This window comes from Phenylobacterium soli (assembly GCF_003254475.1).
Taxonomy (GTDB): Bacteria; Pseudomonadota; Alphaproteobacteria; order Caulobacterales; family Caulobacteraceae; genus Phenylobacterium; species Phenylobacterium soli.
Genome location: NZ_QFYQ01000001.1, coordinates 3,137,915 through 3,185,000, shown reverse-complemented (window position 1 = coordinate 3,185,000; position 47,086 = coordinate 3,137,915). Strand labels below are relative to the sequence as shown.

44 protein-coding genes, 1 tRNA gene, 2 rRNA genes and 1 pseudogene (2 of these 48 cut by a window edge) are annotated in these 47,086 nt (G+C 70.5%); 26 read left to right on the top strand and 22 right to left on the bottom strand.

All coding sequences use genetic code 11. The annotated features are described in order from the left end of the window. The 3 genes from DJ017_RS15800 to DJ017_RS15790 all read left to right on the top strand — a co-directional run. Positions 1 to 2,150 (top strand): 23S ribosomal RNA (locus DJ017_RS15800) (it extends 637 nt beyond the left edge of the window). Between the two features lie 70 nt (positions 2,151 to 2,220). Next, positions 2,221 to 2,335: ribosomal RNA gene (gene rrf, locus DJ017_RS15795) — 5S ribosomal RNA — on the top strand. A gap of 56 nt (positions 2,336 to 2,391) precedes the next feature. Further along, positions 2,392 to 2,468: transfer RNA gene (locus tag DJ017_RS15790), tRNA-Met, on the top strand. Positions 2,469 to 2,751: 283 nt separating this feature from the next. On the opposite strand, the gene DJ017_RS15785 is transcribed toward DJ017_RS15790, so the two are convergent. Both DJ017_RS15785 and DJ017_RS15780 read right to left on the bottom strand, forming a co-directional pair. Further along, positions 2,752 to 3,405: a helix-turn-helix domain-containing protein gene (locus DJ017_RS15785; protein WP_111529615.1), complete on the bottom strand. Its 654-nt coding sequence runs from the start codon at positions 3,403 to 3,405 to the stop codon at positions 2,752 to 2,754. A gap of 158 nt (positions 3,406 to 3,563) precedes the next feature. After that, entirely contained in the window at positions 3,564 to 4,499 is a 936-nt protein-coding gene (locus tag DJ017_RS15780; RefSeq protein ID WP_111529614.1) for a polysaccharide deacetylase family protein, read from the bottom strand. 200 nt (positions 4,500 to 4,699) lie between these two features. Between DJ017_RS15780 and DJ017_RS15775 the strand changes: the two genes are divergently transcribed. After that, the gene (locus tag DJ017_RS15775) at positions 4,700 to 5,002 is read left to right on the top strand and encodes a hypothetical protein (RefSeq protein WP_111529613.1); all 303 of its coding nucleotides are present in this window, start codon (positions 4,700 to 4,702) and stop codon (positions 5,000 to 5,002) included. A gap of 25 nt (positions 5,003 to 5,027) precedes the next feature. Here the strand turns inward: DJ017_RS15775 and DJ017_RS15770 are convergent, their stop codons facing one another. Genes DJ017_RS15770 through DJ017_RS15760 form a run of 3 tightly spaced genes read right to left on the bottom strand, consistent with a single transcriptional unit; the run spans position 5,028 to position 7,351 of the window. Next, positions 5,028 to 5,795 carry an SDR family NAD(P)-dependent oxidoreductase gene (locus DJ017_RS15770; protein ID WP_111529612.1) on the bottom strand — a complete coding sequence of 256 codons (768 nt, stop codon included), beginning with the start codon at positions 5,793 to 5,795 and terminating at the stop codon, positions 5,028 to 5,030. Beyond that, on the bottom strand, positions 5,792 to 6,526 hold the full coding sequence (locus tag DJ017_RS15765) for an SDR family NAD(P)-dependent oxidoreductase (RefSeq protein ID WP_111529611.1): 735 nt from the start codon (positions 6,524 to 6,526) through the stop codon (positions 5,792 to 5,794). Before DJ017_RS15765 ends, DJ017_RS15770 begins: the two co-directional genes overlap by 4 nt. A gap of 12 nt (positions 6,527 to 6,538) precedes the next feature. Continuing rightward, positions 6,539 to 7,351, bottom strand: a complete 813-nt coding sequence (locus DJ017_RS15760; RefSeq protein WP_111529610.1) for an enoyl-CoA hydratase/isomerase family protein — start codon at positions 7,349 to 7,351, stop codon at positions 6,539 to 6,541. A 140-nt stretch (positions 7,352 to 7,491) separates the two neighbouring features. Between DJ017_RS15760 and DJ017_RS15755 the strand changes: the two genes are divergently transcribed. Genes DJ017_RS15755 through DJ017_RS15730 form a run of 6 tightly spaced genes read left to right on the top strand, consistent with a single transcriptional unit; the run spans position 7,492 to position 12,469 of the window. Further along, positions 7,492 to 8,457, top strand: coding sequence for an alpha/beta fold hydrolase (locus DJ017_RS15755; RefSeq protein ID WP_111529609.1), 966 nt, complete (start codon positions 7,492 to 7,494; stop codon positions 8,455 to 8,457). 23 nt (positions 8,458 to 8,480) lie between these two features. Then, complete coding sequence (locus DJ017_RS15750) at positions 8,481 to 9,278, top strand: enoyl-CoA hydratase/isomerase family protein (RefSeq protein WP_111529608.1); 798 nt, start codon at positions 8,481 to 8,483, stop codon at positions 9,276 to 9,278. A gap of 4 nt (positions 9,279 to 9,282) precedes the next feature. Next, a complete protein-coding gene (locus DJ017_RS15745) occupies positions 9,283 to 9,918 on the top strand; it encodes a glutathione S-transferase family protein (protein ID WP_111529607.1) in 636 nt (211 codons plus the stop codon). Then, positions 9,915 to 10,709 (top strand): glutathione S-transferase family protein, encoded by a 795-nt coding sequence (locus tag DJ017_RS15740; RefSeq protein WP_111529606.1) that lies wholly within the window; start codon positions 9,915 to 9,917, stop codon positions 10,707 to 10,709. Before DJ017_RS15745 ends, DJ017_RS15740 begins: the two co-directional genes overlap by 4 nt. Continuing rightward, complete coding sequence (locus tag DJ017_RS15735) at positions 10,709 to 11,629, top strand: glutathione S-transferase family protein (RefSeq protein WP_111529605.1); 921 nt, start codon at positions 10,709 to 10,711, stop codon at positions 11,627 to 11,629. Before DJ017_RS15740 ends, DJ017_RS15735 begins: the two co-directional genes overlap by 1 nt. A 21-nt stretch (positions 11,630 to 11,650) precedes the next feature. Next, positions 11,651 to 12,469, top strand: coding sequence for a crotonase/enoyl-CoA hydratase family protein (locus tag DJ017_RS15730; protein WP_111529604.1), 819 nt, complete (start codon positions 11,651 to 11,653; stop codon positions 12,467 to 12,469). A gap of 11 nt (positions 12,470 to 12,480) precedes the next feature. Here DJ017_RS15730 and DJ017_RS15725 read toward each other — a convergent pair whose 3' ends face one another. From DJ017_RS15725 to DJ017_RS15715, 3 genes are all read right to left on the bottom strand, one after another. Next, positions 12,481 to 12,723 (bottom strand): hypothetical protein, encoded by a 243-nt coding sequence (locus tag DJ017_RS15725; RefSeq protein WP_133255467.1) that lies wholly within the window; start codon positions 12,721 to 12,723, stop codon positions 12,481 to 12,483. 244 nt (positions 12,724 to 12,967) lie between these two features. Continuing rightward, entirely contained in the window at positions 12,968 to 13,726 is a 759-nt protein-coding gene (locus DJ017_RS15720) for an SDR family oxidoreductase (protein ID WP_111529602.1), read from the bottom strand. A 39-nt stretch (positions 13,727 to 13,765) separates the two neighbouring features. After that, a complete protein-coding gene (locus tag DJ017_RS15715; RefSeq protein ID WP_111529601.1) occupies positions 13,766 to 14,266 on the bottom strand; it encodes a DUF4142 domain-containing protein in 501 nt (166 codons plus the stop codon). A 126-nt stretch (positions 14,267 to 14,392) separates the two neighbouring features. Here DJ017_RS15715 and DJ017_RS15710 point away from each other — a divergent pair, with 126 nt between their 5' ends. Next, the gene (locus tag DJ017_RS15710; RefSeq protein ID WP_111529600.1) at positions 14,393 to 16,396 is read left to right on the top strand and encodes a TonB-dependent receptor; all 2,004 of its coding nucleotides are present in this window, start codon (positions 14,393 to 14,395) and stop codon (positions 16,394 to 16,396) included. Here the strand turns inward: DJ017_RS15710 and DJ017_RS15705 are convergent. The 3 genes from DJ017_RS15705 to DJ017_RS15695 all read right to left on the bottom strand — a co-directional run bounded on the left by DJ017_RS15705 (position 16,393) and on the right by DJ017_RS15695 (position 19,708). After that, entirely contained in the window at positions 16,393 to 17,214 is an 822-nt protein-coding gene (locus tag DJ017_RS15705) for an arylamine N-acetyltransferase family protein (protein ID WP_111529599.1), read from the bottom strand. The two genes, DJ017_RS15710 and DJ017_RS15705, sit on opposite strands and share 4 nt — an antisense overlap. 81 nt (positions 17,215 to 17,295) lie before the next feature. Next, complete coding sequence (locus DJ017_RS15700; RefSeq protein WP_111529598.1) at positions 17,296 to 18,507, bottom strand: LLM class flavin-dependent oxidoreductase; 1,212 nt, start codon at positions 18,505 to 18,507, stop codon at positions 17,296 to 17,298. An 85-nt stretch (positions 18,508 to 18,592) separates the two neighbouring features. Continuing rightward, entirely contained in the window at positions 18,593 to 19,708 is a 1,116-nt protein-coding gene (locus DJ017_RS15695) for a DNA topoisomerase IB (RefSeq protein WP_111529597.1), read from the bottom strand. A 78-nt stretch (positions 19,709 to 19,786) separates the two neighbouring features. On the opposite strand from DJ017_RS15695, the gene rlmJ reads away from it, so the two are divergent. From rlmJ to DJ017_RS15670, 5 genes are all read left to right on the top strand, one after another. Beyond that, positions 19,787 to 20,605 carry a 23S rRNA (adenine(2030)-N(6))-methyltransferase RlmJ gene (rlmJ, locus tag DJ017_RS15690; protein ID WP_111529596.1) on the top strand — a complete coding sequence of 273 codons (819 nt, stop codon included), beginning with the start codon at positions 19,787 to 19,789 and terminating at the stop codon, positions 20,603 to 20,605. A gap of 24 nt (positions 20,606 to 20,629) precedes the next feature. After that, positions 20,630 to 21,190, top strand: coding sequence for a sugar transferase (locus tag DJ017_RS15685; RefSeq protein WP_111529595.1), 561 nt, complete (start codon positions 20,630 to 20,632; stop codon positions 21,188 to 21,190). A 61-nt stretch (positions 21,191 to 21,251) separates the two neighbouring features. Next, positions 21,252 to 23,327, top strand: a complete 2,076-nt coding sequence (locus DJ017_RS15680) for an AsmA family protein (protein ID WP_227000165.1) — start codon at positions 21,252 to 21,254, stop codon at positions 23,325 to 23,327. A 102-nt stretch (positions 23,328 to 23,429) separates the two neighbouring features. After that, positions 23,430 to 23,927 carry a c-type cytochrome gene (locus DJ017_RS15675; RefSeq protein ID WP_111529593.1) on the top strand — a complete coding sequence of 166 codons (498 nt, stop codon included), beginning with the start codon at positions 23,430 to 23,432 and terminating at the stop codon, positions 23,925 to 23,927. A gap of 4 nt (positions 23,928 to 23,931) precedes the next feature. After that, on the top strand, positions 23,932 to 24,615 hold the full coding sequence (locus DJ017_RS15670; RefSeq protein ID WP_111529592.1) for a cytochrome b/b6 domain-containing protein: 684 nt from the start codon (positions 23,932 to 23,934) through the stop codon (positions 24,613 to 24,615). Here the strand turns inward: DJ017_RS15670 and DJ017_RS15665 are convergent. Next, positions 24,612 to 24,944, bottom strand: a complete 333-nt coding sequence (locus DJ017_RS15665) for a hypothetical protein (RefSeq protein WP_133255466.1) — start codon at positions 24,942 to 24,944, stop codon at positions 24,612 to 24,614. The two genes, DJ017_RS15670 and DJ017_RS15665, sit on opposite strands and share 4 nt — an antisense overlap. Before the next feature lie 177 nt (positions 24,945 to 25,121). Between DJ017_RS15665 and DJ017_RS20445 the strand changes: the two genes are divergently transcribed. The 3 genes and pseudogenes from DJ017_RS20445 to DJ017_RS20850 all read left to right on the top strand — a co-directional run. Beyond that, positions 25,122 to 25,874, top strand: a complete 753-nt coding sequence (locus DJ017_RS20445; protein WP_165830651.1) for a hypothetical protein — start codon at positions 25,122 to 25,124, stop codon at positions 25,872 to 25,874. Between the two features lie 65 nt (positions 25,875 to 25,939). Next, on the top strand, positions 25,940 to 27,085 hold the full coding sequence (locus DJ017_RS15655) for an L-lactate dehydrogenase (protein ID WP_111529590.1): 1,146 nt from the start codon (positions 25,940 to 25,942) through the stop codon (positions 27,083 to 27,085). A 72-nt stretch (positions 27,086 to 27,157) separates the two neighbouring features. Beyond that, positions 27,158 to 27,754 (top strand): annotated as a pseudogene (locus DJ017_RS20850) (glycosyltransferase family 2 protein); the annotation flags it as partial. A gap of 321 nt (positions 27,755 to 28,075) precedes the next feature. Here the strand turns inward: DJ017_RS20850 and DJ017_RS15645 are convergent. After that, the gene (locus DJ017_RS15645; RefSeq protein WP_111529588.1) at positions 28,076 to 29,188 is read right to left on the bottom strand and encodes an acyltransferase family protein; all 1,113 of its coding nucleotides are present in this window, start codon (positions 29,186 to 29,188) and stop codon (positions 28,076 to 28,078) included. Between the two features lie 52 nt (positions 29,189 to 29,240). On the opposite strand from DJ017_RS15645, the gene DJ017_RS15640 reads away from it, so the two are divergent. The 3 genes from DJ017_RS15640 (at position 29,241) to DJ017_RS15630 (ending at position 32,812) form a co-directional block, all read left to right on the top strand. Further along, a complete protein-coding gene (locus tag DJ017_RS15640) occupies positions 29,241 to 30,506 on the top strand; it encodes a glycosyltransferase family 4 protein (RefSeq protein ID WP_165830650.1) in 1,266 nt (421 codons plus the stop codon). 63 nt (positions 30,507 to 30,569) lie between these two features. Further along, complete coding sequence (locus DJ017_RS15635; RefSeq protein WP_111529586.1) at positions 30,570 to 31,850, top strand: glycosyltransferase family 2 protein; 1,281 nt, start codon at positions 30,570 to 30,572, stop codon at positions 31,848 to 31,850. Continuing rightward, on the top strand, positions 31,847 to 32,812 hold the full coding sequence (locus DJ017_RS15630; protein ID WP_111529585.1) for a glycosyltransferase family 2 protein: 966 nt from the start codon (positions 31,847 to 31,849) through the stop codon (positions 32,810 to 32,812). Before DJ017_RS15635 ends, DJ017_RS15630 begins: the two co-directional genes overlap by 4 nt. Positions 32,813 to 32,838: 26 nt before the next feature. Here DJ017_RS15630 and DJ017_RS15625 read toward each other — a convergent pair whose 3' ends face one another. The 7 genes from DJ017_RS15625 to DJ017_RS15595 form a co-directional block, all read right to left on the bottom strand. After that, positions 32,839 to 34,362 (bottom strand): lipopolysaccharide biosynthesis protein, encoded by a 1,524-nt coding sequence (locus DJ017_RS15625; RefSeq protein ID WP_165830649.1) that lies wholly within the window; start codon positions 34,360 to 34,362, stop codon positions 32,839 to 32,841. Next, positions 34,359 to 35,873 carry an O-antigen ligase family protein gene (locus DJ017_RS15620; protein WP_111529584.1) on the bottom strand — a complete coding sequence of 505 codons (1,515 nt, stop codon included), beginning with the start codon at positions 35,871 to 35,873 and terminating at the stop codon, positions 34,359 to 34,361. Before DJ017_RS15620 ends, DJ017_RS15625 begins: the two co-directional genes overlap by 4 nt. Beyond that, complete coding sequence (locus DJ017_RS15615; protein WP_111529583.1) at positions 35,870 to 36,748, bottom strand: glycoside hydrolase family 16 protein; 879 nt, start codon at positions 36,746 to 36,748, stop codon at positions 35,870 to 35,872. The genes DJ017_RS15620 and DJ017_RS15615 overlap by 4 nt, the downstream gene beginning before the upstream one ends. A gap of 8 nt (positions 36,749 to 36,756) precedes the next feature. Continuing rightward, complete coding sequence (locus DJ017_RS15610; protein ID WP_165830648.1) at positions 36,757 to 38,892, bottom strand: GumC family protein; 2,136 nt, start codon at positions 38,890 to 38,892, stop codon at positions 36,757 to 36,759. A 336-nt stretch (positions 38,893 to 39,228) separates the two neighbouring features. After that, positions 39,229 to 39,909, bottom strand: coding sequence for a polysaccharide biosynthesis/export family protein (locus DJ017_RS15605; RefSeq protein WP_111529581.1), 681 nt, complete (start codon positions 39,907 to 39,909; stop codon positions 39,229 to 39,231). A 118-nt stretch (positions 39,910 to 40,027) separates the two neighbouring features. Continuing rightward, positions 40,028 to 40,939 carry a glycosyltransferase gene (locus DJ017_RS15600; RefSeq protein ID WP_165830647.1) on the bottom strand — a complete coding sequence of 304 codons (912 nt, stop codon included), beginning with the start codon at positions 40,937 to 40,939 and terminating at the stop codon, positions 40,028 to 40,030. A 63-nt stretch (positions 40,940 to 41,002) separates the two neighbouring features. Then, entirely contained in the window at positions 41,003 to 43,111 is a 2,109-nt protein-coding gene (locus DJ017_RS15595; RefSeq protein WP_111529580.1) for a family 16 glycosylhydrolase, read from the bottom strand. A gap of 134 nt (positions 43,112 to 43,245) precedes the next feature. On the opposite strand from DJ017_RS15595, the gene DJ017_RS15590 reads away from it, so the two are divergent. Further along, positions 43,246 to 43,437: a hypothetical protein gene (locus DJ017_RS15590; protein ID WP_111529579.1), complete on the top strand. Its 192-nt coding sequence runs from the start codon at positions 43,246 to 43,248 to the stop codon at positions 43,435 to 43,437. A 24-nt stretch (positions 43,438 to 43,461) separates the two neighbouring features. On the opposite strand, the gene DJ017_RS15585 is transcribed toward DJ017_RS15590, so the two are convergent. After that, positions 43,462 to 44,439 carry a glycosyltransferase family 2 protein gene (locus DJ017_RS15585; protein ID WP_111529578.1) on the bottom strand — a complete coding sequence of 326 codons (978 nt, stop codon included), beginning with the start codon at positions 44,437 to 44,439 and terminating at the stop codon, positions 43,462 to 43,464. Positions 44,440 to 44,633: 194 nt separating this feature from the next. Between DJ017_RS15585 and DJ017_RS15580 the strand changes: the two genes are divergently transcribed. Further along, on the top strand, positions 44,634 to 45,311 hold the full coding sequence (locus DJ017_RS15580) for a sugar transferase (protein WP_111529577.1): 678 nt from the start codon (positions 44,634 to 44,636) through the stop codon (positions 45,309 to 45,311). Between the two features lie 7 nt (positions 45,312 to 45,318). On the opposite strand, the gene DJ017_RS15575 is transcribed toward DJ017_RS15580, so the two are convergent. Then, on the bottom strand, positions 45,319 to 45,975 hold the full coding sequence (locus DJ017_RS15575; RefSeq protein WP_111529576.1) for an arylesterase: 657 nt from the start codon (positions 45,973 to 45,975) through the stop codon (positions 45,319 to 45,321). Positions 45,976 to 46,027: 52 nt separating this feature from the next. Between DJ017_RS15575 and DJ017_RS15570 the strand changes: the two genes are divergently transcribed. Together DJ017_RS15570 and DJ017_RS15565 are read left to right on the top strand one after the other, a co-directional pair. After that, positions 46,028 to 46,708: an ABC transporter ATP-binding protein gene (locus DJ017_RS15570; protein ID WP_111529575.1), complete on the top strand. Its 681-nt coding sequence runs from the start codon at positions 46,028 to 46,030 to the stop codon at positions 46,706 to 46,708. Next, a protein-coding gene (locus tag DJ017_RS15565) for an ABC transporter permease (protein ID WP_111529574.1) crosses the window boundary here: on the top strand, positions 46,705 to 47,086 show its 5' portion. The gene runs 2,138 nt beyond the window's last position; 382 of the gene's 2,520 nt are visible here — the first part of the coding sequence; it begins with the start codon at positions 46,705 to 46,707; its stop codon lies beyond the right edge, outside the window. Before DJ017_RS15570 ends, DJ017_RS15565 begins: the two co-directional genes overlap by 4 nt.

Sequence of the window (47,086 nt, the reverse complement as noted above, 5' to 3'; positions counted from 1 at the left end):
AAGCTTAAGCCGTTAGGTGTAGGCGCAGCGAAAGCGAGTCTGAATAGGGCGAATAAGTACGTCGCATGACGACCCGAAACCAGGTGATCTATCCATGAGCAGGTTGAAGGCTGGGTAACACCAGCTGGAGGACCGAACCCGTGAATGTTGAAAAATTCTGGGATGACTTGTGGATAGGGGTGAAAGGCCAATCAAACCTGGACATAGCTGGTTCTCCGCGAAATCTATTTAGGTAGAGCGTCAGACGAATTCCTCGGGGGGTAGAGCACTGGATGGATGCGGGCGGCGCGAGCTGTACCAATTCTAACCAAACTCCGAATACCCGAGAGAACTATCTGGCAGACACACGGCGGGTGCTAACGTCCGTCGTGAAAAGGGAAACAACCCTAACCATCATCTAAGGCCCCCAAGTAACGGCTAAGTGGGAAACGATGTGGGATTGCTTTGACAACCAGGATGTTGGCTTAGAAGCAGCCATCATTTAAAGAAAGCGTAACAGCTCACTGGTCAAGCGATCCTGCGCGGAAAATGTAACGGGGCTCAAGCCGTTCGCCGAAGGTATGGGTGTGCGCAAGCACGCGGTAGCGGAGCGTTCCGTAAGCCTGTGAAGGTCAGTCGTGAGGCTGGCTGGAGGTATCGGAAGTGAGAATGCTGACATGAGTAGCGACAAAGAGTGTGAGAGACACTCTCGCCGAAAGTCCAAGGGTTCCTGCGTAAAGCTAATCTGCGCAGGGTTAGCCGGCCCCTAAGGCGAGGCCGAAAGGCGTAGTCGATGGGAACCAGGTGAATATTCCTGGGCCAGTTGGAAGTGACGAATTCCGTAAATTGTCGGGGCTTACTGGATTGCTCCCGGCAGTGAAGGAGTTCCTGGAAATAACTCCAACAGAGACCGTACCCGAAACCGACACAGGTGGACTGGTAGAGCATACCAAGGCGCTTGAGAGAACTATGCTGAAGGAACTCGGCAAATTGCACGCGTAACTTCGGGATAAGCGTGACTCACCTTGCGCAAGCAAGACTGAGTGGCACAGGCCAGGGGGTAGCGACTGTTTATCAAAAACACAGGGCTCTGCGAAGCCGTAAGGCGACGTATAGGGTCTGACGCCTGCCCGGTGCCGGAAGGTTAAAAGGAGGGGTGCAAGCTCCGAATTGAAGCCCCGGTAAACGGCGGCCGTAACTATAACGGTCCTAAGGTAGCGAAATTCCTTGTCGGGTAAGTTCCGACCTGCACGAATGGCGTAACGACTTCCCCACTGTCTCCAGCATAGGCTCAGCGAAATTGAATTCCCCGTGAAGATGCGGGGTTCCCGCGGTCAGACGGAAAGACCCTATGAACCTTTACTGCAGCTTCGCCTTGGCGTTAGCGTCAACATGTGTAGGATAGGTGGGAGGCTATGAAACCGGGGCGCCAGCTCCGGCGGAGCCATCCTTGAAATACCACCCTTGTTGTCGCTGACGTCTAACCGCGGCCCGTTATCCGGGTCCGGGACATGGCGTGGCGGGCAGTTTGACTGGGGCGGTCGCCTCCCAAAGTGTAACGGAGGCGCGCGATGGTGGGCTCAGAGCGGTCGGAAATCGCTCGTCGAGTGCAATGGCATAAGCCCGCCTGACTGAGAGACTGACAAGTCGATCAGAGACGAAAGTCGGCCATAGTGATCCGGTGGTTCTGTATGGAAGGGCCATCGCTCAACGAATAAAAGGTACTCTAGGGATAACAGGCTGATTTTGCCCAAGCGTCCACAGCGACGGCAAAGTTTGGCACCTCGATGTCGGCTCATCACATCCTGGGGCTGGAGCAGGTCCCAAGGGTTCGGCTGTTCGCCGATTAAAGTGGTACGTGAGCTGGGTTCAGAACGTCGTGAGACAGTTTGGTCCCTATCTGCCGTGGGTGTACGAAGCTTGAGAGGATCTGTCCCTAGTACGAGAGGACCGGGATGGACACACCTCTGGTGGACCTGTCGTGGCGCCAGCCGCGCAGCAGGGTAGCTAAGTGTGGAATAGATAACCGCTGAAAGCATCTAAGCGGGAAACTAACCTCAAAACAAGGCTTCGCCGAGAGCCGTGGTAGACCACCACGTTGATAGGCCAGGTGTGGAAGTGCGGCGACGCATGGAGCTTACTGGTACTAATCGCTCGATCGGCTTGATCGTTCTTATCAAAACTCATGGATGCTTTGGCTTGCCAAAGCTGACGATGATGTCTTCGCATCCGCTTTGTTGACCTGGTGGTTTTGCCGGGGGGTCCCCACCCGATCCCATTCCGAACTCGGTCGTTAAGCCCCTCTGGGCCGATGGTACTTCGTCTTAAGACGCGGGAGAGTAGGTCGCTGCCAGGTCTACCAAGCGGATGCACAGGTCACCCTTCAATCACGATATCGAACACCGGCTTCGCCGCGGGGTGGAGCAGCCCGGTAGCTCGTCAGGCTCATAACCTGAAGGTCACAGGTTCAAATCCTGTCCCCGCACCCAAGTTCACGGCCCTCGCAATCGCGGGGGCCGTTTTCGTTTGGGCGCATCACGACGCGCGCCTGGCAGAGCTGAGGCCCGTGAGAGCGGCGGGCGATCTGGAGCGCCCGCAGCGGCGCGCAGGCCGCGCTGCGCCGCGATCCGCGCGGGAAGGGCGCGCCGGCGCAGTATTCGCCCAGCGGGCGGCGAGCTGATCTGGGAATTGGCGAAGTAAAGACTCAGACGAGCCGAGGAGCGCCGGTACGGATGGCGCCGGCCTGTCGGGAGGGGCAGGCCCGGGTGTTGGCTAGGCCGCCAGGCGTTCCAGGACGTCCCACTTGCGGACGCGGAACTGCCGGCAGGAGGCGAATTCGACCACCTTGGAGGACTGCAGCTGGGTCAGCATGCGGGAGACGGTCTCGATGGTCAGGCCGAGGTAGTCGGCGATGTCCTGGCGGCCCATCGGCAGGGCGATGGCCTCGGCCTCGCCGCGGCTGGCGAGGTCCATCAGGAAGGTGGCGACCTTCTCGGCGGCGGTCTTGCGGCCGAGCAGCAGGACGTGGTCCTGGGCCCGCTCGAGGTCGCGGCACGCAGCTTCCCAGATAGCCCGGTCGAGCTCGCCTTCGTCGGCCTGGGCCTTCAGCGACGAGCGCTTGACCACCTGGATGGTGCAGTCGCAGAGCGCCTCGGCCGAGTAGCGGTGCTGGGCGCCGACCTCGAGGCCGAACAGGTCGCCGGCCTGGTAGAAGTCGCCCACCTGGCGGCGGCCGTCGGAGAGCAGGCGGGTCGTCCGCACCACGCCCTCGACCACGCGATAAATCAAATCGGCGTCTTCCTCCTGGGCGTAGACTTCCTCGTCCTTGGCGAAGGTCATGCGCACGCCGAGCCGGTCCATCACCTCGGTGAGGTTGTGGGACCGGATGCCCGTCCGGGCGTCGTCGAGGGGATAGGCGAGGGTCATGGCGGCGGCTCCGTCGGATGGAGCGATTGGTAATCAGCGCCGCGTAACCCCGAAATTCGTGGCGATCACTTACGGGGTTTTCCTTAGACGGGATGTCCAAGGACAAACGGTCCTAGGACGGGTTGTCCCGTTTTCCGCCGCGCGGCCGGTTCCCACCGTCAGGGCTCGGTGTCGAGGCGGGCCGTGGCGGCGACGACGTCGGCCGGCGGATCCTGGAAGCCCGTCCAGTCGAGATCCTTCTTGAGCGTCACCGACCAGCGCTCCAGCCAGTCGTCGCCGTTCGCATCGGCCTGGACCTCGGCGATGGCGTAGGCGGGATCGCGCATGACCACGTCCAGCGGGGACGGCGTCAGGCCGCGGGTGCGGAGCATGGCCGCGAGGTCGCCGAGGCTGTCGGCGTTGAGGCGGCTGGCGTGCAGCAGCATGACGAGGTCCGGGCGCCGGCCGAGCAGCTCCAGCGCCGCCTTGCGATACCAGTCCAGGCAGATGGCGGTGTAGGCGAGGTATTCGCCCTGGATCGCCGCGGCGGCGCCGCGGTCGCCCTTCAGGATCGCCTCGTCGTAGGGCAGGGCGAACTGGTCGTCGGAGTTCACCACCGTCACCGGCGCGATGCGATAGCCGTTGGCGGCCAGCCAGGCCTCGATCCGCCGCTGGTCGGCCAGGGTCGGGCCGGTCTCGAGATAGGGATGGCGGAACCAGCGCGGCGTGCGGTGGGCGGGGGCAAGGATCTGGCGCAGCAGGGCGTCGTCGCGGGCGATGTCGGCGATGTAGGCCTCGGCGCCCATCTTGTTGGGCGAGCCGTGCGAATAGGTGTGATTGCCGAGCTCGACCCCGGCCCGGATCCAGCGGCCCAGGAGGGCGGCGCGGACCGCCGGCGTATCCTCGAACTTGTCACCCACCACGAAACCGATCGCCGGCAGGCGCTCGCGGCGCAGGTCGGCCAGCAGCCGGCGCGTGGTCGTCGTGGCGTAGGCGGGATCCTCGGACAGGCTGAGGGTCGGCAGGTCGTCGAAGGTCAGCGCCACGCGTTCGGCGGCGGCCGGATGCGGCGCGGCGATGAGGAAAAGGATCAGGATCGCCGCCCAGCGGATCATCTTCGCCCTAACGCCTTCCGTGTCTCCGAGGTTGTCCGAACTGGGCTGCGTCGCTGCAGAAGGGAAGCGGCGCGTCCCGGTGATGCGATTTTTCGCTGCTGCGCCAGAAAAGCGTGACCTTTTCGGGGCCAAAATCTCTTTTGTTATTGAGGGAACCCTGCGGCCAAGCTGGACTCCCTCGGTTCTAGAAAGGCGCGCCCATGAGCCCGTTCGCCGCCGTCCACGCAGTCGACCCTGTCCAGATCGCCATCGCCTCGGCCGCGGTGCTCTGGCCGCTGGCGCTTGGATTGAGCCTGGTGCTGTGGACCAAGGCGCGGGCCGCCGAGCGGCGGCGCAAGCTGGCGCTCATCGACGGCGGGCTGAAGGGCATGTTCCGCAGCCTCGAGGCCCGGCCGGTCCCCGGCCGGCTGGAACTGGTGGTCGAGGCGCTCGAGGAGAGCGCCGCCGTTCCGGCCCGACCGGCCGTGGCGCAGGCCAGCCGCAAGGCCGAGCGGGCTTCCTGATCTCCAGGTCTTTTCGCGCCTCTCGTCAGGCGTTGCGCGCCATCAGGCCGCCGTCCACCGGGATGGTGACGCCGGTGATGTAGCTCGCCGCCGGCAGGCACAGGCTGAGGGTCATGTGCGCCACCTCCTCGGGCCGGCCATAGCGGCCCGTGGCCGTGCGCCGCTTGGCGAAGGTCGCCTTGTCCTCCTCCGAGATCGCCTCGGTCATGCCGGTGAGGATCGGCCCCGGGCAGATGCAGTTCACGGTGATCCCCTCGCGGCCGAGCTCCACGGCGAGCGCCCTGGTGAGGCCGGTGACGCCGGCCTTGGCCGCCGCGTAGGTGGAATCGCGCGAGGTGGCGCCGAGGGCCTCGGTGGAGGCGATGTTGACGATCCGCGGCGAGGCCGACTTGCGCAGATGCGGCAGGGCCGCGCGGATGGTCCGCTGGTGGGCGGTCAACAGGATCGAGACCGAGCGGTCCCAGACCGCCTCGTAGTTGGCCGCGTCGATCGCCGCGAAGCCCGAAACGCCGGCGTTGTTGATCAGGATGTCGAGGCCGCCGAAGCGCGCCGCGACCTCGGCCGTCACCCGCTCGATGGCGGCGGGATCGGAGACGTCGAGGGCCCATGCCTCGGCGCTCTGGCCCCGGGCTTTCAGCTCGTCGGCGAGCGCGCGGACAGGACCTTCGTGGACATCGGTGGCGGCGACATTGGCGCCCTCGGCGGCGAAGACCTCGGCCGTGGCGCGGCCCATGCCGCTGCCCGCGCCGGTGACGAGGACGGTGAGGCCTTTGACGGAACGGCTCAGGGTCATGACAGGGAAAGCCCTCCATCGACGATCAGGGTCTGGCCGACCACGTAGGCGGCCAGGGGCGAGGCGAGGAACAGGGCGGCGCCGGCCATGTCGCGCGGTGTGCCCATGCGGCCGAGCGGGATCGCGCGGATGGCGCCTTCGCGCCGCTCGGGATGCTCGGTCGTGACCTTGGTGAGCTTGGTGTCGACGAGGCCGGGGGCCAGGCCGACGACGCGGATGCCCTCCCGCGCCCAGGCCTCGCCCAGGGTCTTGGTCAGGCTGACCGCGCCAGCCTTGGAGGCCGCGTAGGCCGGGTTGCCGCGGTTGGACTGGAAGCCGGAGACCGAACTGACGATGATGATCGTGCCGCCGCGGGCGGCGAGCGCGTCGTGGAACTTGTTGGCGCAGTCCATCAGGCTGTCGAGGTTGACCGCCATCACGTGATCCCAGCCTTCGGGCTGGAACTCGCCGCGCCTGTAGACCACCGTGCCTTGACAGAGGACGAGGACGTCCAGGGCGTCGAAGCCCTTGGCCTGTTCGATCTCGGCGCGTCTGGAGACGTCGACCTTGGCGTAGTGCAGGCCGCTGAGGTCAGAGCCCTCGACGCCCTCATAGTCGGCGGCCGTGGCGCGGGTGCCCCAGACGTGAACCTCGGCCCCGCGTTCGCGGAACTCATGGCAGATCCCGTTGCCGATGCCGCTCGATCCCCCGACGACGAGGACCCGCTTCCCTGAGAAATCCAGCTCGTTCATCTACGCCCCTCGTCAACGCCCCTTGAACACCGGCTCGCGCTTCTCGAGGAAGCTCGCGACGCCTTCCTTGTGGTCTTCCGTCTTCATCAGCCGCCGGATCTCGGCGATGGCCCAGGTCCCGATCTCGCGCGCGTCGCCATAGGCGGTGCGCTGCAGCCCCGCCTTGAGCGCCTGCACGGCGAGAGGCGGGTTGGCGGCGATGCGCCCGGCGAGCTCGACGGCGCGCGGCATCAGCTGGTCGTGGGCGGTGACCTCGCCGACGAGGCCGATGCGCAGCGCCTCCGCGGCGTCGAAGATGTCGCCCGTGAACAGCAGCTCGGCGGCCTTGGCCGGGCCGACCACCGAGGGCAGGCGGTAGAAGCCGCCCACGTCGCAGACCAGGCCCCGCTTGACGAACAGCTCGCCGAACTTCGCCTTCTCGGAGGCGATGCGGATGTCGGCGAAGAGCGCCAGCTCCATCCCCCAGCCGACCGCCGCGCCGTTGACCGCGGCGATCATCGGCTTCGCGCACTCCAGCGCGGCCATGGCCGCCGGCGTCGGCGTCGGTTCGCGCGGGGCGGCGGAGGCCGAGACCGCCTTCGGCCCCGCCATGATCTCGCCGACGTCGTCGCCGGAGCAGAAGGCCGGGTCCGCGCCGGTGACCACGACGCAGCGCACCTCCGGATCGGCGGACGCGGCGCGAAGGCTCGCCTCCAGCTCGTCATAAGCCTGATAGTTCAGAGCGTTACGTCGGTGTGGGCGATTGAGGGTGACGACCGCCACATGCCCCTCGCGGCGCACGGCGATGCACTCGAAAGCCCTCGTCTCCTCCAGGATGGCGCTCATGGCTGGCCCCTTTTTCTTTGATGCTGGCACGCGGGGCGGCAGGGTCAATGATAACGCCGGGTCACTCTTGCAACGGCGAGGAAGCCGGGGAACATGGCCGCCGTCGGGGAGGTGTCCCCGCCTGGCCCTCGGGGAGGAGCATGCCGGAATTCCGCATCGTCGACGCGGGCGAGGTGAAGCTGCGCTGCGCGATCGAAGGCGAGGGGCCGCTCGTCGTGCTGGTGCACGGCTTCCCGGAGAGCTGGTTCTCGTGGCGCCACCAGTTGAAGCCGATCGCCGAGGCCGGCTTCACCGCCTGCGCCATCGACGTGCGCGGCTATGGCGGGTCGGACAAGCCGCACCCGGTGGAAGCCTACGCCATGCGCCACCTGACGGCGGACGTGGTCGGGGTGGCCGACGCCCTGCAGCCGGGCCGTCCGGCGATCCTGGTCGGCCACGACTGGGGCGCGCCGATCGTCTGGAACACCGCCCTGACGCGGCCGGACCGGATCGCCGCGGTGGCCGGACTGTCGGTGCCCTACATGGGCGTGCCGAGCCGGCCGTTCACCGAGGTGTTCGACGCGCTCTTCACCCAGCGCAACCGCTTCTTCTACCAGGCCTATTTCCAGAAGGTCGGGCCGCCCGAGGCGGAGGCCGAGGCCGACGTGCGCGGCTTCCTGCGCAAGTTCTACTATTCGATCTCGGGCGACGCGCCGGAAGGCAGCTGGCCCCAGAAGCCGGCCGATGCGACTCTGCTCGAGGGCCTGCGCGATCCGCACCCGTTCCCGGCCTGGCTCAGCGAAGAGGACCTCGACTACTACGTGGCCGAGTTCGAACAGTCGGGCTTCCGCGGCCCGATTAACCGCTACCGCAACCACGAGAGCGACTTCGCCTGGCTGCAGGGGTGGGCCGACAAGAAGATCGAGCAGCCGGCGCTCTACATCGGCGGGACCAAGGACCCGGCGGCGACGGGCTTCGGCCGCGTGGCCGACCCGGTGGCGGCCATGAAGCCCTTCGTGCGCGACCTGAAGGGCGGCCACATGCTGGAAGGCTGCGGACACTGGACACAACAGGAGCGTCCGCAGGAGGTGACCGACCTCCTTGTGGATTGGCTCAAGGCGCTCTGAAGGCGCCGGCAAGGGAGGTTTCGATGGACGAGCTGATCATCCGCCAGGAGGGCGAGGTCGCCTGGGTGACCATGAACCGGCCCGACCGGCTGAACGCGCTGAACCCGACGCTGGTGGAGGCCCTGCGCGAGTTCTTCGTCGGGCTCTACTGGCGGCGCGACGTGCGCGTGGTGGTGCTGCAGGGGGCGGGCAACGCCTTCTGCGCCGGGCTCGACCTGAAGGACCGCAACCAGGCCAATTCGCGCCACTCGATCGGCGCGGGCCTGACCGGCCAGCGGCGGATCAGCGAGATCGTCATCGCCATGCGCCGCTGCCCGCAGCCGATCATCGCCTGCGTCAACGGGGCGGCGGCCGGCGGTGGCTTCGCCCTGGCCCTGGCTTCCGACGTGCGGATCGCCACCCCGAAGACCAAGATGAACGCCGCCTTCATCCGCATCGGCCTGTCGGCCTGCGACATCGGCGTCAGCTACTTCCTGCCGCGGATGGTCGGCAGCTCGGTGGCCGCGGAATACATGCTGACCGGCCGCTTCATCGACGCGGAGCGGGCCTACCAGCTCGGCCTCGTCAGCCGGATCGTCGAGCCGACCGCCATGGAGGCCGAGGCCCGCGGCTTCGTCGAGGACATGCTGCACGCGACCCCGCTGGGCCTGCGCCTGACCAAGGAGGCGCTGAACCACGCCGTCGACGCCCAGGGGCTGGAGGCGGCGATCGCCATGGAGGACCGCAACCAGATCCTCTGCAGCGCAGACGGCGACTTCCCCGAGGGCGTCCGCGCCTTCCTCGAGAAGCGCAAGCCGGTCTACGAGAACCGGGAAGGCTAAGGCCGTGATCGAGCTCTACCACTGCGCCGACGCCCGCTCGTTCCGGGCCCTGTGGGCGCTGGAGGAACTGGGCCTCGACTACGAGCTCCACCTCCTGCCGTTCCCGCCGCGGTTCAAGGCGCCGGAGTACCTGGAGGTCAATCCGCTGGGCACCATCCCGGCGATGATCGACGGGCCGACCTTCATGACGGAGTCGGCGGCCATCGTTCAGTACCTCGTCACCCGCTACGGCCCGAGCCCGCTGGCGGTGGAGGTCAAGGATCCGGCCTACGGCGCCTGGCTCAACTGGCTGCACTTCGGCGAGGCGACCCTGACCTTCCCGCAGACGCTGGTGCTCCGCTACCGGGTGCTCGAGCCCGGGCGGCTGGAGGCGGCGGCCGACGACTACGCCCGCTGGTTCCTCTCGCGCCTGAAGCACGTGGACCGCGCCCTGGCCGGCGGCCAGGAATGGCTGTGCGCCGGCCGGTTCACCGCGGCCGACATCTCGGTGGGCTATGCGCTGCTGCTGGCGAACCAGTTGAAGCTGCTGGGCGAGGTCGCGCCGAGCATCCAGGCCTATTGGGAGCGGCTGAAGGCGCGCCCTGCGTTCCAGGCCGCCAAACGCGCCCAGAAGGGCGAGCTTTCGGACATCCTGGCATGACCTTGAAGCTCTACGACCACCCGCTGTCGCCCTACGCCCAGAAGGTGAAGATCCTGATGCGCGAGAAGGGGCTGGCCTTCCAGGCGGTGATGCCGGGCGGCCTCGGGGCCGGCGGCGCGCAGGGGGCCTTTGTCGCCGCCAGCCCGCGCGCCGAGGTGCCGGCGCTGGAGGACGGCGAGGTGCGGGTCTTCGATTCCACCATCATCCTCGAGTACCTGGAAGACGCCTATCCGGAGCCGGCCCTGCGGCCCTCCGTCGCCGCGGACCGGGCGCGGGTGCGGATGCTCGAGGAGGTGATGGACACCCACTTCGAGGCGATCACCTGGGGCCTGTCGGAACTGGCCTGGTTCCGCCGGGCCGAGGGCGAGCTCGCCGAGACCATCCGCGCCAATGCGGCGCGCCAGATCGCCGGCTTCTACCGCTGGCTGGACGGCGAGCTCGGCGATAGGCCGTGGTTCAACGGCGAGGCCTTCGGCTGGGGCGACCTCTGCGTGGTCCCGTTCGTCAACGGCGCGGTGGGGCAGGGCCATGCGGTCCCGGCCGGCTCGCGGCTCGCCGACTGGCTGGCGCGGGCCAACGCGCGGCCGTCGGTGGCGGCGACGGTGAACGATGTCCGCACCTGGCAGTCGGGCGCGAGCATGGGCGACGTGGCCGAGCTGGTCGCCAAGGGGCTGTTCAAGCGCGAGTACCGCGACCATCGCCTGGAGTGGATGATCAAGAGCGGCGGGCTCGAGGTCGTGGTCCAGGGCGTGGCGCGCGACAACATCCGCTTCGCACCGGAGTTCGGCTGATGCCCCAGAGCGCCCCCGACTTCATCCTGCACCACTACGACACCTCGCCGTTCTCGGAGAAGGCGCGGGTGATGTTCGGGATCAAGGGCCTGGCCTGGGGCTCGGTGATCCAGCCGGTGATCATGCCCAAGCCGGAGCTGATCCCGCTGACCGGCGGCTATCGCCGCATCCCGGTGATGCAGATCGGCGCCGACGTCTATTGCGACACCCAGGTGATCATGGCCGAGATCGAGGCGCGTGCGCCGACCCCTCGGCTGGTCCGCGGCGGCGACTGGGCGGTCAACATCTGGGCCGACCGGCTGTTCTTCCAGGCCACCGTGGCGGTGGTGTTCGGCGAGATCGGCGACAACGTGCCGGCTGAATTCGTCAAGGACCGCGAGAAGCTTTCCGGGCGGCCCTTCGACACTGCGGGGATGAAGGCCGCGGCGGTCCCGATGAAGGCCCAGTGGCGCTCGCACGCCGCCTGGATCGAGGCGGGGCTGGCGGACCAGGATTTCCTCGGCGGATCGACGCCGTCCCTGGCCGACGTGGCCGCCTACATGAACGTCTGGTGGCTATCGGGCGCAGCGCACGGGGCCGCCGAGGCCCTGCTGGCGGCTTTCCCGAAGGTGCGGGCCTGGAAGGGCAGGATGCGTGGCGTCGGCCATGGCCAGCGCCGCGACATGACCGGCGCCGAGGCGCTGGCCGTGGCCCGCGCCGCCGACCCGGTCGCGCCGCCGCCCCACGACGACACAGATCCTCTCGGCCTGCAGCCCGGCGCCGCCGTCGCCGTGGCGGCCGACGACTATGGCCGCGATCCCATCGAGGGGCGGCTCGTCGCCCCGACGCCGGACCGCGTGGTGATCGGCCGCGAGAGCGCCGACCTCGGCCGGCTCAACATCCACTTCCCGCGCATCGGCTACACGATCGCGCGCGCCTGAACATCGAGAGAAGGAACTGACATGAACGACCGCGTGACCGTGACCATCCAGGACGGCGTCGCCGACGTGCGCCTGGTCCGCACGGACAAGATGAACGCCCTCGACAACGCCATGTTCGCCGCCCTGGTTGAGACCGGCGAGCGCCTGAAGACCGAGAGGGGCGTGCGGGCGGTGGTGCTGTCCGGCGACGGCCGCGCCTTCTGCGCGGGCCTCGACATGGGCAACTTCGCGGCCATGGCCTCCGGCGAGCGCAAGGGCGGCCAGAGCTCGGCCGGCGGCAACCTGCTGGCGGCCAACCGCACCGCGGGCGGCGCCAACCACGCCCAGCAGGCCTGCATGGTCTGGCGCGAGATCCCCGTGCCGGTGATCGGCGCGATCCACGGCGTCGCCTTCGGCGGCGGCTTCCAATTGGCGCTGGGCTGCGACCTGCGCTTCGTGACGCCGGACGTGAAGCTGGCGATCCTCGAGATCAAGTGGGGCCTCGTCCCCGACATGGCCGGCATCGCCCTGGCCCGCGGCCTGGTGCGCGACGACGTCATGCGCGAACTCACCTGGACGGGCCGGATCTTCAACGGCGAGGAGGCGGTCCAGATGGGCCTGGCCACCCGCGTCTGCGCCGATCCCCGCGCCGAGGCCCTGGCGCTCGCCCGCGAGATCGCCGGCAAGAACCCCGACGCGATCCGCGCCGGCAAGCGCCTGGTCAACATGATGGCCGAAGCCGACCAGCCGGCCATCCTGCTCGAAGAGAGCCGGGAACAGACTGCGCTGATCGGCTCACCCAATCAGGTCGAGGCGGTGACGGCGAACCTGCAGAAGCGGGAACCCAAGTTCGCCGACTGACCGCCGCGTCCTTAGCGCTGGGCCAGGGTGAGACCGAGGCCCGGCGCCTGGGCGAACGTGGCCTTCACGGTGGCGTCGACGCAGAGGCGCCTGGCGTCCACCGGGAAGCTCGCGCCCACGGTCTCGCGCCAGCACAGGCTCTCGGCGGCCTTGACGACCTCGGCCCTGATCTGGTCGGCGGTCTTGCCCTGGGTGCTGATGCGGATGGATTGCGCGTTGGCCGAGGTGGCGAGGAGGGCGGCGGCGGCCGCCATCGGAAGCATACGAAGCGTGTTGGTCGCGAGCATGTTGTCGGGTCCGGATTGAGGTTGAAACCAACCCGTTTCCCGGCGTTCCTCTTGGCGTCGGTCGGAGACTGTCGACCGGGCTCGACGCCTGAGGAGATGAGGCCCGCGACTCAGCGACGTCTTCAAAACAGATCGGTCGCCGGCGGATGAATTCGCGGGCGGCGCCCAAGAGCTTGGCAGTCGACGCCGCCGAAACGGGCGATGGCGCCGCTCAGCCGCGGCCGATGAACGGCATCTTGGTGGCCATCACCGTCATGAACTGGACGTTCGCCTCGGGCGGCAGCCCGGCCATGTAGAGCACGGCGTCGGCCACGGCCTGCACGTCCATCACCGGCTCCGGCGCGATCGAGCCGTCGGCCTGCATCACGCCCTTGGCCATGGCGCGGGTCATCTCCGTGCCGGCGTTGCCGATGTCGATCTGGCCGCAGGCGATGCCATAGGCCCGGCCGTCCAGCGCGGTGGAGCGCGTCAGGCCGGTGATCGCGTGCTTGGTGGCGGTGTAGGCGGCGGAACGCGGCCGGGGCGCGTGGGCCGAGATCGAGCCGTTGTTGATGATCCGCCCGCCGCGCGGCTCCTGCGCCTTCATCACCCGGAACGCGGCCTGGGTGCAGAGGAAGGCGCCGGTGAGGTTCACGTCGACGACCCGCTTCCAGGCCTCGAGCGGCAGGTCCTCCAGCGGGACCGGAGGCGCGCCGGTCCCGGCGTTGTTGAACAGCAGGTCGAGGCGCCCGAAGCGCGCCGTCACCGCCTCGAACAGACGGGCCACGGAGTCCGCGTCGGCGACATCGGTGACGAAGGGCAGGGCTCGGCCGGGCGCGTCGGCCTGGCCGGCGGTCTCCTCCAGCAGCTCGGCGCGGCGCCCAGCAAGGCCCACGGACCAGCCGTGGTTCAGCAGCGCGAGCGCCACGGCCCGGCCGATGCCGGTTCCGGCCCCGGTGACGATGGCGACCTTGCCCGTTCCGTCGTGCATGGCCTCTTGGTAGCGGCGATCGGGGGCAGGGGCCAGCGATCAGCCGCGGTCGAGGTCCTGGGCCATACGCAGGTGCTTCTGCAGGTCCGGCAGGGTCTGGCCGGCGAGCTGGCCGACGGGGCCGCCCATCCGCGCCTCATGGCGGAACTCGGCGATGTCCTTGCGATGGTCGTGCTGCATGTAGCGGACGAACTCGCGATCGAAGGCCCGGCCGCGCAGGCGGCGCAGCTTGGCCGCTTCGGCCCGGGCCTCGGGCGTGATGGCCTGCGTGTCCGGGACACCGAACCGGGCGGCGATCCGCATGGCGGCGTCGCGGGCGTGGGCGTGGTCGTCGTGCAGGGTGCGGCCGAAGTCGCGGACCCGCGGGCTGACGGCGCGCTCGGTGGCCATCTGGCCGAGCATCATCTCCGAGTTGTCGCCGCGGATCGCCTCAGTGAGGAAGTGGCGATCCTCGCTTGACTGGTGAGCGCGGGGCTGGGCCTGGGCGGCGCCCGTCAGGACGAGGACGGCGGCCGCGCCGCCGAGCAGGCGATAGAACATCCGGTATCTCCCTGTGGGTTGCGGGAGACAACCCGATCTGGCCGGGCCGGTTCCGACGCCGAGGGGGCGGACGAAGCTGCCGCGATGGTCTAGGAAGCCCGCCGACAACAAGAAACGGGGAGCGCCATGCCGACGGACCTGCCGCCGCAGAACCAGGTGGAAATGGTGGTGGTCTATCCGCCGCGCCTCGCCCCTCTGGGCGGCGAGGCCGCGTTCAGCGCGGTGCAGATCGGGCCCCAGATCCTCAAGACGACGCCGCGGCTCGACGAGGCGCTGAAGCGCGTCCCGGGCGTGTCGCTGTTCCGCCGGACGGGCAGCCTGGCGGCCAATCCGACGACCCAGGGCCTGTCGCTGCGGGCCATCGCGCCCTCCGGCGCCGGCCGGGCGCTGGTGACCCTCGACGGCGCGCCGCAGAACGATCCCTTCGGCGGCTGGGTGATCTGGACGGCCCTGCCGCCGGAAGGGCTGGACGGGGCGACGGTGGTGCGCGGCGCGGGCGCGGGGCCGTACGGCGCCGGGGCGCTGACCGGCGTTGTGGCCTTGCAGGAGAAGGGCGCGGGCGAAGGGCTGGCGGCCCTGGACGTCTCGGCGGCGGAGCGCGGGACCTACCGCATCGCCGCGGCGGGGGGCGCGCCGGGGCTTCTCGTCGTCGGCGAGGCGGAGACCAGCGACGGCTATGTTCCCGTGCGCGGCGCACGGGCCGGCGCGGCGGATACTCCGCTCACCCTTCGCGACGAGAGCCTTTCGTTCCGCGCCCAGCACGAGCTGGGCGATGGCGTGCAGGCGGCGGCCCGCCTCGGCGCCTACGAGGAGCGGCGGGGCGCGGGCCTGCGCGGCGCGCGCTCGATCGCCTCCGGCGCCTCCGCGACCGTGACCCTGGCGCGCCCGGCCAGCGAGGGCGTCGGCGGCTGGCGGCTCCAGCTCTGGGCCCGCGCCAGCGACCTGCAGAACAGCTCGGTGGCGGTGGCCGCGAGCCGGGCCACGACGACGCCGGCCAACGACCAGTACTCCACCCCGGCGCAGGGCTTCGGCCTCAACGCCGCCCTGCAGGGCAAGGCGGGCGCGGTCTCCTGGGAAAGTGGCGTCGACGTGCGGCTCGCCAGGGGCACGGAGTACGAGCGCTTCCGGGTGATGAACGGCCTCTACACCCGCGGCCGAGAGGCCGGCGGCGAGACCCTGGTGGGCGGGGTCTATCTGGAAGGCGCCTACGACCAGGCGCCGTGGATCGTGACCGGCGGCGTGCGGGTGGACGGCTGGTCCTCGAGCAAGGCCAAGCGCCGCGAGTGGGACCTCGCCACGGGCGCGACGACGCTCGACCAGCATGCCAAGGACGCCTCGGGGACGACGCCGACGGCGCGGCTCGGGGTGCGCTACGCCCTGACGCCGGCGATCTGGCTGCGGGGCGCGGCCTACGCCGGCTTCCGGCCGCCGACCCTGAACGAGCTGCACCGTCCGTTCCGGGTGGGCAACGACATCACCGAGGCCAACCCCAACCTCAAGCCGGAGATCCTGCAAGGGGTCGAGGCGGGGCTCGGCGGCGAGGGCGCGGTCCGCTGGTCGGGCACGCTGTTCTACAACTGGCTCAAGGACCCGATCACCAACGTCACCATCGGCATCGGCCCGGGGACCTTCCCGACGGCAGGCTTCATCCCGGCGGGCGGGACGCTGCGCCAGCGGCAGAACGCCGGCGAGATCAAGGCCTATGGCTTCGAGGGCGAGGTCTCGGGCGAGGTCTCCGCGGCGCTGGGCTGGCGCGCGGCGGTCTCGGCGACCCATGCGCGCGTCGACGGCGGCGCCAGCGCCCCGCAGCTCACCGGCCTACGTCCGGCCCAGACGCCGAACCTGACGGTCACGGCCGGCCTGGACTGGCGCCCGCTCGAGAAGCTCCGGCTGAACGCGGACCTGCGCTACGAGAGCGCCCGCTTCGAGGACGACCTGAACAGCCGCAAACTGCGCGCCGGTACCCAGCTCGACCTGCGCGCCGGCTGGGGGGTCGCGGAGGCCTCCGAGGTCTATCTGGCCGTCGACAATGCGGCCGATGCGAAGCTGGAGGTCGGCCAGACCGCCGACGGGGTGACCAGCCTCTCCGCGCCGCGCACCGTGCGGGTGGGTTTCGCCTACAGGCGTTAGGCCGGCTGGCCGAACAGCTCCTCGTGGCGCACGAGGATGCGCGGCCAGAGGGTGGCCGCTTCGGGCAGGTGTAGGCCGAACTCGCGCGCCAGGACCTCAAGGTAGGCGTCGGCGTCCGGGATCAGCTCGTTCCGCTTCTCGCCATCGCGGATGCGGGTGAGGCTGCGACCCCGCAGCTGAAGCAGTTCGTCCTCGCGCCAGCGCTGGGCGACGGCGGTCTGGACGAAGCCCGACTCCGGCGAGGTCTGCAGCCAGTGGCACTTCTCGGCCAGCAGCGCCGGATCGGCCGGATCGAGGGTGAAGTCGAAGTTCGGCGCGCCGCCGAGCGGATGGTTGTGGAAGCGCCACCAGCGGCCATCGAGCTGTTCGAGGTGGAAGGCGTGGCCGTCCTGGCTGAAAGGGCCACGCTGCAGGGCGAAGGGCTCGATCGCGCCGTCGCCGAAACCGACATCCGCGATCCAGAGACCTTCCTCGGACGCGCCGAGGTCGACCAGCAGAACGAGGTGATTGCCGACCTTCTCGTCACCGGCCATCTGGCGCCCGACGCCGCCGGCCAGGCGGGTGACGGAGAAGCCGATGGCGTCGAGAACGGCTCCGAAGAGGCCGTTCATCTCATAGCACCAGCCGCCGCGGTGGCGGCTCACGATCTTGTCGAAGGCGGCCTCGGGGGCGGTGGTGACCGGCCGGCCGAGCTGGACGTCGAGGTTCTCGTACGGGATCGCCAGCAGGTGAGCGCGGTGCAGCGCCTTCAAGGTGGCGAGGTCGGCCCGCGCCTCGCCGGCGAAGCCGATGCGGTCGAAATAGGCCTGCACGTCCATGGCGATCCCCCGATCGAAGCCTGGCCAAGCCTGACAGTTGGGGGCTCGGACCGGGAGACGCCAGTGGCGGATGCGTAGGCGCTACTTGGTTTCCGGCGGCGCCTGGCCGGTGATCATGGCCACGATCTCGGGCCGGATGTTCTCCGCGCCCTTCTCCTGCATGTGCTGGACGATGCGCGCGCCGACCGCCGCGCGGGCCTGGCCGGTGAACTCGTCCTTGTTCTCGCGCACCCAGTCCATGGAGGCCTGGCGGTTGACGTTCAGCGCCTGGAATTTCGGCGCCACGTAGCGCGCGAAGAGCTCGTACGAGTTCTTCTTGCGCTTCCAGTTGGCCCAGTTGTGGTCCATGAACAGGAAGGCGCCGAAGCCGCCGCTCTCGTCCTGCAGCTGCTGGATCCGGGCGGCCGCGTCGTCGGGCGTGCCGATCACCGCCATGCCGGTCTCGATCATGGTCTTCACCGGATCCGGACCCTCGGGCACCACCGGCAGGTTGGCGATCTCACGGAAGTAGTAGATCCACTTCTCGAGGCCGAAGCGGACGTCCTCCATGGCCTGCTCGCGCGTCTCGGCGATGTGCATCGGGCCGACGAGGCGCCAGGCCGAGCGGTCCATGACGTTGCCGTGTTCCTTGGCCTGCTCCTCGGCGATCGCCCAGTTGGAGGCGAGGGCGTTGAAGCCGGCGGTCGAGGTGGCGCCGAGCGACAGCAGGCCCAGGCCGTGCTGGCCGGCGGCGCGGGCGCCGGTGGGCGACACCTGGCTGGCGACCGAGATCTCCACCGAAGGACGCGAATAGGGCGTCATCTGCAGGCGGGCGTTGGCCAGCTCGAACCAGTCGGAGTTGTAGGTCACCGCCTCGCCGCGGAGCAGCTTGACCATGCAGGCCAGGGCCTCGTCCATGCGGTCGCGTTGGGTGTGCGGCGGGATGCCCATCATGAAGGCGTCGGAGACGAGCGCGCCCGGGCCGACGCCGAACATCACCCGGCCGCGGGTCATGTGGTCGAGCTGGTTGATACGGTCGGCCAGCATCAGCGGGTGGTGGTAGGGGAGGGACGAGACGCCGGTGCCGAGCCGGATGTGCTTGGTGCGCTGGGCGGCCGCGGCGATGAAGATCTCCGGGCTTGCGATCAGCTCGTAGGCGGCCGAGTGGTGCTCGCCGATCCAGGCCTCTTCGTAGCCCAGCTTGTCCATCCACTCGACCAGCTCCATGTCGCGGTCGAGGGCCAGGGTGGGGTTTTCGTCGATCGGATGGAAAGGCGCGATAAAGGCGCCGAAGCGCAGACGCTGAGGCAGCACGAGCGATCTCCCTAAAGTGCCGGCGCGGCGTCTTCCCCCCGCGCGCAGAACGGCGGTCATCCTAGGAGGGCGACGTCAGGTAAGGCTAGCGGGCGGCGGCGGATTCGTTCGAAGCGGCGGTATGGCGGCGCGCGGGCTTTCCGGTGGCCGTCTCCTCGGCCACCGCTTCCTTGGCCTCCTCCAGGAAGCGGATGACGGCGAGCTCCAGCGGGCGTCCGTCCTGACCCGCCTTGAAGGGCAGGGCGTGGTCCTCGTAGGCCCTGATCACCAGGGGATGGATGTAGGCGCTGCGGCACACGGCGGCGGTGTTGCCGAGAAGGCCGGCGACGGCCTTCACGCAGGTGGCGATGTGGCGCTTGGCCTCCGCCGCGGTCTCGCAGGCGGGCGCCAGGGCCAGGGCCTGGGCGGCGTTCACCGTCCCGGCCCAGGTGCGGAAGTCCTTGGCCGAGAAGTCCTCGCCCATGGCGTCGCGCAGGTAGGCGTTGACGTCGGCGGACTCCACGGCGTGGGGGGCGCCCTCGTCGTCGAGGTAGGCGAACAGGCGCTGGCCGGGCAGGTCCTGGCAGGCTTTGACGATGCGGGCCAGGCGGCGGTCGCGGAAGCCGGTCTTGTGGGTCTTGCCGCTCTTGCCGCGGAACTCGAACATCGCCTGCGAACCCTTCACCCGGGCGTGGCGATTGCGCAGGGTGGTGAGGCCGAAGCTATTGTTCTGCTTGGCGTATTCTTCGTTGCCGACGCGGATCAGGGTGATCTCCATCAGCCGGATCACCGCCGCCAGCACCTTGTCGCGCGGCAGGCCGGGCTGGGCGAGGTCCTTTTCGACGCGGGTCCGCAGGCGGGGCAGGGCGCGGCCGAAGGCGACCAGCCGGTCGTACTTGTTCTCGTCGCGCGCCTGGCGCCAGCGCTCGTGATAGCGGTACTGCTTGCGGCCCTTCTGGTCGCGGCCGGTGGCCTGGATGTGGCCCCGCGGGTCGGGACAGATCCAGACGTCGGTCCAGGCCGGCGGGATCGCCAGGGCGCGGATGCGGTCGAGGGTCGCCTCGTCGATCGGTTCGCCCTTGGGCGTGCGATAGCTGAAGCCGGTCCCGGACTTGCGTCGCGAGATCCCCGGGTCCTGGTCGCTGACGTACCTCAGGCCCGCCGCCTTCACCTCATCCGGCGACAGTTGGGCCGGGGTCGAGTCTGGGGTATCGCGGGCCATGGCCAGTCGCCAACGTGGCATGCGGAGGCGGGTTCCTGGCGCCAGAGACTGCCTGTTTCAGACGGAGCGCACGCGCCCTTGAACTACCGCCACGCCTTCCACGCCGGGAACTTCGCCGACCTGGTGAAGCACGCCGCCCTGCTGCACCTGCTGGCGCGGCTGACCGAGGGCGCGCCGCTGAGCGTCATCGACACCCACGCCGGGCGGGGGCTCTACGACCTCGAGGGCCTCGAGGCGAAGAAGTCGGGGGAGGCCGAGGCCGGGATCGGCCGGTTGATGGCGGCGTCCGACGCGCCGGCCGCCTTCGCCCCGCTCACCGCGGCGGTCGGCAAGCTGAACGGCGGGGGCGGGGTCTCCCGCTATCCGGGCTCGCCCTGGCTGATCGCCGAGGCCATCCGTCCGGCGGACAGCTACCTGGCCTGCGAGCTGCGGCCCGAGGAGCACAGCGCCCTGGGCGAGGCCCTGAAGGGCCGCCGCAACGTGCGCACGCGCTGCGCCGACGGCTACGAGGCGGCCGAGATCGCGATTCCGCAGTCAGGCAAGGCGCTGGTGCTGATCGATCCGCCGTTCGAGCGCGCCGACGACTACGCCCGCTGCGTGGACGCCGCCGCGGCGATCCTCGCCCGCAACCCGGATGCGGTGCTGATGATCTGGCTGCCGCTCAAGGACCTCGCCACCTTCGACAGTTTCCTCGGCGATCTCGAGGATGCGACGTCGGCGCCGCTGCTGGTCGCCGAGACGCGCATCCGCCCGCTCACCGACCCGATGAAGATGAACGGCTGCGCCCTGGTGTTCGTCAATGCGCCGGCCGGCCTGCAGGGGCCGGTGGAGGATGCCTGCCGCTGGACCGCGACGGCCCTGGGGCAGGGCGGCGAGGCGCGCGTCTACCAAGCCTGAGCAGGGCGGGCTAAGACGTCGCTGGTGAAGCGGGTGATCGACATCCTGGCGGGGCTTGGCGGGCTGGTCGCGCTGTCGCCGCTGCTGCTCGGCCTGGCGCTGGCGGTGCGGCTCGACAGCCCCGGGCCGTCGCTGCACTGGTCCAAGCGGGTGGGACGCGGAAACCGGCTCTTCGCCATGCCGAAGTTCCGCACCATGCGCACCGACACGCCGGACGTGGCGACGCACCTGCTGGCCGACCCGGAGCGCTGGATCACCCCCCTCGGCCGTTTCCTGCGGCGCACCAGCCTGGACGAGCTGCCGCAGCTCTGGAGCGTGCTGAAGGGCGACATGAGCCTGGTGGGGCCAAGGCCGGCCCTCTTCAACCAGGACGACCTCGTGGCGCTGCGCACCGAGGCGGGCGTCGATGCGCTGCGGCCGGGGCTGACCGGATGGGCGCAGATCAATGGCCGGGACGAGCTGCCGATCCCCGAGAAGGTGCGCCTGGACCGGGAGTACCTGGAGCGCATGTCTCTCGGCTTCGACCTGAAGATCATCCTCGGCACGGCGGCGGCGGCCTTCAGCGGGCGCGGCGTAAGCCACTAACAATAGAGGGGAACTTCACCGCAGGCCCCGCGCGTTGATGGGCGACAGCGGAGTTCGCCCCTTGTCCAGCAACACCCTTCAGGATCGAGAGACCGGCCAGCCTCGCTGGCGCGCCTTCCGCGCCTGGCTGGACGGCGACCACGCCCGGGCGCGCGACGCCGAGCGGCCGCGCTCGCGCCACCGTGCGGCGCTGGTCACCGGCGCGGTGTTCCTGGCCCTGGCCCTGCTGATCGGCTTCATCGTGGCGATCTGGGACTGGAACTGGTTCCGCGGGCCGGTGGCGCGCATCGCCTCGGCGCGGCTGCACCGCCAGGTGACGATCACCGGCAACCTCGACGTCAACCTCTGGTCCTGGACGCCGAGCGCCACGGTGGACGGGGTGCATGTGGCCAATCCCGCCTGGGCCGGAAAGGACCGGATGGCCGATGTCGGCCGGATCGCCGTGCGCATCCGGCTCCTGCCGCTGTTCGGCGGCCACCTCGACCTGCGGCTCCTGGAGTTCGACCGGCCGGACGTGCGGCTCTATCGCGACGGCCAGGGCCGGGCGACCTGGGACTTCTCCGGCGGCAAGGACAGCGGCAAGCCCCTCCGCCTGCCGCCGATCCGCAATTTCGTGATCCACGATGGCAAGCTGCAGGTGCGCGACGACGTCCGGCGGCTGACGTTCAACGGCTCGATCGACGCTTCCGAGCGGCTCGGGGCGCGCAACCACGGCTTCGAGATGAGCGGCCAGGGCGCGCTCAACCGCCAGCCCTTCACCCTGCAGGTCACCGGCGGGCCGCTGCTCAACATCGACCGCAACCGCGCCTATCCTTTCGACGCCGAGATCCGCGCCGGCGCGACCTATGTCACCGCCAAGGGCGCGGTGCCCAAGCCCTTCGACATGGGCGAGTTCTACATGAACACCACGGCGCGCGGACCGGACCTCGCCGACCTCTACGGCCTGACCGGCGTGGCCCTGCCCAACACGCCGCCGTACAACCTGCACGGCCGTCTCTCCCGCCATGAGAAGGTCTACCGGATCGACGGCCTCGCCGGCCGCGTCGGCTCCTCGGACCTGGCGGGCGCGATCTCGGTGGACGCCGGGCGGCCGCGGACCCTGCTGACCGCCAACCTGCGCAGCCGCGACCTCTATTTCCCGGACCTCGGCGCGCTGTTCGGCGGGGCGCCGAAGCATGGCCCGGTGGCCTCGCCGTCGCAGAAGATCGAGGCGCAGCACCTGGCCGCCGAGAACCGCATCTTCCCGGACTCCACCCTCGACACCCGCAAGATCCGCAGCATCGACGCCGACGTGACCTACAAGGCCACCTCGATCCGCGGCGCGCCTGTGAACCTCACGGCCGGCTCGGCGCGGGTGAAGCTGAACGATGGCCTGCTGCGGGCCGAGCCCTTGAGCCTCGACCTGCCGAAGGGCCGGATCGCCGGCTACATCCAGCTCAACGCCCGCAAGGCGACCCCCGTCACCGACCTCGACCTTCGGCTCACCAACGCCCGCATCGAGCAGCTCATCCCGCTGAAGTTCCAGGGTGGGGCGCCGGTGACCGGCGCGCTGGTCGGGCGCGCCAAGCTGACCGGCTCGGGGGACTCGGTGCACAAGGCCTTCGCCAACGCCGACGGCCAGGTGGTGGTGGTCGCACCGGGCGGCGAGATCCGCCGATCGATCGCCGAACTGATGGGCGTCGACGTGATCAAGGGCCTGGGCCTGCTGTTCGACAAGAGCCAGGAGACGACGCCGCTGCGCTGCGCGGTGGGCGCCTTCCAGGTGAAGAACGGGGTCCTCGACACCAACCAGCTGGTGTTCGACACCGAGCCGGTGCTGGTCACCGGATCTGGCCAGATCAACCTTGGGACCGAGCGGCTGGCCTTCAAGGCGCAAGGTCATCCGAAGAAGTTCCAGCTCGTGCGCCTGATCGTGCCTGTGGAGGTCGCCGGGCCGATCCGCAGCCCGAGTCTGAAGCTCGAGAAGGGGCCGGCCATCGCCCAGGGCGGCATCGCCGCCGCGCTGGGCAGCTTCCTGTCGCCGCTCGCCGCCATCCTGCCGTTCGTCGATCCGGGCCTCGCCAAGGACGCCAACTGCGGCGCCCTGGTGGCCGGCGCCGCCCAGAAGGGAGCGCCCGTGCGGACCGCCGCGCGCTGAGCCGGCCGCCGACGTTGACGGGGCGTGAGTCTGCCCGGCACAGTCCTGCCCGCATTGGGGCGTCTGGATCGGTCCAGTTCGTCCACGGGGAGATTTCAGGCGATGGCGAAGATCAGGCTCGGGGCGGTGGTGGCCCTTGCGGTGGGCATGGGCGTGGCGGCCGGCGGGGCGTTCGCCCACGAGCACATGGGCGCCATGCCGAAGACGCCGATGGGCAAGGCGGCCTACGCCCGCCACCAGAACTTCAAGGCCCAGGGCGCGGCCTTCAAGGCGATCCTCGACGAGATCAAGAAGGACTCCCCGGACAAGGCGGTGATCGCCACCAATTCCGCCAAGCTGAAGGGCCTCGCCGGCCAGCTGCCGACCTGGTTCCCGAAGGGCAGCGGCGCGGAGAGCGGCATGAAGACCGACGCCAAGCCCGAGGTCTGGTCCGATCCGGCCGGCTTCGCCGCCGCGGCCAACCGGCTGCAGGTGGAGAGCTCCAAGCTCGACCAACTCGCCAGGGCCGGCGACATCGCCGGCGTGAAGGGCGAAGTCCGGGCCGTCGGCGGCGCCTGCAAGAACTGCCACGACAAGTACCGCGTCCCCGAGCAGCACTAAGATCGTGGCCAACACCGAGACGGCCGAGGCGCGGCGCTCGTCCCGCCTGTGGGACGGGCCGACTCGGCTCGTCCACTGGGCGCTGGTGATCCTCATCGCCTTCGCCTGGTGGTCGGCCGAAGAGGGCAAGATGGATTGGCACCGGCTGGCCGGCTACGCGGTGGTTGGCCTGCTGGTCTTCCGGCTGATCTGGGGCTTTGCGGGCTCGACCAGCGCGCGCTTCGCGAGCTTCGTCAAAGGCCCGGCGGCGACGCTCGCCTATCTGAAGACCCTGCCATCACGGGCCAGGTCGGACATGCCGGGCCACAATCCGCTCGGCGCGTGGAGCGTCCTGGCGATCCTCGCCACCCTGATCGCCCAGGTTGTCACCGGTCTCTTCGCCGTGGATGTGGACGCCATCGAGGCCGGGCCGCTGTCGGACCGGGTCGACTTCGACACCGGCCGGCTGTTCGCCAAGTGGCACCACTGGAGCTTCTGGGCGCTGGAGACCCTCGTCGTCCTGCACCTCGCGGCGATCGCCTTCTATCTCGTCTACAAGCGCGCCAACCTGGTTCGGCCGATGGTCACCGGCCGGCAGGCGTTCTCGCAGGATCCCAGGCTCAGCTTCGCGCCGCTGTGGCGCGCGGCCCTGGCGGCCGTCGTCGCGGCCGCCGTCGCCTGGTGGGTGTCGAGGGGACTGAGGCTCTAGCTCGCCTTGGCCGCGTCGCGCAGGCAGTTCAGCCAGGCGTCTTCGCGGGCCTTCTCGGCGTCACGCAGCTTGGCCTCGGCGTCGCGCACCGCGGCGTCGTGCTTGCGCCACTCCGAGACGGCGCCCTCGCGCGCGGCGCGGGCGGCCTCAAGGGTGGGGAAGCGGGCCAGCACGGCGCGCACCGAGTAGCTCACCGGCGGGCCGACGGTCTCGCGGTCCGGATAGAAGCCGGTGATCGAGTCCGCGCTCTCGGTGTCGATGTGGAAGACGTCCGCCCAGCCGGCATGATGGCGCATCAGAGCCCAGGGGCGTTCCACCCGATCGTTCACCGCAAACCTCCTCGAACGTCGTTCAATTTCCGAATCCGCCGCCAGGGCGACGGGCCTCAAGCTAGCAAGCGCCGGCCAAGGCTCCAACGCCGCGGGCGCCAAATAGGGCTTTGATCGCGGCGAAGTTCCGTGGAAAAGCGCTGCCCATTGTTCTGACGACCATTCAGCGAGTGCGATTTGTCCAAGATCATTATCGGCCGCCAATTCTGCGGCCCGCCGAATTCCGGCAACGGGGGTTATGTCTGCGGCGTCCTGGCCAAGGGGATCGAAGGTCCCGCCACCGCCGTGCTGCGCGCGCCGATCCCGCTCGACGCGCCGCTGGCGCTGGATCCGGCGACCGGCGGCTTCGTGCTTTCGGGTGACGAGGGCCAGCTGATCGGCAAGGCGGACCCGTCCGCCGGCGCCGAGCTGCCGACGCCGCCCAAGGCGCCGAGCCTGGAGGCCGCCCGCGCCGCGGGCGCCCGCTACCAGGGCCTCACCCAGCGCATCCATCCGATCTGCTTCACCTGCGGTCCGGAGCGCGAGGACGGCGACGGGCTCAAGGTGTTCGTCGGCCAGCTCGACGGGGCCGAGCACGGCGTCGTGGCCGGCGCCTGGACGCCGCACGCCAACTTCGCCGACGGGGAGGGTCTGGCGCCCACCGAGGTGATCTGGGGCGCGCTCGACTGCCCGGGCTTCTTCGCCTGGGTGGAGAAGGAAGGCCGCCACGGCGCCCTGCTCGGCACCATGACCGGCGAGGTGATCCGCCGCCCCAAGGCGGGCGAGGAGTGCATCGTGCTGGCCTGGCCCCTGGCGCGCGACGGCCGCAAGGAGACGGCGGGGGTCGCCCTGTTCAGCGCCTCCGGCGAGCTGCTGGCCCGCGGCCATCAGGTGTGGATCGTCATGGGTCCGCGCCCGCCGCAGCCGGTCGAGGCCGCCGCGACCGCCTGACGAGACGAAGCGCCGCCCGGTTGCTAGTGTCGAGGTCCAGACGCCGGAGGGCGTGAGGGAGGGACATGCGGGCGGCTTCGGTTTCGGACTATCGGGAGCTGGCCCGCCGGCGGCTCCCGAACATCTTCTTCGAGTACATAGACGGCGGCTCCTATGCCGAGGAGACGCTGGCCCGCAACGTGCGCGACCTGGAGCTGATCGCCCTGCGCCAGCGGGTGCTGCGCGACATGAGCCAGCTCGACATGACCGTCGAGACCCTCGGCCAGACCCTGTCGATGCCGGTGGGCCTCGCGCCCGTGGGCATGGCCGGCATGTACGGCCGGCGCGGCGAGGTGCAGGCTTCCAAGGCGGCGACGGCGGCGGGCCTACCGTTCTGCCTCTCCACCGTCGGCGTCTGCTCGGTGGAGGAGGTGGCGGCCAAGGCCGCGCCGCCCTGGTTCCAGCTCTACATGCTGAAGGACCGGGGCTACATGAAAGCCCTCCTGGGCCGCGCCCGGGACGCCGGCTGCCCGGTGCTGGTGTTCACCGTCGACCTGCCGGTGCCCGGCGCCCGCTACCGGGACGTCCGGTCCGGCTTCACCGGCTCGAGCGGCCTTTCCGGCGCGCTCAATACCGCCTGGGACGGGCTCACCCATCCGGGCTGGATGTGGAACGTCTGGGCCCAGGGCCGGCCGCACAGTCTCGGCAACGTCGAGGGCGCGGTGCAGCAGCAGGGCCGGCGTGTCACCGACTTCCTGGCCTGGATCGCCCGCAACTTCGATCGCTCCGTGACCTGGGCCGACCTCGACTGGGTGCGCGAGAACTGGGACGGGCCGATCGTCATCAAGGGCGTACTGGACGTGGACGACGCGCGCGAGGTCGTGCGCGTGGGCGCGCAGGGCCTGGTGGTCTCGAACCACGGCGGGCGCCAGCTCGACGGGGTCCGCTCCTCGATCTCGGCCCTGCCCAGGATCGCCGATGCGGTGGGCGCCGACCTCGAGGTTTTCATGGACGGCGGCGTGCGCTCGGGCCTGGACGTGCTGAAGGCCCTGGCGCTGGGGGCGAAGGCCTGCTTCGTCGGGCGGCCCTGGGCCTGGGCGCTCGGGGCGGGCGGCGAGGCGGCGATCACCAGGATGCTCGGGACCCTGCGCTCGGAACTCGCCGTGGCGATGATCCTGACCGGCTGCAACTCGGTCCGCGAAGCCGGCCGCGAACTCCTCGATCTGGACTGATCGCAAGCTCGACTGAACGTTGGCCGCTTTGGGGCGTTAAGGCGTCACGGGGACCTGCACTTCAGGTGAGCCATGGGAACGACGCCGAGCGTCAGCGTCATCATTCCGGCGTACAACGCAGCGGCGTTCGTCGGACGCACGCTGGCCTCGCTGCGCGACCAGACCTTCACCGACTTCGAAGTCATCGTCGTGGACGACGGATCGAAGGACGACACGGCCGAGGTGGTCGCCCGCTGCGCCCTCGACGACGTCCGCGTGCGCCTGATCCGCCAGCCGAACGGCGGGGTCTCCGCAGCCCGCAACCGGGCGCTCTCCGAGGCGCGCGGCCGCTATATCGCCAATCTCGACTCCGACGACATGTGGCGGCCGCAGTTCCTGGAGCGCACCGTCGCCGCCCTGGAAGCGGCGGGCGAGGGCGCGGCCTTCGCCTTCGCCCGGTCGCTGTGGATCGATACCGAGGACGAACTGCTGCCCGTCGCCGAAACGGCCCTGCCGGCGCGGGTGGGCTACCGCGAGCTGCTGCTGCGCAATCCGGTGGGCAACGGCAGCGCCATGCTGATGCGCGCCGACCTGGTGCGGGACATCGGCGGCTATGACGGCGATCTGGTGCGCGACTTCGGCCAGGTGGAGGATTGGCAGCTCCTGCTGCAGCTCTCCTGGCGCGGCGCGGTCGTGCCCATCGACGAGCCCCTGGTGCTCTACCGGATCATGCCTCAGAGCTCCTCGCACGCGCTGGAGCGCACCGCGAGAGGCGCGCTCGAGGTGATCCGCCGCTGCGAACGCGACGGGCCACGGCTGGCCAAGCCCGACGTCTGGGCGGCGCGGAGCCTGACCCTCATGTGGCTGGCCCGCCGGGCCATGGGCCAGGGTCGGCGCGACCTGGCGCTGCGTTTCGCCGCGCAGGCCTATCTGGCCAATCCCCTGTGGCTCACCCTGCCCGAGCTGCGCGAGCCCGCCCTCAAGGCGCCGCTGAAGCTTTCCGGCCGCCTCCTAAGGCGCGGGCGCGACGGCGGGGCTCGGGCGGCGGGCGGCCAGGCCGGTCCGGAAGAGCTTCATGAGCGGCTTCTCGGCGAGCTGGTAGGCGAGGAGGCCGGCCACGACGCCGGTGGCGACCGAGGCGGCGAAGGTGACGGCGGGCGCACCAACCCCGAGCTTTTCGAGACCGCGGACGGCGGCCGAAATCGCCAGTCCATGAACCAGGTAGACTGAATAGGACGCATCGCCGAGCGCGCGGAGCGGCCACCAGTGCGGCAGCGGGCCGGCCTGCTCCAGGCTGACGGCCCCGGCCACCAGGGCGAAGGCGGGCAGGCCCCACAGCAGAACCCGCGCCGGCTCGACGTCGAAGCCCGCCAGGGTGACGGCCGTGAAGCCTGCGAGCCCCAGGCCGACCAGCGCCCAGCCGACGCCGCGGCCCGGCAGGCGGCGCTCGGACCACGCCTTGCCGAGCCAGACGCCGGCCCCGAACTCGAGCAGCAACGGGTTGGTGTAGGTCGCCCAGATGGCGTTCTGGCCGTCGCCCAGCGGCCGGACGGCGACGAGGCCAAGCAGGGCGGCGCTGAGCACGAACGGCCGCACGCGCGCCGGCGTCAGCAGGGCGGCGGCGAACAGCAGGTAGAAGAACATCTCGTAGTTCAGGGTCCAGCCCGGAACGATGAGCGGTGCGATGAGCCCGGTTTCGTCGCGGTGCGGGACGAACAGCAGGGACTGCACGAGGTGCGCGGCGGTCGCGCGCATGGCGGGGAAGGCGCCGGGGATGGCCACCGCGGCGGCGGCCACGGCGAGCGTCAGGCCCCAGTAGAGCGGTACGATCCGCTGGACGCGGCGCAGCAGGAAGTCGCCCGGCGAGGGCGCTTTGCGGCAGGTCACCACCCACATGATGAAGCCGGAGATCACGAAGAAGACGTCGACCCCGGCCGCGCCGACGCCGAAGGCGCCGCCGGCCCGTTCGGCCGCGTGGAACAGCAGCACGCCGAACGCGGCGAAGCCGCGCAGGTACTGGATCGAGCGCACCTCGCCCGCCGCCTTGGGCAGCGGCCCGAGCTCGCGCGGCCGGTCTTCCGCCGCCGCCTGATGCTGGATTTCCGAATGCGCCGATACGGCCATGCCCCGCCCGCGGTCTCGTGAAATGGAACGAACCTTGGCCTCCAAACGGCTCGTGGCGCGTTTGGCTCCGCAGAGGCTGAAGCCGATCTCGGGGCACGATGTGAAGATCGCCTATTTCGTCCACGACCTGACCGATCCCGCCGTCGCCCGGCGGCTGCGGATGCTGAAGGCCGGCGGGGCCGAGCCGGTGGCGCTGGGCTTCCGGCGCGAGGACCAGGCCCCCGCCGAGGTGGCGGGCGTCCCGGCCATCGACCTTGGTCGCACCCATGACGCGCGTCTCGCCCATCGCGCGGCCAAGACGCTGCTTACCGCGGCGGCGGGCCGGCGACTGGCGCGCCATCTGGCCGGCGTCGAGGTGGTGATGGCCCGCACCTTGGAGATGCTCGCCGTCGCCGAGGCGGCGCGGCGCTTCGCCGGCAGCTCCGCGCGCCTGGTGTACGAGTGCCTGGACATCCACCGCCTGATGCTGGGGCAGGGCGTCAAGAGCCGCGCCCTGCGCACGGCCGAGCGGGCCCTGATGCGGCGGGCGGACCTTCTGGTGGTCTCCTCGCCCGCCTTCCTCGACGCCTATTTTCGCCCGCGCCAGGGCCTGGGACGCGGCCTCGATACGCCCGTCCTGCTGCTGGAGAACAAGGTGCTGGAGCTGGAGCCCGATGCCGCGCCTTCCGCGATCGCGGCCCTGCCGCCGGGGCCGCCGTGGCGGATCGCCTGGATGGGCGCCATTCGCTGCCGCAAGAGCCTCGACATCCTCACCGACCTCGCCGCCCGGCGGCCGGACCTCGTCGAGGTGAGCATCCACGGCCGTCCGGCCCATACCGAGTTCGACGACTTCGACGCGCAGGTGGCGGCGGTCGACAACGTGACCTTCGGCGGGGCCTACGCCGCCGCCGACCTGCCGCGCCTCTACGGCGAGGCGCATTTCGCCTGGGCCATCGACTTCATGGAGGAGGGGCAGAACTCCTCCTGGCTGCTGCCCAACCGGCTCTACGAGGCCAGCCGCCACGGCGCGGTGCCCATCGCGCTCTCCGGCGTCGAGACCGGCCGCTACCTGGCGCGGCACGGTTTCGGCGTGCGGCTGCGCGAGCCGGCCGACCTGGAAGGCTGGCTCGAGGGCCTGTCGCCGAGGCGCTACGCCGCGCTTCGCCAGGAGGTCGCCGAGCTGCCGCGCCGGGCCTTCGTGGCCGACGCCGACGACTGCGTCCGGATGGTGCAGGCGCTGGGCGGAGCGGGTGCGCCTGAGCCGCGTTCCGGACCCCTGCGGCGCGTTGCGCAGAACAGCCACGTTCAGCCGGAACATTCTCCCGGCGAGGCGGTTTAGAGCCCGTCCGTCCGAAGCTGCGCCGGGCGGACTCTTCCGAGAAGTCTGGATCGCCCGCGTACCATGCAAAGCCCGAAGCCCCGCGCCGAGCTTCCCCTTCGTCCTGACGACGCCTTCCGCGACGAGGGAGGGCCGATCGCGCCCGCCGAACAGAGGTCCTTCGCGCCGTCCGGGGCGCCAGCCGGCGAGGCCGCCGCGCGCTCGCCCTGGAGCGCGCCCGCCGCCTGGCCGCGCGCCTGGGCCGAGATCGATCCTGAGCGGCTGATCCACGTGCCCGCCGAGGCCGCCAATGCGCCGGCGCCGCTCGAGCCCGAACTCGCCGCGCGCCGCGCCCTGATCGTCATCCCGTGCCTCAACGAGGCCGGCCTCATCGCCCAGGTGATCGCCAGAATTCTCGATGACGACGGGCTGGTGGATCCACTCGTGCTGGTGGCCGACGGCGGCTCCGACGACGGTTGCCGTGACATCGTCGCCGAGATCGCCGCGCGCGACCCGCGCGTGCGCCTGATGGACAATCCGGGCCGCCTGCAGAGCGCCGGCGTCAATCTGGCCGCCCGCACCCTGGGCGGCGACCGGCCCTGGCTGGTGCGTGTCGACGCCCATGCCGACTACCCCACGAACTACGTCTCGACCCTGATCGCCGAGGCCCAGCGCACCGGCGCCCATTCGGTGGTCGTGGCCATGGAGACGGTCGGCGAGGCGCCGTTCCAGCGCGCCGTGGCGGCGGCCCAGAATTCCCGCCTCGGCACCGGTGGCGCGGCCCACCGGGTCGGCGCGGAGGGTGGCTGGGTCGATCACGGCCACCACGCCCTGTTCAGCCACGAGGCCTTCCAGGCGATCGGCGGCTACGACGAGAGCTTCAGCCACAACGAGGACGCCGAGCTCGACCTGCGGCTCGCCCAGGAAGGCGCGCGGATCTGGCTGACCGACCGCACGCGCATCGTCTATCACCCGCGTCGGACGCCCGGCGCGCTGTGGAAGCAGTACGTGAGCTACGGCAAGGGCCGGGCGCGCACCGTCCTCAAGCACTACACCCCGCTGAAGCTGCGCCAGGCGCTGCCCCTGGCCGTGGCGCCGGCGGTGCTGGGGCTGGCGGCCTCGCCCTTGTTCTGGCCGCTGGCGATCCCGGCGCTCGTCTGGATGGCGACGGCCCTGGGCTACGGCCTGGCGCTGGCGGCGAGGTCGCGCGATCCCGCCGTGGCGCTCGCAGGGCCCGCGGCGATGATCATGCACCTGGGCTGGTCGCTGGGCTTCTGGCTGCAGGTCTTCCGCTGGGCCGCCGAACCGCGCCGCCTGGCGGCGACGCCCGAGCCCGACACCCAGATCGCCCCGGCGGCGTCATGACGGCCGAACGCCCGGTCGTCTCGGTCATCACGGCGAATTTCAACGGCGCCCGCCATCTGGCCGAGGCGATCGCCTCCGTGCAGGCCCAGACCCTGCGCGAGTGGGAGCTGATCGTCGCCGACGACGCCTCCACCGACGATAGCGCCGGCGTGGTCTCCCGCGCCGCCTGGACCGACCCGCGCGTGCGCCTCCTGCGCCAGCCGCGCAACGCCGGCCCGGGCGCGGCCCGCAACGCCGCGCTCGCCGCCGCGCGCGGGCGCTATCTGGCGATCTTCGATTCCGACGACCTCATGGCCCCCGACCGGCTTGAGCGCCTGGTGCGCCGGGCCGAGGCGGACGGGGCGGGGATCGTCGCCGACAATCTGGTGGCCTTCGACGACGGCGCCCGGCCGCACGACGGCGCGGCCTTCCTCGATGCGGCGCCGTTCGAACAGGCGCGCTGGCTGGACCTGGCGGACGTCATCGGCTCGAGTCGGATGTATGCGCGCCGGCCGGGGCTCGGCTACCTCAAACCATTGATCTGCGCCGCCGGGCTGAAGACCTCCGGCGTGCGCTACGACGAGCGGCTGCGGATCGGCGAGGACTACGACGTCTTGCTGCGGCTGATGGCCAGCGGCCTGAAGCTCAGGACCGAGCCGGCGGCGCTCTACTTCTACCGACGCCACCCCGCCTCGGTGTCCCATGCCATGGATCGCCGGCACCTGCTCTCCATGCTCGAGGCCGACGCCACCTTCGAGGCCGACTTCCCGAACCTGCCCGCCGCGGCGCGGCGCGCCCAGGCGGCCCGCCGCCGGTCGCTCGAGCGGGCGCTGACCTACGACGACGTGGTCCGGCGGCTGAAGGCCGGCGACGTGAAGGGCGGCCTCGTCCGCGGCCTCGCCGCGCCGGACGTCTGGCCGCTGCTCACCCTGCCGGTGCGGGCGCGCGTGCGCCGCCTGGCGACCCGGCTCGCGGCCGCCTAGCTCGCCGGCCCGATTAGCCGGCCCGATTAGCCGGCTTGGACCTTGGCGAAGGCGCGGCCGTCCTCGATGAGCCGCCGCCGCGCGAACCCCAGCAGGACGGCCCCGTAGACCGCCGCACCAAGGACGATCATGACCGCCAGGGCGACGATCGGCGGCGCCCCCGCCAGCAGGCGGCGCGCGGGGAGCAGCACGGCGGTCATGGCCACGACGCCCAGGAAGGCGGGCGCGAAGGCGACGACGAGCTCCCGGCGCTCGGCCTCCAGGGTGTCTGCCAGACGCCAGACGTAGACCCCGCACACCAGGCTGACGCCGAGGGCCAGGGCCGCGGCGACGGCGGCGAGCCCGAACGGCGCGGAGGCCGCCACGAGCACGATGGTGACGCCGCCGAGCAGGCTCGACAGCCGCAGCTGCACGGCCGAGCGGCCCAGCGCCAGGAGGAAGGCGCCGATCAGGGCGCAGACGCAGAAGGAGAAGCCGGCGGCCGACAGCCAGCGCAGGGGCGCGATGGCGCCCTGCCACTTGTCGCCGAGCACCAGGGGCACGGCGAGGTCGGCGGTCAGGGCCAGGCCGCAGAACAGGGGCGCGAAGGCCGCCGAGGCGAGGCGCAGCGCCGAGACCGCGAGGGCGGGGAGGGCGTGGCGGTCCGGCCGGTGCGCCGCGCGGCTGACGGCGTTGAAGATGTAGAGGTAGGCCGGGCCGGTGATGAGCATGTCCGGGATCCGGACGATCTGATAGGCCATGGCGTAGAAGCCGAGCGCGGTGGACCCGAGGATGGCGCCGACGATCAGGTTGTCGACGTTGCGCGAGACGTAGTCGGCGAGCAGCGAGCCGATGGCGTGGATCCCGAACTTCAGAAGCTCGCGCGCCTCGTCGAAGCGCCAGGCGGGACGCAGCGCGGCGCGGCCGTTGGCCATCACCCAGACGAGCTTGACCACCCAGAGCGCCAGTTGCTGGGCCACCAGGCTCCAGGCGCCGTAGCCGTGCAGGGCCGCCAGGAGGGCGACGGCGGCGCCGGTAAGGGTGGAGAGCAGGTCGCCTCCGGCGAAGACGCTGAACCGGCCCTCGCGGATGATCCGGGCGTTGGAGGCGGCGGCCAGGCCGTTCATCACCAGGATCGGGCTCAGCGCCACGATCAGCCACGGCAGGCGCGGCTGGTGCATGACCGCGCCGATCGGCCAGGCGGTGAGGCTGAGGGCGACGGCGATGACGAGGCCGATGCCGGCCGACAGCCAGAGCACGGTCGCCTCGAGCTCGCGCGAGACCTCCTGCCGGCGGCCGAGGGCGAAGCTCATCCCGCCGTCGGACAGCACGTTGGCGAACAGGATGAACGGCATGGCCATGGACACGAGGCCGTATTCCGCCGGCCCCACCAGGCGCGCCAGGATCGGCAGCATGGCGAGCTGCAGGGCGAGGCGCAGGGCGCTGGCGCCGGTCAGGGCCAGGGCGCCGAGCGAGGTGCGATGGAGGCGGCGACGGCCAGCGGGTGGTTCGGCCTCGGTCGCCGCCGGGGAAGCCGACAGGGGAGCGGGGTCGCCGCTGGCGAGCGTCACTGGCCGTCCCGCGCGGGCTTCACCAGGCGCAGCCCGACGTGCGGCGGCCGCTGGTGCGCCCAGCCGCCCGGGAAGCTCTCCACCGCCCAGGGCTGGGCGGGGGCGGCCTGTACCGCCGCGGCCGCCGAACCGCGCGGCGCGCGGGCCCGGTCGAACGCTGCGCCCATGGCGCCGAACACCAGGACGGTCGAGAAGTAGAACGGCGCCACGCCGATGGTCTCGATGGGGGTGCGGGCGAGCTCGTAGAGCAGGATCGCGATCCAGAAGACGAGCTGCAGGTTCGGTTTCACGACGAAGCGGCGGATCAGGAAGGCGACGCCGGTGAGAACCGTCAGGGCGATGAGGATCAGGCCCGCCCAGCCGAGCATCACCAGGATCTCCACATAGGTGTTGTGGAAGGTGAAGCCGCCGCGGCCGTCGATCCCGAAGAAGCGCCACAGGCCCTCGGCGTCAATGTTGCCCTGCAGCCAGAAGGCGTAGAAGCCGCGGCCCAGCATCGGCTTCTCGGCGATCAGGTCGCCGGCGCGGTACCAGAGATAAGTGCGGCCGGTGAGGGTCGGGTCCTTATCGAAGATGCTGGCCCCGAGGTTGATCATCGCCTGGGCGAGCGTCGAATAGCCGATGCCGATGGCGATCAGGCAGAGGCCGACGGCCGAGGTGGCCCAGGCGCGGACGACCTTGCCGGCGTAGACGAGCGGCGTCAGGGCGGCGAGCCCCATGATCGCCATGCCGAGGCCCAGGAGGGCGCCGGCGCTGCGGGCGGCGACTACGCAATAGAGGTCGAGCGCCATGGCCAGGCCGCCGATCAGCACCCACAGCCACCGTCGGCCCTGCAGCGCCATGAGCGACACCACGGCCGAGACCACGAGGCCGGTCGAGGCGATGTCGGCCAGCAGGTTCTTGCTCTCGGTGAGGCCGGAGAAGGCCTCGCCGCCCATGCCGACGCCGACGCCGACGTAGCCGCCGAAAAAGAGCGAGGCGACCACATAGGTCAGGAAGGCGAGGGCGATGCCGCGCAGCACCGCCTCCTGGCTTCGGGCAGAGGAGAGCAGCAGGCCGGCGGTCACTGTGATGGCCAGCTCGACGGCGTACTTCAGGCTCTCGCCGGGGGCCTGCGACCAGGTCACCGAGAAGATCGCGAAGGCCGGGACGAGGAACATGAAGCTGCGCGGCAGCATCACGTCGAGCAGCCGGTCGCGGCGGACGAAGAGATAGAGGGGCGTGAGCGCCGCGATCATGGCGGCGCCCATGGTCGTGAGCTGACCGAGGAACAGCATGGGCAGGAAGAGGACGAAGGCGAACAGGCCGTCCACGTCCAGGCCGGTTCGGCCGAGCGGCAGCCCCTCGGCGCGGTGCGGCCGCACTTCCACCAGCTCGACCGGCACGACGCGCGGCCCGGGGCGCGCGTGGGGACGGGGCGGCGGTTCGCTCTCGCCGCCGCCGCGGATCCGGCGGATGCGGGGCGAGCCGCCTTGCGGGCTTCCAGGTCGGGCGTCCCAGGCGGAGGTCATCGGGCGAACCTGTATGCTCGGATGTAGTCGATGGTGAGCTTGGCGGGGAACGGTGTCGTGGCGTCGGGATAGCCGGCCCAGTCGCCGCCGAGGGCGACGTTGGCGACCATGAACATCGGCTTGTGCATGTCGGCCGGGGTCGGCAGGCGCTTGACCTCGCGGCCGTCGACGAACCAGGCCACGTCCTTGGAGTCCCAGCTCACGGCGAAGGTGTGGAACGTGTCGGGCGAGATCGGGACCTCGGTGCCGGAGTCCTTGGCTGCCGCCGAGTGATAGGTGACGTAGTACTTCGACGGGTCGCCGACGCTCTCCATGATGTCGACTTCTGGCGGCCAGGAGAGGTCCGCCGGCAGCAGCCAGAAGGCCGGCCACACGCCCTTGCCGCGCGGCAGCTTGGCCCGCATCTCGAAGTAGCCATAGGTCTGGGCGAAGGCCGGCTGTGTGCTGATCAGGCCCGAGACGTAGCGATAGCCGCGCAGGCCCGCGGCCGCGCCGGCCGGGGCCGGCGTCGCGGCGATCTCCAGCATGCCATTGGCGACGCGGAAGGGGTTCAGGCCGAGGCGCTGGAACTCGGGGTCCACATAGAGCTGGACCTCCTTGTTGCCCTTCAGGGTGCGCAGCTCGAACTCGTCGCCGGCGCGGCCGTCCTTGAAGGTCGTGCGCCAGACGCCGCCCGGTCCCGGGAAGCGGCGGAAGCTGTTGAACTCGTCGTCGAAGGTCAGGGCCAGCGGCCGGCCGTCCGGCGAGGTCTTGAGCGGGCCCGGGGCCGCCGAAGCCTCGGACGGGCCGCGCAGGCAGGCGCCGAGCGCCAGCGCCAGGACAAGGGCGGCGACAGCGCCGCCGCCCTTTCCGGCTCGGATGCCACGAACGTTCATCGGCGGCCTCAGGCGGCGGCGATGTAGTAGTTCTTGAAGTAGCCGTAGTAGTCGCTGGAGTCGCCGTAGCCGTAGCGGGCCTGGCCCTTGACGTTGACCTTGGTCAGCAGGGCGCCGGCCACGTTGGCTCCGCACTCGTGCAGGATGTCCACCGCCGACTGCGCGGCGCGCAGCGGGGTCTTGTTCCACTGGACGAGGTAGAGGACGCGGTCGGCCTTGCCGGCCAGGATCCGGGCGTCGGCCACGCCGAGGATCGGCGGCGCGTCGAGGATCACATAGTCGAACTGGTTGGACAGCTCGCGCAGCACGTCGTCGGTGTCCGGGTTGGAGAACAGGTCGTAGGGGATCGACTTGCCCGCCGCCGGCAGGACGAAGCAGTTGGACTTGTCGTCGTGGACCAGGGCCTCCGAGAGCGGGACCTTGTCCTGCACGACCTCCACCAGGCCCACTTCACGCGGCCCGATCAGCTTGGTCACGCCCCGCTGGCGCAGGTCGCAGTCAACCAGGCAGACCCGGGCGCCGCCGAGGGCGAGAGTGCGCGCCAGGCAGAAGGAGGTCAGGCTCTTGCCCTCGCGCGGCACGGCCGAGGTGACGGCGATCAGCTTGGCGTCGTCGCCGCGGGCCGAGACCATCAGGAAGGCGCGCAGGTTGCGGAAGGCTTCCGCGAAGCCCGAGAACGGGTGGCTGACCAGGTATTCCTGGGGCGCCGCGTCGGGGCCGCGCAGGTTCTTCGGCTTCACCGAGCGGAAGTCGGGCAGCACGCCGGCGAACGGCACGCCGAGCTCGCGCTCCACGTCGATGCGGCTGCGCAGGTGCTTGTCCCAGAACTCGGCCATGATCACCGCGGCGCCGGCCGAGATGAGCGCGGCGAGCAGGGCGATGGCCGCGCCCAGCCGCATGTTCGGCGAGGACGGCGAGGTCGGCACCGCGGCCGGCGAGTTCACCGAGGCGTCCGCCTGCTGGAGGCTGCCTTCGGCGGCCACCTGCTTGGCGCGGTTCAGATAGGCTTCGTAGATCGCCTTCGCCGCGTCGGCCTTCTGCTGCAGGCCGACGAGGCCGATCGAGGCCTGGTTGTTGCTGGCGATGCCGCCCGCGGCGACGCCGCGGCTGGCGAGCAGCGAGGACTCGCGCCCGGCGGCCGCCTGCGCTTCGGCGCGCAGGTTCGACATGATCCGGTTGATCTCCTGCTGGATCTCGGCGCGGACGTCATGCAGCTGGGCGGAGGTGCGCTTCACTTCCGGGTACTGGTCGGTGAAGTCGGTCTTCAGCTGGGCGAGCTTCACGGAGAGCTCGGCCTCCTGCTTGCGCAGTTCCTTGATGGTGTCGGAGCCGAGCGCGGCGCCGACGTCCGCCCCGCCCGAGCCGTTGCGCAGCTGGGCCTGGGCCGCGGCCAGGCGCGCCTGCTTCTCGGCGGCGTCGGCCTTGGCCTGGGCGATCTGGGTGTTGAGGGTCGAGACTTCCTGCTCGGCCATGGTCGCGCCTTCGGACGACAGCAGGCCGTGGGCGTTCTTGTATTCCTGCACCCGCGCCACGGCGACTTCGGCGTCCTGGCGCATCTTCTCGAGGCTCGCGCCGAGCTCGCCGTTGGCCTTGGAGACCAGGGCGATCTTATCGTCGAGCTGCTTCTTCAGGTACTCGTCCATGTAGGCGTTGGTGATCGCCGCCGACTTCTGGGGCGAGGTCGAGGAGACGCCCACGTAGACGACGTACGTCAGGCCCGCACGGCGGATCCAGACGTGGCCGAGAAGGCTGTTGGCGACGCGCGAGACCAGCCGCGGCGAGGGATTGGCGATCGGCGGCTTGGCCGGGATCAGGCCGAACAGGCCCGGCGCCTGCGAGGCGTTGAACTCGGGGTCGTTGTAGAGCTTGAGCCGGCGGACGACGCGCTCGGCGAGCGCCTCCGAGCGGAGGATCTCCACCTGGGTGTCCACGGCGCTGGTGTCCGGCGGCGCGCCATAGGTCTGCGGCTGCTCGGGACGGGCCATGTTGACGCCCTTGGGATCGATCACCACCGAGCCGGTGGCGCTGTAGGTCGGCGTCTTCAGCGCGAAGGCGGCGAGCACCACCAGGAACACTGCGGCGGCGACGCCGAGGCCCAGGCGCGCACGCTGGAGGAGGATGCCGAACAGCTGGCGCAGATGCATGCGCTCAGGCTCGATCGGCCGAAAGGCCTGCCCAGGATGGGCGGGCAGCTCATGCGAGAGCGTGATCAAACTGTTCATGGGCAACCTGCGTTCACAGACCATCTGGCAGGGCGGGAGCGCCGGTGGCGTTCGAGCTCCGGTCGGAATGGCGCAACTCCGATGCCGCCTCGCGACGGCTGCGCGATCCCGGACGCTTGTGGGCCTTGCGGGACCCCACCCGGTTCGGAAGAAAAGCTAGCGTGGCCAATAACCCCGACGCCTTCGGCCGGTTCCGTCGGAAAGCGCTCCAGCAAGCGCATCGGGGTTCGACCGAAGGTCACGAGGTGGATTCCCGGCTCACCAGGGACGGATCAGCATCCCGAGCAGACCGAAGCCGCCCTGGAAGTTCTGCATGAAGGACTTGGCGCCGGAGGTGTCGACCACGACGATGTCGTTGCCGTAGACCGCCGGATCCTCGGCGTGACCGCTCCGGATCTGCGTCAGGTCGTAGATGGCGTTGACGCGCTGGCCGCCGACCGTGCGGAAGATCGCCACCCGCTTGGGGTTGGCGAGCTTGGGATCGGGCCCCGAGGCCAGGGCGACCGCCTGCAGAAGGGTGGTGGGACCGGCCAGGGCGTAGACGCCCGGCTTGGAGACCGCGCCGTCGACGGTCACCTTCTCGCCGTTCGCCTCCTTCACGGAGACCACGACGATCGGGTCCTTCATGTACTTCTTCTTCAGCTCCGCGGCGATGTCGTTGGACAGCTGCGCCGGGGTGCGGCCGCCGGCTTGCATCTGACCGATCAGCGGCATCAGGATCTTGCCGCTGGGATCGACCTGCACGGTCTTCGTCAGGTCTGGCAGCTGCGAGACGTTGACGTCGAGCATGTCCTGCGGACCGATGCGATACTCGGTGGCGCCCGGCGAGACCCGCGCGATGGCGTCGGGTGGGGGCAGGGCAGAGGTGCCCGCGAATGCGGGTGCAGCCGCCAGCGCGAGGAACGCCGCGGCGGCGAGCGAGGGCGAACGCCTGCGCATGATGTGAACTCTCTCCAAATCGCGACCAAACGATTTGCGACGGGCGCGCCGCCGCGCGATCACCAACTCCGATAAGCGGGAGGCTGTTCCGCTTGTTTGGAAAGAAGATCGCGCTGGCTCAGTAAAGTTGCAGCTCGCGCAGCCCCGCGAGCCGCGCCACGGCGCCGGCGTGGAGCGAGCCCCGGACGAGCCAGCGGCTGCGGTCCTTGGGCGACCAGGCGGTCGCCGCCGCGCCCGCCAGGCACACCCCGCCCTTGGCCGCGGCCAGCCCCATCTGGGCCAGGCGCGCGGGCCCGCGGTGCTGCTGGCTGAGGCGCGAACCGTGGGTCTGTCCCGTGCGGAAGCTGCGGGTCATCAGCCACTTCAGCGAGGCGCGGGTCGGCGGCACCGGCTCGTGGGCCAGGGCGTCGGGCGCGAAGCCGATGCGGCCTCCGGCGTCGGTGAGCCGGTAGAAGAAGTCGTCGTCCTCGCCGCCTTGCCGGCCGAGCGCCTCGTCGAAGCGAAGGCCATGGGCGGCGATCGCCTCGCCGCGCAGCAGCACGTTGCCGGCGTAGCCCTTGAGGATGCGGCCGCCGACCTCGACCGGCGCGGTGGAGTGGAAATCGCCGGCCGCCAGCCAGGGCGGGGCGTCGTCGCCATAGACCGCCTTCACCGGCCCCAGCACCGCGTCCCAGCCGCCCCGCTGCGCCTCGGCCAGGAGGGCGGCGAGCCAGCCCGGCGCGGCCGTCTCGTCGTCGTCCAGGAAGGCGAGGAAATCGCCGCGGGCGGCGTCGACACAGGCGTTGCGGGCGCGCGAGATGTTGCGGGCCGGTGCGTGGACATAGGCGAGGTCCAGTCCCAGCCGCACCGCTGCGTCCCTGACGCGCGGCTCGGCGCTCGGCGTCTCGTCGTTGTCGGCGACGATCACGCGCATCCGGACGCCCGGCGGCAGGTCCTGGGCGGCCAGGGAGGCGAGCGTCTCCGCCACCGCCTCGCGGCGGAAGGTGCAGACGCCCACGTCCACCTCGAGGACCGCGATGTCCGTGCTCATGCCCACGCCCGTGGAAAGACCTTCACCGTGCGCCGGAATGGCCGGGCCTCGGTCCCGGTTCCCTCATGTGGTGAAGATCCAGCCCTGCGGAAGGCTCGACATCTGCACTCCGGCCAGCACGACCTCGCCGCCGCCGGAGAAGGTGATCACGGTGTCGGAGCCCACCTGGCCCACCGTGTAGGCCGAGCCATGGTCGACCGCGATCCGGTCGCCCTCGGAGGCGGTGAAGTCGGTGATCCGGTCATTGCCGCCGCCGGCGAAGGCGCGGAAGGTGTCGGCCCCGGCGCCGCCGCTCATGGTGTCGTTGCCGAGATCGCCGCTCAGCCAGTCGTTGCCGGCGCCGCCGTTGACCACGTCGTCGCCCTGGCCGCCGCGGACGGTGTCCTCCCCGATCCCGCCTCCGACGGTGTCGTTGCCGAGGTTGCCGTTGACGATGTCCTGGCCGTCGTCGCCGTAGAGGACGTCGTCGTTCTTGCCGCCGCTGACCCAGTCGTCGCCGGCCGCCCCGTGGATGGTGTCGTTGCCCGCGTTGCCGTTGGTGCGGTCGAAGCCGGAGCCTCCGTTGATCACGTCGTTGCCGTCGTCGCCCGTCAGGTAGTCGCCGCCCGACCAGCCGGCGATCGTGTCGTTGCCGGCCCCGGCGTGGATCTCGGTCGCGCCGGACCCTGCCTGCAGGTTGTCGTCGCCGGCCGTGGCGTCGCTGGAGCCGCCGCCAGGCAGGGTGTCCTGCGCGGTGGGCGTGAGGTGCTCAACGACGCTCGAGCCGTCGGCCAGGCCGTAGGCGCGGATGTAGTCGATCTTGAAGGTGTCGGGGAACGCGGAGGCGTCCGGCGTGCCGCCGAACCCGCCGACCGCGAAGTTGGCGATCAGGTACATCGGCTGGTTCCAGGCGGCCGGGGTCGGGGCCTGAAACACCGCCTGGTCGTCGTAGTAGAAGGTCACCGTCGAAGGCGTCCACAGCATGCCGTAGGTGTGGAAGCCGGAGATGTCGCCGGTCTTCAGCACATTGGCGAAGCTGGCGCTGCCGCCGCCATAAGCCCGGACGAAGTCGATGTTCGGGTTGATGGCGATGTTCTCGGTGATGTCGGCCTCGACGCCCTGGGTGTTCTTGTCGGGCACCATCCAGAACGCGGGCCACGCGCCGTGCGCCGTCGGCAGCTCGGCGCGGATCTCGAAGTAGCCGTACTGCTGCTGGAAGATGCCGCGGGTGTTGATCATGCCCGAGGCGTAGGTGGCCCCGAAGGTGGACTGCAGGTCGCTCGCCTTGAACGGCTGGGCGGTGATCGTCAGCACGCCGTTGGAGTCCGAGAACGGGTTGTAGCCGAGCGCGTGGCCGGACGAGCCCTGGTAGTCGGCCGTGACGTAGGCCTGTTGCTCGCCGTTGTTGCGCAGGGTGTAGGTGTCGGGGTTGTCGCGCCCCAGGCCGAAGTCGGTGCGCCAGAGGCCCTGGTGGGTCGAGAAGTTGTACGGCTGGAAGCTGTTGAATTCGTCGTCCAGGGTCGAGGCGCCGAGCTGGCTGCGGTTCAGCGGCAGCAGGAAGTCGCTCGCCTTGAACTGGCCGACGGTGGTGTTGCGGATGATCAGCTGCTCGCCAGTCGAGATGCGGATCGAGACGTCGGAGCCCACCTGGCTCATGGCCGATTGCACGGCCTGGAAGGAGGTGAGGGAGGGGCTGACCAGGCGGATCGTGTCGCCGGCGTGGAAGCCGTAGATCACGTCGCTGCCCTCGCCCGCCTTGACCACGAAGGTGTCGTTCGCGAAGCCGCCGACCAGCACGTCGTTGCCGCCGGCGCCGTAAAGCGTCTCGCCGTCGTTGCCGACCTTGATCAGGTTATCGAGACCGTTGCCCGCGGCGTAGTTGTACGTCCCCGACGAGGTCAGGTTCTGGACGTTGGCGGGCAGGGTGAAGGAGGTGTAGGCGACGACGGTCTTGGTCCCGCCCGTGCCCGCCGAGACGTCGACCACGTCGTGCGGATCGCGCACGTAGAAGGTGTTGTCGCCGCTGGAGCCGACCAGCCGGTCGCCGCCGCCATTGCCGTCGACCGAGGAGGGGCCCGCCGGCGCGGTCAGGGTCTCGCCGCCGGCGCTGGTCCCATAGACTCCAGGCCCGTTGGCGCTCTCGGGCATCGCCTGCCCGAGGTAGTTGTAATAGGTCACGATGAGCGTCTCCACGAAGCTAGCTGGGCAGCAAACCCGCAAGCTCGGCCCCTGGTTCTCCGCCCTCTGCGCTCACGTTTGCGGGAAGCCGGGAAACTCCCGTCGAAGCAGGGTGTTACGGACGAGCCAGTATGTGTGGAGGCCGGGCTATGTACGAGCCGCGCTCGTTTGCTTATTCGCTGAGTCAGCTGGAAAACGGCTGGGCGTGGAGCGTCTACGACGAGGACGGGGTGACGGTGGCGGACGGCGCCCAGGCCAGCCGGGCCGCGGCCCAGGCGGCGGTGGACCGCATGCTGCGGTCCAGCCGGACGACGAGCGAAGCCGAAGAGGCGCGCGTCTGAATTCAGTTTCTGCGTTGAGCGAGGTCAGGCGGCGGCGGCGCGGGCCGGTTCCGCCGGCTTGGCGCTGCGCCGCCGGCGCAGGACGTCGGCCGCGATCGTCGTGACCACGTAGGGCGCGGCCGACGGCGCGCGGGCGAGGACCGCCGCGGCCCCCACGAGGCCGGCGGCGCGCTTGGCGTCCAGGAACTCGCGCAGCGCCAGCTTCGCCGCCACGTGGGCGCGGTGCTCGCGCACGGCGGCGAGCTCGTCCGGCGTCAGGCGGAAACGCTCCAGCCGACGGCTCGCATCCACCAGGCTGCGCAGCTCGGCCGCGCCGTGGCTGCCGGAGATCGAATCCGCCCGTTCCACGGCCATGTAGCCGCACGGACCGATCACCTTGAACCGGGCCCCGATCGCCAGGGCCTTGGCGTAGAGGATGAAGTCCTCGCCCAGCCGCAGGCTCTCGTCGTAGACCAGGTGGTGGCTGGTCAGGAAGCTGCGCCGCATGAGCGGCTTCAGGAAGCCGAGTTCGGCGCGCGGCAGGTGCGGGCGGCTGATGTTGGCCCGCGCGAAGGTCTCGAGATCCAGGCACATGGGCAGCTTCATGCGCTCGCCGATCATCGGATGCGGCGGCGCGTCGAGCCGGCCTTCGATGACCCGGAGGAGGTCGTCCGCCACGAAGTCGCAATAGCCGGTCTCGGCCCGCAGGCGGCCGAGCCGCCCGGGCAGGAAGAAGTCGTCGGAATCCAGCGGGCAGACCCACGCCGCGCGGCTCTTGGAAATCGCCAGGTTGCGGGCCGCCGCCGGCCCGCCGCTCAGCGCCAATTCGATGACCTGCAGCCGGCCGGACCCGTCGTCCGCTGCGCGGGCCGCCTGGGCGGTGGCGTCCGTGGCGCCGTCGACCACGACGATGACCTCGCAGGCCTCTGGCTCGGCGAGGGCCGAGGCGATCGCTCGAGCGATGGTCCGCTCGGCGTTGTACGCTGCGATGATCACACCGACGTCGGCGTCGTTCTGCGCCATTCAAAGCCTCCCGCCGACCCGTTTCCAAGCCGCTTGGGACGGGTGGTCGGCGACTAAACTCCGCAGTCCGGCCAAGGTTCTCCTACAGCCGAGATGTTTTTGTTTGCGGCCGGAACCCCGAACCGTGGCCGCAGGTTGTCGGCTCGTTTTTCGGCGGGGAAAGGCTCCGCCGAGCCAGCTTCCGAAACGAACCGATGACTGAAATCGTCTATCTCAACGAGGTCCCCGCCGGACCCCGAAAACGACTGCGCAAGGTCTCGGCGGACGAAGTTCTCACAGAAGCGATGAACGTGCTGGTCGCCGTCCTCGCCCTGATCTTCCTGACGCCCGTCATGTTGGCGGTCGCCTTCGCGGTCTTCGCCCAGGATGGCGGACCGATCTTGTTCGCCCACCGCCGGATCGGCCGGGGCGGACGCTATTTCCACTGCCTGAAGTTCCGCTCGATGGCCGTCGACGCCGAGCAACGGCTCGCTGACCTGCTGGCCAACGATCCGCAGGCCCGCGCCGAGTGGGAGCGCGACCACAAGCTGCGCTGCGACCCGCGGGTCACCCGCCTCGGCGAGTTCCTTCGCAAGACCAGCCTCGACGAGTTGCCGCAGCTCTTCAACGTTCTGCGCGGCGAGATGAGCCTGGTGGGCCCGCGCCCGATCGTCGACGCCGAGGTCGCCAAGTACGGCCGGCGCTTCGAGGCCTACTGCGCGGTGAAGCCGGGCATCACCGGCCTGTGGCAGGTGAGCGGTCGCAACGACACCACCTACCGCGCACGGGTCGCCATGGACTGCATCTACGCCCGCCAGCGCAACGTGATCATGGACGGAATGATCATCGCCGCCACGGTTCCCGCCGTGCTGATGCGCAAGGGCTCCTACTGAGGATCGGCTAGGCGGCCCGGCGGGCCGCCTTGGCCACCACCGGCGCCAGGCGTGCGGCGATGATCTGCACGCCGCGGGCGTTGGGGTGGATGCCGTCGCCCTGATTGAGCGCCGGGTTGCGCTCCACGCCGGCCAGGAGGTCGGGATAGAGGGCCACCCCGTGGCTGCGCGCCAGGCCTGGGAACATGGCGTTGAACTCCGAAGCATAGCCGCGGCCGATCTCCGCCGGGGCGGAAATCCCGGCCAGGACAACGGCTTTGTGGCGCGTCTTCAGCCGACGGATGATCTGGTCGAGGTTGGCGCGCGTGGCCTTGGGATCGATCCCCTGGAGCAGGTCGTTGCCGCCGAGCGCCACCACCACCACGCCGCTGTCGGGCCGCACGCTGAAGTTCACCCGCGCAAGGCCCCCCGCCGTGGTGTCGCCCGAGACGCCGGCGCCGCGGACCTGGTTCGGCAGGCCGAGCTTTTCGAGCGCCAGGTGCAGCTGGTTGGGCAGGGCGTCGCGGGCGGGCAGGCCGAGGCCCGCCGTGATCGAATCCCCGAGGATAGTGATCACCGGCCCGCGCGCGGCGAGGGCTGCGGCGGGACGGGCGAGGGGCAGTGCGGCGAGCGCGCCGCCGACCAGGGCCCGGCGCGAAAGGAGCGGAGTTCGTGTATCGGCCATTGCGGCTCCTATCTAGGATCGGAAGTCCTTCGCCGAAACGCCCGAGGCCCGCGTGACCGATCCCGATCCGCTCGTTCTTGAAGACGTCTCGCTGACCCTGCCCTCGCCGGCCGGGCCGGTGGAGATCCTGCGCGGTCTCGACGTGCGGGTGGCGGCAGGCGAGCGGGTGGCGCTGGTCGGCCCGTCAGGATCGGGCAAGTCGTCGCTGATCTCGGTGGCGGCGGGGCTGGAGCGGCCGACCGGCGGGCGCGTGCTGCTGTTCGGCCAGGACCTCGCGCGGCTCGACGAGGACGGCCGGGCGCGGCTGCGGCGCGGACAGGTGTCCCTGGTCTTCCAGGCCTTCCACCTGTTGCCGAACATGACGGCGGAGGAGAACGTCGCCGCGCCGCTGGAGATCGCCGGCGAGCGCGACGCCACGGCCACCGCAAAGGGCTGGCTCGAACGGGTCGGCCTGGCGCGGCGCGGCCACCACTATCCGCACCAGCTCTCCGGCGGCGAGCAGCAGCGGGTCGCTCTGGCCCGCGCGCTCGCCTCGCGGCCGAAGCTGCTGTTCGCCGACGAGCCGACCGGCAACCTCGACGCCGCCAACGCCGCACACGTCGCGGAGCTGATGTTCGACCTCGTCGCCATGACCGGCGCGGCCCTGGTGCTGGTCACCCACGACGAGGCGCTGGCCGCGAAGGCGGACCGCACGGTTCGCCTGCGCGACGGCCGGGTGGCCGAGCCGGCGTGATCCCGCTTTCCGTCCGCTTCGCCGCCCGCGAGCTGCGCTCAGGCGTGCGCGGCTTCCGCATCTTCCTGGCGTGCCTCGCGCTTGGCGTGGCGGCGATCGCCGCGGCGGGATCGACGGCGGAGGCCTTCCGCCAGGGGCTGGCCAGCCAGGCGCGCGAGATCCTCGGCGGCGACGTGGCCGTCTCCGTCCAGTTGCGGCGGTTCACGCCCGAGGAGCGCAGGGTCCTGGAAGGGATGGGGCGGGTCTCGTGGGCGGTCGGCAGCCGGGCCATGGCTCAGTCGGCGTCCGGCGAGCGACGGCTCGTGGAGCTGCGCGGCGTGGCCGGCGACTACCCGCTGGCCGGCAAGGTGACGCTCGCCGGCGCGCCGTCGCTGGACG

Excerpts from the sequence above, each read along its gene's own strand:
- DJ017_RS15785 (WP_111529615.1), bottom strand. The coding sequence starts at position 3,405 with ATGACCCTCGCCTATCCCCTCGACGACGCCCGGACGGGCATCCGGTCC.
- DJ017_RS15780 (WP_111529614.1), bottom strand. The coding sequence starts at position 4,499 with ATGATCCGCTGGGCGGCGATCCTGATCCTTTTCCTCATCGCCGCGCCG.
- DJ017_RS15775 (WP_111529613.1), top strand. The coding sequence starts at position 4,700 with ATGAGCCCGTTCGCCGCCGTCCACGCAGTCGACCCTGTCCAGATCGCC.
- DJ017_RS15770 (WP_111529612.1), bottom strand. The coding sequence starts at position 5,795 with ATGACCCTGAGCCGTTCCGTCAAAGGCCTCACCGTCCTCGTCACCGGC.
- DJ017_RS15765 (WP_111529611.1), bottom strand. The coding sequence starts at position 6,526 with ATGAACGAGCTGGATTTCTCAGGGAAGCGGGTCCTCGTCGTCGGGGGA.
- DJ017_RS15760 (WP_111529610.1), bottom strand. The coding sequence starts at position 7,351 with ATGAGCGCCATCCTGGAGGAGACGAGGGCTTTCGAGTGCATCGCCGTG.
- DJ017_RS15755 (WP_111529609.1), top strand. The coding sequence starts at position 7,492 with ATGCCGGAATTCCGCATCGTCGACGCGGGCGAGGTGAAGCTGCGCTGC.
- DJ017_RS15750 (WP_111529608.1), top strand. The coding sequence starts at position 8,481 with ATGGACGAGCTGATCATCCGCCAGGAGGGCGAGGTCGCCTGGGTGACC.
- DJ017_RS15740 (WP_111529606.1), top strand. The coding sequence starts at position 9,915 with ATGACCTTGAAGCTCTACGACCACCCGCTGTCGCCCTACGCCCAGAAG.
- DJ017_RS15735 (WP_111529605.1), top strand. The coding sequence starts at position 10,709 with ATGCCCCAGAGCGCCCCCGACTTCATCCTGCACCACTACGACACCTCG.
- DJ017_RS15730 (WP_111529604.1), top strand. The coding sequence starts at position 11,651 with ATGAACGACCGCGTGACCGTGACCATCCAGGACGGCGTCGCCGACGTG.
- DJ017_RS15725 (WP_133255467.1), bottom strand. The coding sequence starts at position 12,723 with ATGGCGGCCGCCGCCGCCCTCCTCGCCACCTCGGCCAACGCGCAATCC.
- DJ017_RS15720 (WP_111529602.1), bottom strand. The coding sequence starts at position 13,726 with ATGCACGACGGAACGGGCAAGGTCGCCATCGTCACCGGGGCCGGAACC.
- DJ017_RS15715 (WP_111529601.1), bottom strand. The coding sequence starts at position 14,266 with ATGTTCTATCGCCTGCTCGGCGGCGCGGCCGCCGTCCTCGTCCTGACG.
- DJ017_RS15710 (WP_111529600.1), top strand. The coding sequence starts at position 14,393 with ATGCCGACGGACCTGCCGCCGCAGAACCAGGTGGAAATGGTGGTGGTC.
- DJ017_RS15705 (WP_111529599.1), bottom strand. The coding sequence starts at position 17,214 with ATGGACGTGCAGGCCTATTTCGACCGCATCGGCTTCGCCGGCGAGGCG.
- DJ017_RS15695 (WP_111529597.1), bottom strand. The coding sequence starts at position 19,708 with ATGGCCCGCGATACCCCAGACTCGACCCCGGCCCAACTGTCGCCGGAT.
- DJ017_RS15675 (WP_111529593.1), top strand. The coding sequence starts at position 23,430 with ATGGCGAAGATCAGGCTCGGGGCGGTGGTGGCCCTTGCGGTGGGCATG.
- DJ017_RS15655 (WP_111529590.1), top strand. The coding sequence starts at position 25,940 with ATGCGGGCGGCTTCGGTTTCGGACTATCGGGAGCTGGCCCGCCGGCGG.
- DJ017_RS15645 (WP_111529588.1), bottom strand. The coding sequence starts at position 29,188 with ATGGCCGTATCGGCGCATTCGGAAATCCAGCATCAGGCGGCGGCGGAA.
- DJ017_RS15635 (WP_111529586.1), top strand. The coding sequence starts at position 30,570 with ATGCAAAGCCCGAAGCCCCGCGCCGAGCTTCCCCTTCGTCCTGACGAC.
- DJ017_RS15630 (WP_111529585.1), top strand. The coding sequence starts at position 31,847 with ATGACGGCCGAACGCCCGGTCGTCTCGGTCATCACGGCGAATTTCAAC.
- DJ017_RS15620 (WP_111529584.1), bottom strand. The coding sequence starts at position 35,873 with ATGACCTCCGCCTGGGACGCCCGACCTGGAAGCCCGCAAGGCGGCTCG.
- DJ017_RS15615 (WP_111529583.1), bottom strand. The coding sequence starts at position 36,748 with ATGAACGTTCGTGGCATCCGAGCCGGAAAGGGCGGCGGCGCTGTCGCC.
- DJ017_RS15610 (WP_165830648.1), bottom strand. The coding sequence starts at position 38,892 with ATGCATCTGCGCCAGCTGTTCGGCATCCTCCTCCAGCGTGCGCGCCTG.
- DJ017_RS15605 (WP_111529581.1), bottom strand. The coding sequence starts at position 39,909 with ATGCGCAGGCGTTCGCCCTCGCTCGCCGCCGCGGCGTTCCTCGCGCTG.
- DJ017_RS15600 (WP_165830647.1), bottom strand. The coding sequence starts at position 40,939 with ATGAGCACGGACATCGCGGTCCTCGAGGTGGACGTGGGCGTCTGCACC.
- DJ017_RS15590 (WP_111529579.1), top strand. The coding sequence starts at position 43,246 with ATGTACGAGCCGCGCTCGTTTGCTTATTCGCTGAGTCAGCTGGAAAAC.
- DJ017_RS15585 (WP_111529578.1), bottom strand. The coding sequence starts at position 44,439 with ATGGCGCAGAACGACGCCGACGTCGGTGTGATCATCGCAGCGTACAAC.
- DJ017_RS15580 (WP_111529577.1), top strand. The coding sequence starts at position 44,634 with ATGACTGAAATCGTCTATCTCAACGAGGTCCCCGCCGGACCCCGAAAA.
- DJ017_RS15575 (WP_111529576.1), bottom strand. The coding sequence starts at position 45,975 with ATGGCCGATACACGAACTCCGCTCCTTTCGCGCCGGGCCCTGGTCGGC.